The sequence below is a fragment of the Salimicrobium salexigens genome (assembly GCF_900156705.1).
Taxonomy (GTDB): domain Bacteria; phylum Bacillota; class Bacilli; order Bacillales; family Halobacillaceae; genus Salimicrobium; species Salimicrobium album.
The window spans coordinates 1-55,897 of sequence record NZ_FTOK01000008.1 but is presented as its reverse complement, the minus strand read 5'-3'; the positions used below and the strand labels follow the sequence as shown (position 1 = coordinate 55,897).

Annotated in this window: 65 protein-coding genes; 37 read left to right on the top strand and 28 right to left on the bottom strand. The window is 46.3% G+C overall.

From position 1 onward, the window contains the following. Window positions 1–18 precede the first annotated feature (18 nt). From BW931_RS10435 to BW931_RS10425, 3 genes are all read left to right on the top strand, one after another. Window positions 19–468 carry an ASCH domain-containing protein gene (locus tag BW931_RS10435; RefSeq protein ID WP_076572112.1) on the top strand — a complete coding sequence of 150 codons (450 nt, stop codon included), beginning with the start codon at window positions 19–21 and terminating at the stop codon, window positions 466–468. After that, window positions 468–971 (top strand): GNAT family N-acetyltransferase, encoded by a 504-nt coding sequence (locus tag BW931_RS10430; RefSeq protein WP_076572110.1) that lies wholly within the window; start codon window positions 468–470, stop codon window positions 969–971. The genes BW931_RS10435 and BW931_RS10430 overlap by 1 nt, the downstream gene beginning before the upstream one ends. 64 nt (window positions 972–1,035) lie before the next feature. Beyond that, window positions 1,036–1,455 (top strand): RDD family protein, encoded by a 420-nt coding sequence (locus BW931_RS10425; RefSeq protein ID WP_076572109.1) that lies wholly within the window; start codon window positions 1,036–1,038, stop codon window positions 1,453–1,455. 2 nt (window positions 1,456–1,457) lie between these two features. Here BW931_RS10425 and BW931_RS10420 read toward each other — a convergent pair whose 3' ends face one another. The 8 genes from BW931_RS10420 to BW931_RS10385 form a co-directional block, all read right to left on the bottom strand. Next, the gene (locus BW931_RS10420) at window positions 1,458–1,775 is read right to left on the bottom strand and encodes a DMT family transporter (protein WP_076572107.1); all 318 of its coding nucleotides are present in this window, start codon (window positions 1,773–1,775) and stop codon (window positions 1,458–1,460) included. Then, complete coding sequence (locus tag BW931_RS10415; protein ID WP_076572105.1) at window positions 1,775–2,101, bottom strand: DMT family transporter; 327 nt, start codon at window positions 2,099–2,101, stop codon at window positions 1,775–1,777. Before BW931_RS10415 ends, BW931_RS10420 begins: the two co-directional genes overlap by 1 nt. Before the next feature lie 105 nt (window positions 2,102–2,206). After that, window positions 2,207–2,452, bottom strand: a complete 246-nt coding sequence (locus BW931_RS10410) for a hypothetical protein (RefSeq protein ID WP_076572103.1) — start codon at window positions 2,450–2,452, stop codon at window positions 2,207–2,209. Between the two features lie 98 nt (window positions 2,453–2,550). After that, on the bottom strand, window positions 2,551–3,468 hold the full coding sequence (locus BW931_RS10405) for an ABC transporter ATP-binding protein (protein ID WP_076572101.1): 918 nt from the start codon (window positions 3,466–3,468) through the stop codon (window positions 2,551–2,553). Further along, window positions 3,469–4,170: an ABC transporter permease gene (locus BW931_RS10400; RefSeq protein ID WP_076572099.1), complete on the bottom strand. Its 702-nt coding sequence runs from the start codon at window positions 4,168–4,170 to the stop codon at window positions 3,469–3,471. 154 nt (window positions 4,171–4,324) lie between these two features. After that, complete coding sequence (locus BW931_RS10395) at window positions 4,325–4,732, bottom strand: hypothetical protein (protein ID WP_008589088.1); 408 nt, start codon at window positions 4,730–4,732, stop codon at window positions 4,325–4,327. After that, a complete protein-coding gene (locus BW931_RS10390; RefSeq protein WP_008589091.1) occupies window positions 4,729–4,938 on the bottom strand; it encodes a helix-turn-helix transcriptional regulator in 210 nt (69 codons plus the stop codon). The genes BW931_RS10395 and BW931_RS10390 overlap by 4 nt, the downstream gene beginning before the upstream one ends. Window positions 4,939–5,093: 155 nt before the next feature. After that, the gene (locus BW931_RS10385; RefSeq protein WP_076572097.1) at window positions 5,094–6,467 is read right to left on the bottom strand and encodes an FAD-binding oxidoreductase; all 1,374 of its coding nucleotides are present in this window, start codon (window positions 6,465–6,467) and stop codon (window positions 5,094–5,096) included. A gap of 146 nt (window positions 6,468–6,613) precedes the next feature. Here BW931_RS10385 and BW931_RS10380 point away from each other — a divergent pair, with 146 nt between their 5' ends. The 6 genes from BW931_RS10380 to BW931_RS10355 all read left to right on the top strand — a co-directional run bounded on the left by BW931_RS10380 (window position 6,614) and on the right by BW931_RS10355 (window position 12,590). After that, a complete protein-coding gene (locus BW931_RS10380; protein WP_076572095.1) occupies window positions 6,614–7,552 on the top strand; it encodes an N-acetylglucosamine kinase in 939 nt (312 codons plus the stop codon). Next, on the top strand, window positions 7,552–8,463 hold the full coding sequence (gene murQ / locus BW931_RS10375) for an N-acetylmuramic acid 6-phosphate etherase (RefSeq protein WP_076572093.1): 912 nt from the start codon (window positions 7,552–7,554) through the stop codon (window positions 8,461–8,463). The genes BW931_RS10380 and murQ overlap by 1 nt, the downstream gene beginning before the upstream one ends. A gap of 49 nt (window positions 8,464–8,512) precedes the next feature. After that, window positions 8,513–9,880, top strand: coding sequence for an extracellular solute-binding protein (locus BW931_RS10370; RefSeq protein WP_076572091.1), 1,368 nt, complete (start codon window positions 8,513–8,515; stop codon window positions 9,878–9,880). A 91-nt stretch (window positions 9,881–9,971) separates the two neighbouring features. Next, window positions 9,972–10,865, top strand: a complete 894-nt coding sequence (locus BW931_RS10365; RefSeq protein WP_076572089.1) for a carbohydrate ABC transporter permease — start codon at window positions 9,972–9,974, stop codon at window positions 10,863–10,865. A 16-nt stretch (window positions 10,866–10,881) separates the two neighbouring features. Continuing rightward, window positions 10,882–11,721: a carbohydrate ABC transporter permease gene (locus tag BW931_RS10360; RefSeq protein ID WP_008589103.1), complete on the top strand. Its 840-nt coding sequence runs from the start codon at window positions 10,882–10,884 to the stop codon at window positions 11,719–11,721. 8 nt (window positions 11,722–11,729) lie between these two features. After that, window positions 11,730–12,590, top strand: coding sequence for a MurR/RpiR family transcriptional regulator (locus BW931_RS10355; protein WP_076572087.1), 861 nt, complete (start codon window positions 11,730–11,732; stop codon window positions 12,588–12,590). 69 nt (window positions 12,591–12,659) lie between these two features. Here the strand turns inward: BW931_RS10355 and ald are convergent, their stop codons facing one another. The 3 genes from ald to BW931_RS10340 all read right to left on the bottom strand — a co-directional run bounded on the left by ald (window position 12,660) and on the right by BW931_RS10340 (window position 15,821). Continuing rightward, entirely contained in the window at window positions 12,660–13,778 is a 1,119-nt protein-coding gene (gene ald, locus BW931_RS10350) for an alanine dehydrogenase (RefSeq protein ID WP_076572085.1), read from the bottom strand. Between the two features lie 124 nt (window positions 13,779–13,902). Continuing rightward, window positions 13,903–15,117 (bottom strand): PucR family transcriptional regulator, encoded by a 1,215-nt coding sequence (locus BW931_RS10345; RefSeq protein WP_076572083.1) that lies wholly within the window; start codon window positions 15,115–15,117, stop codon window positions 13,903–13,905. 89 nt (window positions 15,118–15,206) lie between these two features. Continuing rightward, on the bottom strand, window positions 15,207–15,821 hold the full coding sequence (locus tag BW931_RS10340; protein ID WP_076572081.1) for a class I SAM-dependent methyltransferase: 615 nt from the start codon (window positions 15,819–15,821) through the stop codon (window positions 15,207–15,209). 105 nt (window positions 15,822–15,926) lie between these two features. Here BW931_RS10340 and serC point away from each other — a divergent pair, with 105 nt between their 5' ends. The 5 genes from serC (at window position 15,927) to BW931_RS10315 (ending at window position 21,082) form a co-directional block, all read left to right on the top strand. Then, window positions 15,927–17,012 carry a 3-phosphoserine/phosphohydroxythreonine transaminase gene (gene serC / locus BW931_RS10335; protein ID WP_076572078.1) on the top strand — a complete coding sequence of 362 codons (1,086 nt, stop codon included), beginning with the start codon at window positions 15,927–15,929 and terminating at the stop codon, window positions 17,010–17,012. A 156-nt stretch (window positions 17,013–17,168) separates the two neighbouring features. After that, on the top strand, window positions 17,169–18,014 hold the full coding sequence (locus tag BW931_RS10330; protein WP_008589126.1) for a transporter substrate-binding domain-containing protein: 846 nt from the start codon (window positions 17,169–17,171) through the stop codon (window positions 18,012–18,014). A 545-nt stretch (window positions 18,015–18,559) separates the two neighbouring features. After that, window positions 18,560–19,015 (top strand): MarR family winged helix-turn-helix transcriptional regulator, encoded by a 456-nt coding sequence (locus BW931_RS10325; RefSeq protein ID WP_076572076.1) that lies wholly within the window; start codon window positions 18,560–18,562, stop codon window positions 19,013–19,015. Next, the gene (locus tag BW931_RS10320; protein ID WP_076572074.1) at window positions 19,012–20,418 is read left to right on the top strand and encodes a YhgE/Pip domain-containing protein; all 1,407 of its coding nucleotides are present in this window, start codon (window positions 19,012–19,014) and stop codon (window positions 20,416–20,418) included. Before BW931_RS10325 ends, BW931_RS10320 begins: the two co-directional genes overlap by 4 nt. A 61-nt stretch (window positions 20,419–20,479) precedes the next feature. Then, the gene (locus BW931_RS10315; RefSeq protein ID WP_076572072.1) at window positions 20,480–21,082 is read left to right on the top strand and encodes a class I SAM-dependent methyltransferase; all 603 of its coding nucleotides are present in this window, start codon (window positions 20,480–20,482) and stop codon (window positions 21,080–21,082) included. 150 nt (window positions 21,083–21,232) lie between these two features. On the opposite strand, the gene BW931_RS13550 is transcribed toward BW931_RS10315, so the two are convergent. After that, window positions 21,233–21,370 carry a hypothetical protein gene (locus tag BW931_RS13550; protein ID WP_156330859.1) on the bottom strand — a complete coding sequence of 46 codons (138 nt, stop codon included), beginning with the start codon at window positions 21,368–21,370 and terminating at the stop codon, window positions 21,233–21,235. Window positions 21,371–21,540: 170 nt separating this feature from the next. Between BW931_RS13550 and BW931_RS10310 the strand changes: the two genes are divergently transcribed. The 3 genes from BW931_RS10310 (at window position 21,541) to BW931_RS10300 (ending at window position 23,555) form a co-directional block, all read left to right on the top strand. After that, window positions 21,541–22,425: a helix-turn-helix domain-containing protein gene (locus tag BW931_RS10310; RefSeq protein WP_076572070.1), complete on the top strand. Its 885-nt coding sequence runs from the start codon at window positions 21,541–21,543 to the stop codon at window positions 22,423–22,425. A 304-nt stretch (window positions 22,426–22,729) separates the two neighbouring features. Next, window positions 22,730–23,239 (top strand): YwhD family protein, encoded by a 510-nt coding sequence (locus BW931_RS10305; protein ID WP_076572068.1) that lies wholly within the window; start codon window positions 22,730–22,732, stop codon window positions 23,237–23,239. 103 nt (window positions 23,240–23,342) lie between these two features. Beyond that, entirely contained in the window at window positions 23,343–23,555 is a 213-nt protein-coding gene (locus tag BW931_RS10300; RefSeq protein WP_076572229.1) for a DUF5652 family protein, read from the top strand. 47 nt (window positions 23,556–23,602) lie between these two features. Here the strand turns inward: BW931_RS10300 and BW931_RS10295 are convergent, their stop codons facing one another. Continuing rightward, a complete protein-coding gene (locus BW931_RS10295) occupies window positions 23,603–23,842 on the bottom strand; it encodes an indolepyruvate ferredoxin oxidoreductase subunit alpha (RefSeq protein WP_008589139.1) in 240 nt (79 codons plus the stop codon). Between the two features lie 65 nt (window positions 23,843–23,907). Continuing rightward, window positions 23,908–25,125 (bottom strand): dicarboxylate/amino acid:cation symporter, encoded by a 1,218-nt coding sequence (locus BW931_RS10290; RefSeq protein WP_008589141.1) that lies wholly within the window; start codon window positions 25,123–25,125, stop codon window positions 23,908–23,910. A gap of 142 nt (window positions 25,126–25,267) precedes the next feature. Here BW931_RS10290 and BW931_RS10285 point away from each other — a divergent pair, with 142 nt between their 5' ends. Then, a complete protein-coding gene (locus tag BW931_RS10285) occupies window positions 25,268–26,452 on the top strand; it encodes a cation:proton antiporter (protein WP_008589143.1) in 1,185 nt (394 codons plus the stop codon). Window positions 26,453–26,554: 102 nt separating this feature from the next. On the opposite strand, the gene BW931_RS10280 is transcribed toward BW931_RS10285, so the two are convergent. Further along, the gene (locus BW931_RS10280; protein ID WP_076572066.1) at window positions 26,555–27,958 is read right to left on the bottom strand and encodes a DHA2 family efflux MFS transporter permease subunit; all 1,404 of its coding nucleotides are present in this window, start codon (window positions 27,956–27,958) and stop codon (window positions 26,555–26,557) included. A gap of 160 nt (window positions 27,959–28,118) precedes the next feature. Between BW931_RS10280 and BW931_RS10275 the strand changes: the two genes are divergently transcribed. Then, window positions 28,119–28,853, top strand: a complete 735-nt coding sequence (locus BW931_RS10275; RefSeq protein ID WP_076572064.1) for an SDR family NAD(P)-dependent oxidoreductase — start codon at window positions 28,119–28,121, stop codon at window positions 28,851–28,853. Window positions 28,854–28,927: 74 nt separating this feature from the next. Next, a complete protein-coding gene (locus tag BW931_RS10270; protein ID WP_169819451.1) occupies window positions 28,928–29,437 on the top strand; it encodes a PadR family transcriptional regulator in 510 nt (169 codons plus the stop codon). A gap of 40 nt (window positions 29,438–29,477) precedes the next feature. Here BW931_RS10270 and BW931_RS10265 read toward each other — a convergent pair whose 3' ends face one another. The 4 genes from BW931_RS10265 to BW931_RS10250 form a co-directional block, all read right to left on the bottom strand. Next, the gene (locus tag BW931_RS10265) at window positions 29,478–30,905 is read right to left on the bottom strand and encodes an NAD(P)H-binding protein (RefSeq protein ID WP_076572062.1); all 1,428 of its coding nucleotides are present in this window, start codon (window positions 30,903–30,905) and stop codon (window positions 29,478–29,480) included. Between the two features lie 54 nt (window positions 30,906–30,959). Then, window positions 30,960–31,556 (bottom strand): response regulator transcription factor, encoded by a 597-nt coding sequence (locus BW931_RS10260; protein ID WP_076572060.1) that lies wholly within the window; start codon window positions 31,554–31,556, stop codon window positions 30,960–30,962. Next, window positions 31,553–32,680 carry a sensor histidine kinase gene (locus BW931_RS10255; RefSeq protein ID WP_076572058.1) on the bottom strand — a complete coding sequence of 376 codons (1,128 nt, stop codon included), beginning with the start codon at window positions 32,678–32,680 and terminating at the stop codon, window positions 31,553–31,555. Before BW931_RS10255 ends, BW931_RS10260 begins: the two co-directional genes overlap by 4 nt. Window positions 32,681–32,773: 93 nt before the next feature. Further along, window positions 32,774–33,793 carry a Delta(5) desaturase DesA gene (locus BW931_RS10250; protein WP_008589154.1) on the bottom strand — a complete coding sequence of 340 codons (1,020 nt, stop codon included), beginning with the start codon at window positions 33,791–33,793 and terminating at the stop codon, window positions 32,774–32,776. A 172-nt stretch (window positions 33,794–33,965) separates the two neighbouring features. Here BW931_RS10250 and BW931_RS10245 point away from each other — a divergent pair, with 172 nt between their 5' ends. The 5 genes from BW931_RS10245 (at window position 33,966) to BW931_RS10225 (ending at window position 40,596) form a co-directional block, all read left to right on the top strand. Beyond that, window positions 33,966–35,138: a TraB/GumN family protein gene (locus BW931_RS10245; RefSeq protein WP_008589156.1), complete on the top strand. Its 1,173-nt coding sequence runs from the start codon at window positions 33,966–33,968 to the stop codon at window positions 35,136–35,138. Between the two features lie 55 nt (window positions 35,139–35,193). Further along, window positions 35,194–36,537, top strand: a complete 1,344-nt coding sequence (locus tag BW931_RS10240) for a dipeptidase (RefSeq protein ID WP_143541876.1) — start codon at window positions 35,194–35,196, stop codon at window positions 36,535–36,537. 381 nt (window positions 36,538–36,918) lie between these two features. Further along, complete coding sequence (locus tag BW931_RS10235; RefSeq protein ID WP_008589160.1) at window positions 36,919–37,749, top strand: MIP/aquaporin family protein; 831 nt, start codon at window positions 36,919–36,921, stop codon at window positions 37,747–37,749. Window positions 37,750–37,803: 54 nt separating this feature from the next. Then, the gene (gene glpK / locus BW931_RS10230) at window positions 37,804–39,297 is read left to right on the top strand and encodes a glycerol kinase GlpK (protein ID WP_076572055.1); all 1,494 of its coding nucleotides are present in this window, start codon (window positions 37,804–37,806) and stop codon (window positions 39,295–39,297) included. A 144-nt stretch (window positions 39,298–39,441) separates the two neighbouring features. Further along, window positions 39,442–40,596 carry an FtsW/RodA/SpoVE family cell cycle protein gene (locus BW931_RS10225; protein ID WP_076572053.1) on the top strand — a complete coding sequence of 385 codons (1,155 nt, stop codon included), beginning with the start codon at window positions 39,442–39,444 and terminating at the stop codon, window positions 40,594–40,596. Window positions 40,597–40,677: 81 nt separating this feature from the next. On the opposite strand, the gene BW931_RS10220 is transcribed toward BW931_RS10225, so the two are convergent. The 5 genes from BW931_RS10220 to BW931_RS10200 form a co-directional block, all read right to left on the bottom strand. Then, window positions 40,678–41,142, bottom strand: a complete 465-nt coding sequence (locus BW931_RS10220; RefSeq protein WP_076572051.1) for a small multi-drug export protein — start codon at window positions 41,140–41,142, stop codon at window positions 40,678–40,680. Window positions 41,143–41,387: 245 nt separating this feature from the next. Further along, entirely contained in the window at window positions 41,388–41,894 is a 507-nt protein-coding gene (locus tag BW931_RS10215; protein WP_076572050.1) for a hypothetical protein, read from the bottom strand. 3 nt (window positions 41,895–41,897) lie between these two features. Beyond that, on the bottom strand, window positions 41,898–42,161 hold the full coding sequence (locus BW931_RS10210; RefSeq protein ID WP_008589169.1) for a hypothetical protein: 264 nt from the start codon (window positions 42,159–42,161) through the stop codon (window positions 41,898–41,900). Further along, on the bottom strand, window positions 42,145–42,603 hold the full coding sequence (locus tag BW931_RS10205; protein WP_008589172.1) for a DUF948 domain-containing protein: 459 nt from the start codon (window positions 42,601–42,603) through the stop codon (window positions 42,145–42,147). Before BW931_RS10205 ends, BW931_RS10210 begins: the two co-directional genes overlap by 17 nt. A gap of 14 nt (window positions 42,604–42,617) precedes the next feature. Further along, window positions 42,618–43,052, bottom strand: coding sequence for a DUF948 domain-containing protein (locus BW931_RS10200; RefSeq protein WP_234972623.1), 435 nt, complete (start codon window positions 43,050–43,052; stop codon window positions 42,618–42,620). Window positions 43,053–43,204: 152 nt separating this feature from the next. On the opposite strand from BW931_RS10200, the gene BW931_RS10195 reads away from it, so the two are divergent. The 4 genes from BW931_RS10195 (at window position 43,205) to BW931_RS10185 (ending at window position 45,946) form a co-directional block, all read left to right on the top strand. Then, window positions 43,205–44,035 carry a YihY/virulence factor BrkB family protein gene (locus tag BW931_RS10195; protein WP_084193913.1) on the top strand — a complete coding sequence of 277 codons (831 nt, stop codon included), beginning with the start codon at window positions 43,205–43,207 and terminating at the stop codon, window positions 44,033–44,035. 185 nt (window positions 44,036–44,220) lie between these two features. Further along, on the top strand, window positions 44,221–44,406 hold the full coding sequence (locus tag BW931_RS13545; RefSeq protein WP_159435693.1) for a hypothetical protein: 186 nt from the start codon (window positions 44,221–44,223) through the stop codon (window positions 44,404–44,406). Window positions 44,407–44,621: 215 nt separating this feature from the next. Next, window positions 44,622–45,374, top strand: coding sequence for an NAD(+) synthase (nadE, locus tag BW931_RS10190; protein ID WP_076572045.1), 753 nt, complete (start codon window positions 44,622–44,624; stop codon window positions 45,372–45,374). A 5-nt stretch (window positions 45,375–45,379) separates the two neighbouring features. Then, window positions 45,380–45,946, top strand: a complete 567-nt coding sequence (locus BW931_RS10185; RefSeq protein WP_076572043.1) for a cysteine hydrolase family protein — start codon at window positions 45,380–45,382, stop codon at window positions 45,944–45,946. A gap of 29 nt (window positions 45,947–45,975) precedes the next feature. On the opposite strand, the gene BW931_RS10180 is transcribed toward BW931_RS10185, so the two are convergent. Continuing rightward, on the bottom strand, window positions 45,976–46,332 hold the full coding sequence (locus BW931_RS10180; RefSeq protein WP_076572041.1) for a DUF488 domain-containing protein: 357 nt from the start codon (window positions 46,330–46,332) through the stop codon (window positions 45,976–45,978). A gap of 132 nt (window positions 46,333–46,464) precedes the next feature. On the opposite strand from BW931_RS10180, the gene BW931_RS10175 reads away from it, so the two are divergent. The 7 genes from BW931_RS10175 to BW931_RS10145 all read left to right on the top strand — a co-directional run bounded on the left by BW931_RS10175 (window position 46,465) and on the right by BW931_RS10145 (window position 51,829). Continuing rightward, complete coding sequence (locus BW931_RS10175; RefSeq protein ID WP_008589185.1) at window positions 46,465–47,031, top strand: hypothetical protein; 567 nt, start codon at window positions 46,465–46,467, stop codon at window positions 47,029–47,031. Then, window positions 47,006–47,662, top strand: coding sequence for a response regulator (locus BW931_RS10170; RefSeq protein WP_008589186.1), 657 nt, complete (start codon window positions 47,006–47,008; stop codon window positions 47,660–47,662). The genes BW931_RS10175 and BW931_RS10170 overlap by 26 nt, the downstream gene beginning before the upstream one ends. Before the next feature lie 12 nt (window positions 47,663–47,674). After that, a complete protein-coding gene (locus BW931_RS10165) occupies window positions 47,675–48,079 on the top strand; it encodes a GAF domain-containing protein (protein WP_008589188.1) in 405 nt (134 codons plus the stop codon). Beyond that, window positions 48,076–49,389: a PAS domain-containing sensor histidine kinase gene (locus BW931_RS10160; RefSeq protein ID WP_076572040.1), complete on the top strand. Its 1,314-nt coding sequence runs from the start codon at window positions 48,076–48,078 to the stop codon at window positions 49,387–49,389. The genes BW931_RS10165 and BW931_RS10160 overlap by 4 nt, the downstream gene beginning before the upstream one ends. Window positions 49,390–49,577: 188 nt before the next feature. After that, window positions 49,578–49,688 carry a cytochrome C oxidase subunit II gene (locus BW931_RS10155; protein WP_076572038.1) on the top strand — a complete coding sequence of 37 codons (111 nt, stop codon included), beginning with the start codon at window positions 49,578–49,580 and terminating at the stop codon, window positions 49,686–49,688. Between the two features lie 12 nt (window positions 49,689–49,700). Beyond that, window positions 49,701–50,174, top strand: coding sequence for a cytochrome c oxidase subunit II (locus BW931_RS10150; protein WP_008589195.1), 474 nt, complete (start codon window positions 49,701–49,703; stop codon window positions 50,172–50,174). After that, window positions 50,171–51,829 (top strand): b(o/a)3-type cytochrome-c oxidase subunit 1, encoded by a 1,659-nt coding sequence (locus tag BW931_RS10145; protein ID WP_200802044.1) that lies wholly within the window; start codon window positions 50,171–50,173, stop codon window positions 51,827–51,829. Before BW931_RS10150 ends, BW931_RS10145 begins: the two co-directional genes overlap by 4 nt. Before the next feature lie 265 nt (window positions 51,830–52,094). Here the strand turns inward: BW931_RS10145 and BW931_RS10140 are convergent, their stop codons facing one another. Next, a complete protein-coding gene (locus BW931_RS10140; protein WP_234972621.1) occupies window positions 52,095–52,553 on the bottom strand; it encodes a DinB family protein in 459 nt (152 codons plus the stop codon). Between the two features lie 182 nt (window positions 52,554–52,735). On the opposite strand from BW931_RS10140, the gene BW931_RS10135 reads away from it, so the two are divergent. Then, complete coding sequence (locus BW931_RS10135; protein ID WP_008589201.1) at window positions 52,736–54,643, top strand: LTA synthase family protein; 1,908 nt, start codon at window positions 52,736–52,738, stop codon at window positions 54,641–54,643. Window positions 54,644–54,693: 50 nt separating this feature from the next. Here the strand turns inward: BW931_RS10135 and BW931_RS10130 are convergent, their stop codons facing one another. Both BW931_RS10130 and BW931_RS10125 read right to left on the bottom strand, forming a co-directional pair. Then, window positions 54,694–55,476, bottom strand: a complete 783-nt coding sequence (locus BW931_RS10130; protein WP_076572037.1) for a sulfite exporter TauE/SafE family protein — start codon at window positions 55,474–55,476, stop codon at window positions 54,694–54,696. A 78-nt stretch (window positions 55,477–55,554) separates the two neighbouring features. Further along, window positions 55,555–55,785 carry a sulfurtransferase TusA family protein gene (locus BW931_RS10125; RefSeq protein WP_008589205.1) on the bottom strand — a complete coding sequence of 77 codons (231 nt, stop codon included), beginning with the start codon at window positions 55,783–55,785 and terminating at the stop codon, window positions 55,555–55,557. Window positions 55,786–55,897 lie beyond the last annotated feature (112 nt).

The window sequence follows — 55,897 nt, the reverse complement described above, 5'->3', positions numbered from 1 at the left end:
ACAGAGGAGGAGAAGGAAATGAATGAAAAAGCATGGCGCTACTGGAAAGATTACTGGAACGGTGTGCAGGCACCGGAGAACGTTTCGGCCTGGGCATTCGGTATAGATGAAGACGAATTAGCGGGACTCGTAGTACGCGGAATCAAGACAGCCACATGTTCTCTCTATGAGGAATATGCCGCAGAAAATGATCCTCTCCCCGATGAGGGGGAATATAGTATTGTACTTGATTCCAATGAGGAACCGGCGGCGATCATCCGTACGAATAAGGTGACAGTCATGCCGATGAACGAGGTGCCGGAATCGTTCGCCTTCAGGGAAGGGGAAGGAGACCGTTCCTATACATACTGGTGGAACGAGCACGAGAAGTTTTTCCGCACGCTTATGGAGGAACTGGGTAGAGAATTTACGGAAGACGTGCTCGTCGTCTGTGAAGAATTTGAACTTATAGATGCGAGGGATAAGTAATGGAGATACGACTATTGCAGCCGGATGATGCGAACATGTACTGGGATTTGAGGCTCGAGGCGTTAAGGAACAATCCGGAAGCATTCGCTACGAGCTATGAAGAAGCGATGTCGAAGGAGGACCCGGTCCGCGAAGTGTCCAAACGTCTTGCCGATGCGGACAGTTTCACATTCGGAGCAATCTGGGACGAGGAAATTGTAGGAATGATGACGCTCGTCGTGCAGGACACGAGCAAGTTGAGACATGTTGCTCACCTTATAGGAGTGTACGTCTCCCCCGTCGTCCGCAATAAAGGAGTAGGGGGTCAACTGCTTCAGAAGACGATCGAAAAAGCGAAAGAAGAAGGGTATATTGAAAAAATTAACCTGTCCGTGGTGACGAACAACGATTCCGCCATCCGACTTTATGCAAATGCCGGGTTTGAGACGTGGGGTGTGGAGAAGAACGCTTTGAAGATGCATCGGGAATATTACGACGAACAGCACATGACTCTGGAAATTTGAGTCCTTGACCGAAAGAAAACAGTTTTCAAAGAGGAACGAATATTTTAAAGAAGAGGGATTTGTTATGCAGACGGACACACCTAAAGCCGGTTTTGGAAAAAGACTGGCAGCCTTTCTCGCAGATAGCTTCATTATTAATATGGTAGCTGTCTTTTTATACTTTCTGATCACTGGGGAACTTACATCAGAAGTTTCGAGCAGCTATGCCTATGTACTGCTGGATGCTTTGTACCTGACGATCCTGCCTGCTGTCTGGGCCGGGTACACCCTTGCAAAGCGTCTGATGGATATACGTGTTAAAAAACTTAACGGGAATGACGTGACGCTTCTTGATATGTTCATCCGGGATTTTGTCGGGAAGGTGCTGCTCAGTGTCATCACTTTCGGAGTGTCCACTCTGGTGAGTTTTGTGATGGTCATTGCAACGAAGCAGCGCCGGGCCATACACGATTATATGGCCGGCACGTACGTTCATTCCGGATAATATCAAGGGGAGACCAACTTCAATCCGATGACGGCAGCGATGATGAGTGATAGAAAAAAGATGCGTTTGCCGTCTTTCGGTTCCCCATATAAAATCATTCCGAACAGTGCGCCACCTGCTGCTCCTATGCCTGTCCATACGGCGTAGGCAAGCCCCATCGGCAGTGTTTCCATGGAAATAGCCAGAAAAAGAAAGCTGGCTGTGAACCCTGCAGCGAGCAGAAGGAGGGATGCGACTGAACGTTCAGAGTGAAATTTGTTGATCATCAGAACCCCGAACATTTCTCCGAGTCCTGCGATGATTAAGTAGACCCATGCCATTATGCATCCTCCTCCGGTGTTACCATTTTAAGACCGATTATACCTGTGAGAAGAAGGGAGATCATCAGCACTTTCCCTACACTTGCCGCCTCTCCGAAAAACAACATTCCCGAGAGTACGGTTCCTACCGTACCGATTCCTACGAAAACGGCATATGCTGTTCCGGCGGGAAGTTTCTGTCCGGCCATAATCAGATAATAGAAGCTGACAACTATAGCGATAACGGTACCTGTCCAGTCGAGGACGCTGTCGGCATGTTTCAGCCCGATGACCCATCCTATTTCAAACAGGCCGGCTATGATTATTTTAAACCAGTGGATACTCATTGTTCATTCCTCCCAGCATTCATCGTAGCACAATTTTTTACATTGTAAGAATGAAATCACTTTAATAGATTTCAGGCAGAAAAAAAGCCCCGGACAGGGCTTTTTTTAGATAAACATTAAGACAATTGAGAATAGTATTCCAGCAGTTGTGAGCACCATAAGAGAAGCTCCCCAGGATTTTTTATCCATCTCAAAGTAGTACCTGTACCCTGCAGTGAATAATGCGAAGAACGAACTGAAAATGTAAAACCCGGGTGGGATTGTAACGGATTCCATCGTTCCTTCCACAATAAGGGCCATAATCACTCCCGCAACAATCAGTACCGTAAGAAAGTTTATGGTTTTCGTCAATTGGAATAACACCTTTTTTCTTATTGTCATTAAAAAATAAACATACTTTCTTTAGTATAAAAGGTTAAATTCTTGTTTGCTTAGGACTGATTTTTTGTTTATGCGTTCATGAAAACATCTTCTAAAGATTTCTCGTCAATTTTTACCTCATACAAGGAAATGCCCGAATCGACTATAGCCTTAGTTATTTTCGGAATGTCTTCTTCGGATTTGACAATTAATCGGGCACTGGTTTGCCTCCCTTCTCCGAAAATGATATTCAGTTGGTGGAGATTTGTAAGTTCCTCGATTTTTTCAGTCGTGAGCATTGGTATTGTTCGAACCGAAAAACCTATATTACTTCCTTCTTCGACTTTCTTTAATTCCTCTGGAGTTCCAAACTTTTTAATGACACCATTGCTCAAAATCCCGACCCTGTCACTGATCCTCTCAATTTCATCAAGGTTGTGGGAAGTCAAAAAAATGGTTTTCCCGCTTTTTTGCAACTCGCTTATTAAGTTACGAATATAAATAGCTGATTCCGGATCCAGCCCTGAAGTTGGCTCATCAAGAATAATGAGTTCCGAATCACCAAGCAGGGCTTGGGCTATGCTGATTTTCTTTTTCATACCAAAAGAGTACGATTTAATCTTTTGGTCTTCTGCTCCCTCTAAACCGACTTTTTTTAGAAGTTCAGTATACCCCGCTTTGGAACGCTTATCTTCTGTAAGTTCCCCCATATATTTTAAAAAATTATACCCTTTCATATGATGATACAGGTTAGTGATATCCGGCATGACGCCCATTTTTCTTTTGATGGTATTAAGTTCGTTGTCCGGCGTGTCGAAAATCGTAAATGATCCGGATGTCTTATTAACAATGCCTGTTAAGATGTGAATCAACGTTGACTTACCTGCCCCATTATGACCAACAAACCCGAAAACTTCTCCTTTGTTAACTGTCAGGTTAATGTCTTTTAATACGTCTGTGTTTCTATATTCTTTTCTTAAGTTTTTTACTTGAACAATACTCTCCATTTATAAATCTCTCCTCTTTATAATAAAAACAGATAGTGTGAAAAAGACTGTTCCGATAATCAGTGGCACGAATGACATAGTTAATTGCTCGCTATAATAAAATGGGAGGATGTATTTTGCGGGAATTAGATACCATTTATCAATTTCTATTGCTGCTACGTTCAAAACTGGTAAAGCAATACCAAGCATGATACCAAAAAACATCGATAGTTTAGTTTTAGATATTATTGTTGAAATTAGCATTGTGAAACTGATGAAATAAAAGATTAAAACTAGCGTCTGCGCATAAAATTCGATAGACCATGAACCTGAAATAGCAAATATAACTATGTAGCTGATGGTTATTACAGCCCACCAGAATAAAGTTACCCCTAATAATTTTCCGAGTAATATCTGACCTCTGGATATTTTAGTTACAAGCAATCGGATAGTTCTGGATTCAGTTTCACTATTAACTATGTCGTGAGAAATGGAGAACACAAATAATGCGCCAAAGGCCATTATAATAAACGTGATGGCTGTGGCATAAATCTCCTCAACGCTTATAGCATTTTTTCCACTTAAAAACTGGTTGATCAATACTTGGTTATTTTGAAAAAATCTGGAGGAGTAGTAAGCGACCAGTGTTAAGAATAGTATAATTAAGACAGATCGAACACTTCTGAAAGATTCAATGAACTCTCTTTTTAATACATGAACCAATTTTTCTCATCCTTTCTATGTCGTTGTCATCCCGGAAAAAGCTAGTTGAATCCCTTTGAAAGTTTCTGAATTGCATCTCTATGATCACAACGAATTCAGTGGGTCTATTTTTAATTAAAATTTCTGCAAGTGTTCTTCTTGTAAGACTCCGAGTTCATAACTGATTCTGGTAAACTTTCTTAACTACAGGACTTATCAGTATCCTGAATAATAATAATGAAAAGATAAGTACCTGTGCCGTTAGAGACACATCAAGGTAAATCGACACAATAAAGGCGATCAAAGTCAGGGAATCCATAATAGAATTCATTGTTTCCCCTGATTTCGCATTAACCCACACATTACGTTCATCATGGACTTCGATGTCACTTCGTTTTTCCCCTTTTTCTGTTACTTTGTCCTTTCTATGTTCTATGTAAGTCTGAATTGATATCCCTGTCAGTGCTATACCTAACCCTCCAATCCCAAAGGGCCAATCGTTAATGTTGCTCATCACAAATATGAAAATCCCGGTACATGCCAAAATTACAGCAGTAATTAATTTAAAGATTTTTCTGTTCATAATCCTGACTCCTCCTCTTCGAAAGTAAATAGTTCTTCAATACTGATGTTAAAAATCTTTGCAATTTTATAGGCTAAAAGTACAGAGGGATTATATTTTCCTTTTTCCAGAGAAATAATCGTTCTTGAGGAAACTGAAACTTTATCAGCTAACTGTTGCTGAGTCATATTCTTTTCTTTGCGAAAGTATTTGATATGATTCTTCAATCCGGAAACATCCTCTTCTGAAAAATATATATTAAAAAACACGAAGTTAACTTCATGTGAAATTAACTTCATGTTATAACGTTAAAATTACTTTGTCAATGCGGGAATAATGTAATCGTTAGAAGGTGAATTTTGTTGTTTTAGTATAAACGCTCTTATCCGATATCGATGAATTTGCCGGGGTTCATGATGTTGTTCGGATCTAGGGCTTTTTTGATCGACTTCATAATGGAAAGAGACGCTCCGTGCTCCGCTTCCAGGTACTTCTTCTTCCCGATTCCGACGCCGTGCTCGCCCGTACAGGTGCCGCCCCGGGCCAGAGCGTGTTCAACGATAGCTTCATTGAACTGTTCCGCTTTGTGCATCTCGTTCTCATCATTTTTGTCGATCATGACGAATGCGTGATAATTGCCATCTCCGGCATGTCCCACAAGTCCTCCCGGAAGCCCCTGTCTGTCGAGCTCTTCCCGGCCGAATACGATAGCTTCGGCAAGAGAAGAAATAGGAACGCAAACATCTGTTACCATCATGGAACGTCCCGGATAGGCGTGGGTGTAGGTGTAAGCAAGGTTGTGCCGGCCTTCCCAAAGTTTCATGCGTCCCTGGGTGTCTTTTTCGAACGTCACGGACGTGCAGCCGTGGTCCGAAAGGATCTCCTTTGCAAATGCCACGTCCTGATTCAGTCCCGCTTCATTTCCATGAAACTCAAGGAAGAGAGTGGGGTTCACTTCATAATCCGTTTCTATCCAGTCGTTCACCTGACGGATGGAACTTTCATCCACGATTTCCATACGGGCCACGGGAACGCCGGTCTGAACAATGGAAGTTACGGCATTCACTGCTTCCGTCATCTCTTTGAAAGTGGCACGGGCGGCCGTAATATGCTCGGGGATTCCGTATACTTTCAGCGTAATTTCACTGATGCATCCGAGGGTGCCTTCGGATCCTGTGTAAAGGTCGTTGAGGTTATAACCGGAGGAAGATTTCTGGGCCAGGCTCCCGGTATGGATGATCTGTCCGTCCGGAGTCACGACTTCCAGGTTGCGGATCTGGTCTTTCATCACCCCGTACTTGACGGACGTAGTGCCGCTCGCATTGGTAGCCGTCATTCCGCCGATCGTGGCGTCCGCACCCGGATCCACCGGAAAGAAAAGGCCATGTTTCTTCAGTGCTTTATCAAGCGTCGAGCGGGTGACGCCCGGCTGGACGCGGACGAGAAGGTCCTGTTCCCGGATTTCAAGAATATCATCCATCTCCGAAAAGTCGATGGAGAACCCTCCCTGTACAGGTACGACGTGCCCTTCGAGACCGGAGCCGAGTCCGAACGGTGTGACCGGGACTCCATTTTCATTTGCCAGCTTCAGAATATGACTGATCTCCCGGCTCGAGCGCGGGAAGAGGACGACTTCAGGTAAAGCAGGCGTGTGGTAGGACTCGTCTTTACTATGGTGACTACGTATCGTTTCGTTCGTACTGATTTGTTCTTCGCTCAAAATTTCCTTCAGATGCGACAGCACTTCACGTTTCATGAAAACGCCTCCTCTTTTTCTCCGATTATACATAAGTCAGCAGATTTTTACAGTTTATGAAATAATATTTCAAAAATTAATTAATTAGTTTGACATAAAATTTTAATAGTATTATAATCTTAAGTAATAAAAAAGGTGGGGGTTGAATGGACTACATCGTTGGTGTTGACGGAGGAGGTACTAAGACGGAAGTCGCTTTTTACCGGAGAGACAGTCTTCATGAAACAGATGATGTGCTGTTCGGCCCCGGTTCGAATCCGAGAGCTTCCGGGTACGACATGAGTGCCGAAAGAATCGCTGCACTCATTGAAGAGGGTATGAAGAAATTCCATATACCTCCGGACTCTGTCACAGCAGTGGGAGCCGGAATAGCAGGAGCGGGACGCTTTCAGGAACAGGAAGAATTGACGACACGGTTGCGGTCGCTTTTTTTAAAACTTAATATGTCAGAAAATTTAAAAATCGATGTGTTTTCGGACAGTAAAGCTGCACTTCAGGGGGCTCTGCATCCCGATATGACGAGCGGCATGCTGATCATCTCGGGCACGGGGTCCAATGCTGTAGCTGTGGAGGATGGGGGGTTTTTCAAAAGCGGCGGCTGGGGCCATCTTTTCGGAGACGAGGGCAGCGGTTTCGATATTGGCAAGAAGGCACTGCGTCGCACCACTAAAGAAAGAGACGGACGTGCAGCTCCCTCCTCCATACCGGGGATTATTCTCAGGGAGCTCGGCCTTATGCATGCGGAGCAATTGATCGGACACTTCTACCAGTCGGAAGATCAGAAGAAGGAGATAGCTGCTCTCGCCCGGCCGCTGATTGAACATGAGCATTTACCGGAGGTACAGGCTATTCTGGAAGAGGCCGTCCAGGAGCTGGTGCTCCATATCGAAAGTCTGCATCATAAGATGAGAAGGGAGGACGGGGAGCTTCCTGTCTTTACTGCAGGAGCAATTTTCAACAATTCTTCTTTTATGCAGGAAGCATTCCGGAACTATATTGAAACCAGAGGGCTGGGCGTTATCCGGCACATATATTCGTCCCCGTCTTCCGGCGCGGCGAAACTTACAGAGAGGAGAGGGTGCTGATGGGAGAAGACAAACTTCAGTCCCTGGTCACAGAAAGCAGGAACCCGGACAGTATGTCCATTGATATGGAATCGACTATGGGCATGCTTGAAATAATGAACCGGGAGGATGCCAGGGTGGCAGAAGCGGTGGCGCGCGTGCTCCCCGAAGTTGCGGAAGTAGTGGAGAAGACGGTGGAGAGCTTGAAAAAAGGCGGAAGGCTGTTCTATGCAGGGGCAGGCACGAGCGGACGCGTCGGTTTTATGGATGCTTCCGAATGTCCTCCTACGTTTATGACCCCTCCGGAGCAGATACAGGCCATTATGGCCGGAGGAGGAGAAGCTTTCGAACAGGCGAAAGAGAATGCGGAGGATGAGGAAGAGGCAGGGTACCGGGATCTGGACGCAGCCTCACCCGATGACCGGGATGTCGTAATCGGAATTACGGCCAGTGGAAGGACTCCATATCCGGTAGGGACGCTGAAAAGAGCGGGAGAAGCGGGGGCGTACACGGTGGCTCTTTCCTGCAATCCGGAGGCTCTTATAAGCACATATGCCGATACAGCCATCGAAGTCATCGTCGGTCCGGAAGTTCTTACAGGGTCTACGAGACTGAAAGCAGCCACCTCTCATAAGATGATCCTGAATATGATCAGCACTTCCGTTATGATACAGCTCGGGAAAGTTTACGAGAACCTTATGGTGGATGTTCACGCAAGTAACTACAAGCTCCGCAGAAGAGCGGAAAGTATTTTGAAAACGGTTACAGATACAGGTGAGGAGGAAGCTTCCCTTCTGCTTAAGAATGCCAACTACGAAGTGAAAACAGCGATTATGATGAAGAAGGCGGATATCTCCTATGAAAAAGCGAAAGAAATTCTCGATGCCTGTGACGGCTACCTCAGAAAAGCCGAGAGTTCTATTTCACATTGATTTGTAAGCCTCAGGGCTTCAAATAAATATTATTCAAGGGGGATTTGTGTTGAAAAAAAGCTGGAAGTACACATTTGCTGCGTTACTGCTTCTCGTCTTAATGGTTGTCGCCGGTTGTGCACCCGGGTCCGGTGGGGAAGAAAACAGTTCCGAAAAAGATTCGTCCGGTAGTGGGGACAGCTCCGAAAGCGGGGGAGACGGAGAGATTTCCGGGGAACTTGAAATCCAGTATTTTGTCGGGGGATACGGAGATTCCTGGTGGAAGGAAGTAATCGCCGACTTCCAGGAAGAATATCCGGACGTTTCCATCAAGGAACACGCAGGCCCTAACATCAACGAAGAGATGAGATCGCGCTGGGTTTCGGAAGATCCGCCCGATGTCGTTTACATTGATGGCGCGGGATCGAGTGAAACTCAGATGGTGGAAGACGGTCAGCTGATGAATCTGAGCAGTTTTCTGGATGGGATGGAGCTTGAAGACGGCACGCCGCTGAAAGACAGTTTCATCGTGGAACCTGCGAAGTACGACGGAGAAGTTTACAGTCTGCCGCTGGTTTTTGATACGTGGGGTACCTGGTATGACAGCGCCTGGTTTGAAGAAAAAGGATGGGAAGCGCCTGAAAACTTCCCGGATTTCATGGAGACGATGGGAACGATTAAAGACGAAGAAGGTATCGCGCCATTTGTTACTACAGGACAGCATCCTTATTACTTCCTGAGAGGTATGATGTACCCGGCTTTTGGAGCCCGGGGCGGCGACGAACTGCTGACGCAGACGATACAGGGTCAGGAAGGGGCCTGGAGCAGTGATGAAGTGATGGAAGTCATCAAAAATATTGAAGAAATGCAGAAGGAAGGATACATCGATCCGGACTTTGGAGCCCTGAACCACACCCAGTCCCAGATGAATTTCCTGAATCATGACAATGCTTTTATCCCGGTAGGCTTCTGGCTGCCGAACGAAATGGCGAAAGATAAGCCGGAGGACGTGAAATACGGATTCATCCCGTCTCCGATGCAGAAAGAAGGCGAACCTTACGCGATTGTTCCGGACCTTCGTCCTTTGGCTATTGCGGAAAAAGCCGAGAATCCTGAAGCGGCTAAAGCGTTTGTGGAGTTCGTTTATACGAAAGAGTATGCCACTTCTTTCTCCGAGCACACCGGAGCACTGATGAACCTGCAGGGCGTCGATTTGACGGAGTCCGACGATGTGCCGGAATTCCTCATCCAGGCGAACGAAATGATCAACGACCCGGATAAGGTACAAATCTATCAGAAACCTCATCCGATGAGTGCCGATCTCGAAACGCCGATCAGTAACTCCCTGGTCTCCCTCATGCTTGGGAATATTACGGCGGAAGAATTCGTGGAAGAAGCAGAACAGGCTTCCAAAGAATACCGCAAATCTCTGGAATAAGAGTGGATACGGAGGTGTGAACCTGCACCTCTGTATTTTCTTTTCACAAATTCACCGGTCTGCCCGGATTACATGAAAAGAGGGGGAAAGTATGGTCCAGTCAAAAAAACAACGGTACCTGTTTCTGGCTTTTTGCCTCGTACCTACGTTTCTCATGTTTGCCTTATTCACCTTGTATCCTCTGTTCAACGGTCTTTACTACTCTTTCTTTCAGTGGTCGGGATCTTCTTCGCTGGCGGAATTTACGGGCTTCGACAATTACCGGAAACTTTTCAATGACGAAATTATTCCGGCGACGATCTGGCATGACTATTTTCTCGTCATTACAAAAATTATCGGCATTATGATTCTTGCGACGTTTTTTGCCGTAGCTCTGACGCAGATGAGGATAAAGGAAGCACCGTTCTACCGGATTGTGTTCTTTTTCCCGAATATTATGTCCGTCGTTGTTATCGGGATACTGTGGATGTTTATTTATAACCCGAGTCTCGGACTCGTGAACTCCGGACTGGAGTTTTTAGGTCTCGGGGAGTGGACGAAAGCGTGGCTTGGAAACGAAAAGTGGGCTTTGCCGAGTCTCGTGCTTCCGTCTGTGTGGGCAGGGATCGGGTTGTTCATGCTCATGCTGATGGGAGGTATTTCAAACATCTCGAAAAGTTACTACGAAGCCGCCGAAATAGACGGGGCCAATGGATGGCAGCAGTTTTGGAAGATTACGCTTCCGCTCGTCTGGCCGCAGATCAAAATCTCCATCCTTTATATCATCATTACGACGCTGAACGGTTCCTTCATCATCGTACAGGTTATGACCAAGGGTGGCCCCAACAACGCTACACACGTCATGGGATCGTATCTGTATGAAGAAGCTTTCGTAAAATATAATTTCGGCTACGGCGCGACGATAGGCGTCATGATTTTAGTACTTTCTCTGATTACCGTACTCATCATGCAGTATTTCATGAGACGTGAGAAAGTGGAATATTAAGAGGAGGGATGGCGAAGTGAAACGGAAACAGGGATTTTGGACGAAAATCGGTGTCAGAATTCCTCTTGTTCTATGGTCTCTGGCGGTTCTGTATCCGATTCTCTGGATGATTCTCGGTGCTTTCAAATCGAACGCGGAAATCTACGCAAATCCTTGGGGACTGCCGGATTCATTCAGTTTCGGAAACTTTATCGACGCCTGGTCCAATTACAACATCGACATCAGTGTATTCAACAGTCTTATCGTTACGGGACTGGGTGCTTTACTGACGCTGGTTATGGCAATACCTACCGCTTATGCACTGGAACGGCTCAGGTTCCGCGGGAACCGTTTGCTGTTCACTCTATATATTTCCGCCATGATGATTCCGATGGTGCTCGGCTGGATTCCTTTGTTTTTCCTGCTTATGCAGCTGAACCTGCTCGATAATATTTTCGGACTTGCTATCGTTTATGCTGTCAGTCAGCTTCCTTTCAGCATTTTCGTACTGACGAGCTTTATGGCTACGATTCCGAAATCTCTGGAAGAGGCTGCGGCAATAGACGGAATGAGCCCTTATAAAATTTTATGGAAAATTATCACCCCTCTTTCCATGACCGGTATCATTACAGTTACGATTATGAATATGATACAGTTCTGGAATGAGTATTTTATGGCTCTCATCTTTTTACAGTCGGAAAATAACTACACGCTGGCTCTGGCCATCGACTATATCAGTAATGAAACCCAGTATACGAATTCCTGGGGGACGCTGTTTGCGAGTCTGGTTATCGCCATCGTGCCGGTGATTATTCTGTACGCGATTTTCCAGCGGCGTATTGTTAAAGGAATGACAGAAGGAGCCATCAAAGGGTAGGTGTAAACATGAAGCAGCCGTTGAAAGGCGGGCTGGTTATGCTTTCGGAAATGAAAGAAAACCTCGCCCCTTCCGAGAAAAAGATTGCCGCATTCATTCTTGACCATCCGCACGAAGCAATCCACTGTACAGCAGCTCAGCTCGGGGAACTCAGTGGTACGAGCGGAGCGGCAGTGATGCGTTTGTGCAAATCGCTGGATCTGAAAGGTCTGCAGGAGCTGAAGCTGCGGATTTCCGGCGATTTGCAGAAAGAAGTGGCATCATCGTACCGCAACATTCAGCCGGGGGAAGAGATGGATGCTATCGTAGATAAAGTGACGAATAATAATATGCAGGCTATTCGTGAGACGACGGAATTGGTGGATTTTGCCGGGCTGGAAAAAGCGGGAGATGCTGTCGTGAAGGCCCGCCGGCTGCATTTCTTCGGTGTGGGGGCCTCAGGTATCATCGCTCAGGACGCCCAGCAGAAATTTCTCCGCATGAATATCGCGACCTCGGCATTTACCGATGTTCATAATGCAGTGATGGATATCGCAAATATTAAAGAAACAGATGTGCTGATCGGCATATCTTTCTCCGGAGAAACGAGAGAAACGGCACTCGTCATGGAAGAAGCGAAACGAAGAGGTGCGGTGACGATCAGCATTACCCGTTACGGTTCCAATACCGTCGCGTCTTTCGCCGATATTCCTTTGTATATATCGGCGTCCCGGGAAATTCCTGCTCCATTCCGGAGCGGGGCCACCTCCTCAAGGATGGGTCAGCTTCATATGATCGATCTTTTATTTACCAAGGTAGTCACTTCTCATTTCGAAGAAGCTTCCGGATATTTTGAACAGATCCAGGACATTATGACACGGCTTAAGTGAACAGATGCCGACTCGAAAAGCCCCCTGACTCTCCGGTTTCCCGGAAACTCAGGGGGCTTTTGTTCGAAGTTAAGACGAAAATGCTTCAGATACAGGAGTGAACTCATACCCGAGGGCTTTAGCTACTGCTTCGTAAGTCAGGTGTCCATTCATGGTGTTGATTCCTTCTTCGATGGCTTTATTGCCCTGGGCGGCCTTTTGGACGCCTTTGTCGGCTATAGTGACTGCATAAGGCATGGTCACGTTTGTAAGGCCGATAGTGGCTGTTCGTGGAACGGCGCCCGGGATGTTTGCAACTGCGTAATGCAGGACGTCATGTTTTTCATAAATAGGATCATCGTGAGTGGTAATGTGATCCACTGTTTCAAAATTACCGCCCTGGTCGATTGCTACATCAACGATGACAGAGCCTTTGGTCATGGATTTGACCATATCTTCCGATACCAGTTTCGGCGCTTTAGCACCCGGGATAAGGACAGCGCCAATGACCAGATCTGCCTGTTTGACGGCTTCCGAAATGTTCATAGGATTCGACATCAGCGTCTGGATATCTCCGCCGAACTGATCATCGAGTTCGCGCAGACGATCCGGGTTAAGGTCGAGAATCGTAACGTTCGCTCCTAGACCGATAGCGATTTTGGCGGCGTTCGTACCAACGATCCCGCCACCAATGACGACAACGTTTCCTCTGGAGACGCCGGGAATGCCTCCAAGGAGAATACCTTTTCCTCCATCGGATTTCTCTAAATACTGGGAACCGATCTGCGTAGCCATCCGGCCGGCTACCTCACTCATGGGAGTAAGCAGCGGGAGTTTACCGTTCGAGGCTACCGTTTCGTAAGCGATGGCTGTAACTTTGCTGTCAGTCAGGGCTTTTGTAAGTTCCGGTTCAGCAGCCAAATGAAGGAAGGTGAATAGAATAAGTCCTTCCCTGAAGTGTTTATATTCGGACTCCAAAGGTTCTTTCACTTTCATAACCATCTCGGATTTAGCCCATACGTCAGCAGCACTGTCGATCATTTCAGCCCCTGCCTCTTCGTACTCTTTATCAGCGAAGTTTGAACCGAGACCTGCCTCTTTCTCTACGAGCACGGTGTGTCCTGCTTTTTTCAGATGCAGAACTCCTGCAGGTGTAATAGCTACGCGATTTTCATTGTTTTTAATTTCTTTAGGTATACCGACAATCACAGAAAATGACCACCTTTCCATCTTAATTCTTATCTCTCATTATAACTGATGTAAGCGCATAAATATTTAGATAAAGAATAAAAAATGAAGCTTTTCATTTGTGTAATTACACAAACGGCACCCGTTACCCCTGAATGATCAGGTCGATAAACAGTTTCGTTTTCTGATTGGTATCCTCAAGATCGACACCGGTAATTTCCCTGATTCTTTTCAGCCGGTACAGCAGCGTGTTTGTATGAATGTGCAGCTGCCGGGCCGCCTGGTGCGTGCTGTTGTGGTGAAGGAAGGAGCGGAGTGTCTCCAGAAGGCTGGTGTTGTGACTCCGGTCGTAAGCTTTGATAGCTTCTATTACGCTGTTCTTATAATTCTCTTGTTCATAAAGCGCGGAGATTTCCTGAATAAACTGATAGACGCCAAGTTCCCGAAAGGTTGTCACACCGGACAGAGCTTCGGGATAGCGGTTCTTCAGTTCCAGCGTTTTTTGAGCCTGACGATAGCTGACGTGAATATCCTCCGGCCTTGTACATACTTTTCCGTAAGTACTGCGGATACCAGAGATGCCGGTTCTTTCTTCCAATTTGTCTCTGAAGCCCCGCAACAGCTCCTGCGTCACGTTCTCGGCCTCGTCCTCGTGTGTGTGGATAAGGAGGAGAAGCAAATCGTTTTCGAACATATGAGAAATGATATTCTTCCGGCGGAACGTTTCAGTCAGGTACGAAGCATGTCTTCCTACAGAGGGAGTGATGGATTCCGTGAACTCCAGTACGGCTACTGACAGGCTGCCTTCCAAAGAAAGATGAAGCTTTCGTGCCTGCTTTTCAATTTCTGCATGGCTTCCCGCAGTTCCTTGGAAGAGATGGTGCATAAAGCTTCGGATATTTTCTTCTTTTTCCCGTTTTCTGTCACGCTGTTTCTGAAGGTGTCTCGAAGCAAGTGAGGCTGCTTCCTTTAATTGCCTTATCTCGTCGTCGCCCATCTTTGCCTGTTTCGTCTGAGCCCAGATGAAGCCGAGGACTTCTTTGTTTTTCCAAACGGATATGGCAATGCGGTCACCGAGACCGATGGACGGGAGAGGGGAGACGAAGACCGGGGTCGCGCTTTCGAACAGGCTTCCCATGACCCCTGCCTGCCACAGGCCGTTCACTACGTGCTCCGGCACTTTTCTCTGCATAATCGTTGCACTTCTTGCATCATCTACGTTCGTTTCATGGCTGCTGTAGGAGATGATACGGTGATTGGCATCTTCAATTGTGACCGGACAGCCGAGTTTTCCGGCAACATAGTCTGCCAGGCCTTCAGGGGAATTCGGAATCTGATCGATTTCTCGGTTGAGTGACATAGCATTGCTCCTTCTGATTTCTTGCTTGTATTTTACCATGCAGGAAGAACATCCGTCAGTCGTATGAAGCGCCGGGGAGGTTTTTGCAGTTATGACTCCCCGTCCCCGGATGTAAGGACGAGTTTTCTCATTATGGTAGAAAAAAGGAGTTCCTGTTCCTCCACACGCAGTCCGGCTTTTTGGATATTAACCATCGTTTCCCTGTTTATATTAGCTCCGACGATATGGAGGCCGACCGGATTCAGCACGTCCATCATTTTTCCTACCCATTCGGTATCGCTCCGCATGTGCTCAAGCATCAGTACTTTACCCTCCGGTTTCACGACACGGTTGATCTCCCGGAGACCGCGGACGGGATCAGGGACGGAACAGAAGACGCAGGTGGAGACGACATAGTCGAATGAATCATCAGGAAAGTCCAAATGTTCCGCATCCATCTCCCGAAGCGTGATAGAACCGGGAAGGGAGGTGGCTTTCTCTTCTGCTTTTTCAAGCATTTTCCTGCTGAAGTCTATCCCTGTAACTTCTGCCGTTCCCGGATAAAAAGGCAGGTTTGCACCGGTCCCGACTCCTATTTCAAGGACGGAGCCGTCCAGGTCTTTCAGTAAATCTTTTCTCCATTTATCTTTGATCATATGGTCCATCATGTCGAAAACGCCGGACACACGATCGTACCTTTTTTTGATTTCTTCCGTTCTGCTCATGCCAAACGCCTCCCTGGTCAATTTGTGTTGCTATGAATAAGTGTATCCCTTATAATGCATTCATACCAATTATCGTCAGACTTTTTAGAGAGAAGGTAGAAAGTTATGGAGAGAATTTACAACTTTTCGGCGGGGCCTTCCATGCTTCCGCTTCCTGTTCTCGAACAGGCGCAGAAAGAACTTACGAACTACAAAAACTCAGGAATGTCCGTCATGGAGCTGAGCCACCGTTCCGGCTGGTTCAAGGAAATCATTGAAGGGGCGGAACAGGGACTGCGTAATCTGATGAAGATCCCGGATAATTATCGTGTGCTTTTTCTTCAGGGAGGCGCGAGTCAGCAGTTTTCCATGGTGCCGATGAACCTGCTCGGTCCTTCGAAAAAAGTGGATTATGTACACACTGGGTCGTGGTCGAAAAAAGCGATGAAGGAAGCGGAGAAATTTGCGGAAGTAAATGTGATCGCCTCCAGTGAAGATGGAAACTTTACGTACATTCCGGAAGTAACGGAAAATATGATTGATGAAGAAGCCTCTTACGTTCACATTACTACGAACAACACGATTGAAGGAACGGCTTTCCGGAATATACCTGACACGGGGGACGTACCACTTGTTGCAGATATGTCTTCGAACATTCTGTCTGAAGAGGTGGACGTATCAAAATTCGGACTTATCTATGCCGGTGCCCAGAAGAATATAGGACCGGCGGGTCTTACTGTAGTCATTATCCGTGACGATCTGATCGGTCATGCAGACGCGAACGTACCGGCGATGCTCGATTATAAAACGCACAGCGATGCCGGGTCGCTTTATAATACGCCACCGACGTTTGCAATCTACATGGCGAAACTTGTGTTTGAGTATATTGAAAATCTCGGCGGGTTGAAAACTATGGAAAAGATAAACCGGGAGAAAGCGGATCTTCTATATGAAACGATAGAAAACTCCGATCTTTTCACCTCTCCCGTTAAGAAGGACAGTCGTTCTCTCATGAATATCCCTTTTGTCAGTCCTTCTGCACAAACGGATGCTGAATTTCTGGAGGAAGCACAAGAACGTGGTCTTGAAACGTTAAAAGGACATCGGTCTGTCGGCGGAATGCGGGCGAGCATCTACAACGCTATGCCGCAGGAAGGAGTTCAGGCTCTCGTTCGCTTCATGGACGAGTTTGAGCATCATCGTAATAAATAGAAAGAGGAAAGCCGCAGGTATCTGCGGTTTTTTTCGTACTGGATCATTTAAAATATATGGAATGTTTGACTCATTTTGACAAATAAGTCAACTTACTTTATTGTACTATTCGAGAGAAACGGATGAAAAGAGATCCGGGACGGGAGAGGGTACATAGTGAAAAAGGTAAAAGCAGGCTTGATGGCGGCTATCGCTGCGACAGTTCTCGCAGCGTGCGGCTCCTCTGAAACAGAGTCGGAAGAAAAAGGAGAGACGTGGAGAGAGATTCAGGAAGAAGGGGAGATTGTAGTAGCTACCCCCGGCACACTGTATCCGGCTTCTTATTACCCGGAGGATTCGGATGAACTTACCGGTTACGACGTCGAGGTTATGAGAGAAGTCGGTGAGCGGCTGGATCTTGAAATTGTATTTGAAGAGATGGATTTCGACAGTATGTTCGCCTCTCTTACCTCAGGAAGAGTGGACGTGGCGCCTGCCGGTATGAGGGAAGAAATCAAAGATAAGTACTCCTATAGTGAGCCTTATAAATATTCCTATGCAACTATGATTGTCCGGGAGGAAGATGTGGAGTCCTATGACTCCCTGGAGGACCTTGAAGGGAAAGTGGCCGGAGGAGCAGCTACTACCGTCTACAGTGACATTGCTGAAAAATTCGGTGCTGAACTGAAAACGTATGGAAACGTGACGAATGATGTTTATTTGCGGGATGTGGACGTAGGGCGGACGGATGTGATCATCAATGACTATTATTTACAACGGCTGGCACTAGAATCTTTGCCACAACTGGATGTGACCATGCACCCGGATTTGAAATTCCACACGAACAATCAGCGCGCGGTTATCGAGGAAGGCGCACATACTTTCCGGGATAAAATCGATGGTGCGCTGGATGAAATGAGGAAAGACGGAACGCTGACCGAACTTTCCAAAGAATTCTTCGGAGGGGAAGACGTATCAGAAAAGCCGGAAGAAGATATAAGAGAAATTGAAGGAATCGAGTGATTTATCTATTAGTAGTAAAGACGACGGCGATCGAACCATTCAAAGTTCGGTCGTCGTTGTTTTTTTGCATTTTTTTGTTACTTCTAAATCGGACGCTTCCGCTTTTCTTGTCCAGCTCCACCACCCAGAAGTCCGCGGTCTAAGCAATGGCTTCTTTTTCAGGATAAAGCCCCTGAAAAGCGAAACTCTTGCTTATCCCGGAACTTCTACCCGGGCGGCTCCGCTTTTCTTTGTCCAGCTCCGCCATTCAGAAGTCCGTAAGATAAGCTGTCCCTCCTGTTTCGGGATAAGGCACCCGAAGTCCGGAGCGCCTGCTTATCTTAGAACTTCTGGACGAATGGCTCCGCTTTTCTTGTCTAGCTGCAACTTCCAGAAGCTCGTGTCCTAAGCAGTACCCTTATTTTCGGGTAAAGACGCCCGAAAAGTAAGCCTCCTGCTTACGCCAGCGCTTCTACCCGGAAGTTTCCGCTTTTCTTTCTTGACTTATCATAGTTTAAGGGGTAAACTGACTATTAGTTTATCCCATATACTATTGAGGTGAAAGTATGAGAGAAGAACTTATCAGACAGGTATACGAATCTATCTATGATATTTATTTGCACGGTTCGGAGCAGGTGACCCACTCCCTGAAAGAAGACGAAGAATTGAAACATTTCTCGAGGGAACAGACGCAGCTTATCAAAGTGATCGACAGCTACCCGGAAACGACGATGAAAGAAATAGCTGAAATTCTCGGTGTGCATAAAACCGGAGTATCCAATAAAGTGAAAAAGCTGGTGGAAGGGGGATATCTCGAGTACAGAAAGGGACCGAATCATAAGAGTAAATACGTGGCAGTGACAGAAAAGGGTCACGAAGTTGTAGAACGGATTGAAGCTATTAACGTAACCCGGTGGAGAACCCTCTTTGCGGGTGAATTTACCGAGGAAGAATTGGAAGACCTTTACGGGAAACTATTCCGTATCAGTAAACGTTTTAAGAAAGAAGAGGATGAAAAATGAAGAAAGAATGGAAGAAAATTTTAGCGAGTCCAAAGATACTGGTGGTACTTTTCATTATCCAGTGTATACCCATCATTTATACTTCCGTATTCGTAGGTTCTATGTGGGACCCTTACGGTAATACGGAACAACTGCCGGTTGCTGTAGTGAATGAGGACGAGGCGGCCGATTTTGAAGGGGAAGAAGTAGCAGTAGGTGCGGATACAGTTGAAAACTTACGTGACAACGAGAAGTTCGACTGGCATTTTCCATCGCAAAAAGAAGCGGCCGAGGGATTGAAGAACGGAGACTATTTTCTCGTGGTAACGATACCCGAATCCTTTTCACAGAAGGCGGTCACAGTTTTCGATGAGAAACCCGAGAAACCGGAAATTACGTACGAAACGAATCCGGGCTACAGCATGACCGGTGAAATCATCGCCGGGCGCGGCAGTGAAAAAGTGACAGAAGAAGTATCCGGTCAGCTGCAGTCTTCCTACACGGAGGCCTGGACGACGGCTATCAATGATATGAAAGAGGGGTACTCCCAAAATGAGGAGAAACTCGGAGCGATGGAGGAGAAGCTGGCTCAGCTGAAAGAAGCAAGTGCCGGACTCGCTGATAATCTTCAGGCTCAGGCACCGGCTGCCGGTGCGCAGGCGGGAGAGCTGAATAAAGCCATCGCTGAACTGGAAAAAGGAATAGGCCAATTGAAAGAAGCTCAAAGTTCGGCACTCGAGGAAGCAGGCACGCTGAATCTGGAAGAGGGGAACACTTCCCAGTTTTTAAACCCGATCTCTATTAATGAAGAATCGATGACGGAAGTGGATAACTACGGTTCAGGTTTTACTCCTTATATTTTGAGTATCAGTCTTTTCATCGGTGCTATCGCCTTTCACGTATTTTACAGCATGAATGATACACTTCGTGAAGGTATGAGAGGGTGGACCGGGAAACTGAGTGTAGTAATGATGCAGGCTATCATGCAGGCGCTGATCGCCGCGCTGGTCCTTGACTTCTTTATGCATGTAGAAATAGGGGATAGACTTCTGTTTTATAATATGACAGTTCTCACTTCTCTTACGTTCATGATGGGAATTACTCTTCTCGTTTCTTCCCTCGGAAATATAGGCCGGTTCCTTGCGGTGTTATTCCTCGTATTTCAGATCGGTACGAGCGCGGGCACTTTCCCGATTAAAGTTTCGCCAGCTTTATTCCAGAAACTGCATGAATTTTCACCAATGACGTACAGTATTAAAGGGATGAGGGAAGCGATGTTCGATTTTACGGAAAGCGTTGCTCCAGGAGAAATACTTCTCATACTGGGCATCCTCTCCCTCGTACTGACTATCCTCTGGGCAGCTGTTTTTCAACTGTTTCATAAACGTCCGGATCTTCATGAGAAAATGGAAAATGCAGTCTGACGATCAAATTGTTCGTTTTCCCGTTTTGAGAAGTGGTACGGTGGACCAGGAGGGATGAAAAATGACAGATTGGGATCAACGTTTTAATGAAAGTGAGTTTATTTACGGTACAGAGGTGAATGAATTCATTAAAAACCACTATGATTATATCGAAGAAGGCGGTCACATCGGCTGTTTTGCAGAGGGAGAAGGCAGGAATGCCGTGTTCTTAGCCGAAGAGGGACATCCGGTAACGGCTTACGATAATTCCGAAGTCGGTATGGAGAAGATGAAGCGCCTCGCTGACGAGCGGGAAGTCTACGTGGAAGGGCTTCATAAAGACCTTACGAAGGACCGGGTTGGAGAAAATGTTTATGATGGGGCGGTTATGGTATTCGGCCACGTGCCGAAAGAAGATCAGCCTTTCCTGATGGCAAACGTCCGTGGCTCGGTAAAAACCGGTGGCGCTATCCTCATTGAAGTATACTCGGAAGAACAAATAAACTACAAAACCGGAGGGCCGCCGACGAGAGAAGCGATGTACCGGCCTGAAGATATGCTCGAATGGTTCCGCGACGATAAAATCCTTCATTTTTATTATGGGGAAGCGAATCGCGTAGAAGGTGCAAGGCATACGGGTCTTGGTCATGTTATACAATTGATTGCAGTAAAAGAATCCGTCTGATTTTCAGGCGGTTTTTTGTTTGTGAAAATAAGTTCCCTGGTATTACCCGGGAAATAATCGGTTCTTTTGAGTGTTATATCCGAAAGAAGGCAAAAAAACCGCCGGCTTCCGGGGAGAAGCCAGCGGCTGAAATCTACTGGTGAATCGATGTTAATGCTGATCGGGGAAATCAGCTTGTATTACAGGTTTGGCTGATATTTCATACGTAGTCTCTTTAGCAGTCACTGCAGTTGCAGAACCTAAAACCAGCAGCATCGTCACGACGAAGACTGAAAGCTTCCTGGACACGTAGTCACCACCTCTTTTGAAATTAATTATAATACGGTATAGTAAATAATATGAAACTCTTTCAGAAAGGGAAACAGATGTATACGACGGCGGATGAATGTACGTAGAAGAACAATCTTATTTTTTTAATGAAATTATGCATTTTTGCATAAGGGAGGAGGGGTGATGTTATGTATGAAAATACTGGAGAAAAAATACGTGAATTGAGAAAACAGACCGGAATGTCCCAGGCTTTTCTGGCTAATAAAATCTGTTCCCAATCGGAAATAAGCAGGATAGAACGGGGGTTGAATGAGCCTTCCTACCAGATGTTATGGGCTATTTCGAAGAAGTTCGACGTAGATATCAATTATTTTTTTGATGAGCATTCGACGGAAAGGGAAGATTATTTTCAGGAAGTAAAAGAATTGCTGGAGGAAGCGAGACGTGACCGCGACTACAGTCTTATTGAGGAGATCGTGGACCAGGAATCGAAAAACCCGCTCCTCCAGAAAGGGCACCGCCACAAATACCTGAAATGGCATAAAGCGATGACTGTTTATCATCTTCACAAAGACGCTGCAGGGGCAGTGTCTCTCTTCATGGATTGTCTGTCGAATGGAGACCTCGATTTATTGATTACTGAACTTGATATGAACGTCCTGAATAGTATCGGTATCATAAAAAGAAATGAAGGGGAGCTTAAGGAAGCCGTCTATTACCTGGAGAAAGCCCTGCGTATCCTTAAGCGGATGGCTTCACTGAAAAAAGAGAGGATTGTAAGGAAAGTATATTACAACCTCTCCAAAGTTCACTCGGATCTCGGGGAATACAAACTTTCGGCAGATTATTGCGAGAAAGGACTGGCTCTCTGCTTATCCGAGGAGGATATGTTTCTGTTTGCAGAATTCCACTATCAGCTCGGCCGTAATCTTTTGTTGCTCGGGAACGAAGAAGAAGGCTTGCGTTACTGGGAAAAAACGAGAACGATTATAGAACTCCAGCAGAAGAAAAACCTGCTTAAATTCATCGAAAGTGAGATAGAGAATTACCGGGCGACGGGAATAATAAAATAAAATTATGCATATATTCATAATTTTATGTGCTTACGTATAAAAAAAGGGGTGCGGGGAGTGTACTCCGGGCATACAGTTGTATAAGCGTTGCAGGAGCTTTTGCAGGAAAGCGGAAGAGGAGATATAATCATACTCATAAAGACAGACCATCATCCCCCCCTCTCCTTTTAACTAATAAAAAAACAGGCGGCCCTTTCCCCGAAGGGTCCGCCTGTTTTTCTTTTCCAGAAGACAGCTTCCCTTTTGTTCCCTCTCTGTCTGCGATATAATGGAAGAAACATAGCGAGATGAGGGAGGTTATATTATGGCTGATGAGAAAAAAAACCAGTTTAATATACTGAGCGGTGATTCTACAGGTGGAGATGGCAGTTACGGGGTGGGAACAATCAACCTCGATAACATTTCTCCGGTTATTGTCGACCCTCAGAAAGAAGAAGCGTACATTGATATGGATGCCCTGCATGCCCGGAGTAAAATAGAGAAAAAGGTCCGTTTTAAACCGGATAAGGAACCGCTTGTGGAACCGAATCTGTACTGGATCGTCTGGGTAGCGACCCAGGTAGCGCAGGAAGGCCCTTATATTTACGGCATCGGTGCCTGCGAAGTGCAGGTATCGACGGAGGAAAGACGGATCAAGCCCGGGTATAAGTCGATGCCGGAGCACGTCAATAACCTGGATAAGTCGCTGAAAGGGAAAGTTCTGGTCGAACACATGGATGAAAAGTCGAAGCGGATCCTTGTCGACTACCTGAAAGAAGAGCACGGGGAACTTTGGAAGAATTCCCGTGACGAAGTGATCGATGGGTTACAATAACATCAGTGAGAAGAGCAGTTCCGTCCTGATTTATTTCGATGGAACTGCTTTTCATAAACAATCTTCCAAAGGTTTGAAGTGCGTGGAAAAAGGAGGAGGAAGAATGGAAAAGGAAAATGGCAGTTTCAATTTTAAAAGCCCGCTGCTGCTGTTTGTAATCATATGGTCTATTATCTGGAAGGGGATAGCACTCTGGCATGCAGCCCGTAACAGACAGCTGCCCTGGTTTCTCAGCCTGCTGATTGTAAACACTGTCGGTCTCGTGGAAATAATATATCTCATATTTTTCAGGAAAGACAGAAAGCTGAATGAATAATACAAAAAGCGGACCGCAAACAAGGTTTTGATTTGCGGTCCGCTTTTCTATTTCCGATTAAAGAATTCTTTAGCTTTTTCTACATATGGCATGTCTTCATCGATAAGGTCTTCTTCGTAATAAATAGCCTCTACCGGACAGACTGCTTCGCAGGCGCCGCAGTCGATACAGATTTCCGGGTCGATATAAAACATGTCTTTACCTTCTTCTATACAATCCACCGGGCATACGTCTACGCATTCTCCGGATTTCTCCTGTTCACACGGGGCAGTGATGACAAAAGCCATGTAAACCCTCCTTTATGTCTATGTTAAAAAGGGGATTAAGTTTTCCCGCATTCATTTTAACACACTCAGGAGGCCTGTTTCTCTGTTTTGCTGATGACGTTTGTGCCGACAAGGTCTCCCGTTACGTTAAGGGCGGTGGCTCCCATACCTACAAAGACGTCGACTGCAGTAAGAAGAGCTACTGCTTCCATCGGAAGTCCTACCTGGGAGAAGACGGTAGCAATCATAATAATACCCGCACCGGGGACTCCGGCAGTCCCCACGGAAGCGAGCGTGCCGACGATTACCACTTGAAGTACGCTGACAAAGCTCAGCGGGTCACCGATGACATTTGCTGCAAATACCGCCGAAACTGCTATCCTTATAGCCGCTCCGTCCATATTAATGGTAGCACCGAGCGGAAGGCTGAAGCCGTAAAGGCTTTTGTTCAGTTTCAGCTGGCTCGCAGCATGAAGAGTGACCGGCAGCGTTCCGGAAGAACTCTGGGTGACGAAAGCGGTGACCATGGGGGTTCTCGCTTCTCCGAAGAAACGGCTCAGCTTCGTTTTTGTAAGCAGAAGAATACCTGCGTAAATTATGAGCTGTACGAGCAGGGCTATATAAAGGACACCGATGAAGCCTCCGAGTTCCTGAAGGGTGTCGGCGCCCTGATCTCCTACGATTCCTGCAATTATAGCTGCGATACCAATCGGGATGTACTGGAGGATCCCTTTCATAACGGTCAAGGTCAGTTCGTTCAGCGTATCTATAAGATCGTACAGCCTATCGGCTTTTTCACCGAATTTTTCTGTACTGCGCATATAAGATATAGCAATCCCGAAAGCGAAAGCAGTAAAAATGATGCCGAGCAGATTCATTTCGACGAATGCTTTTACTATATTATCCGGAACGATACTCAGGAGCACCTGTGTGACTCCCGGGTCTTCGGGAACTTCAAAGGATTCGTCGCCGCTTAAAGAAAGGCCTGTACCTGGGTCGAAGAGGCTGGCGACGGATGTCCCGATGATGATGGCAAGAGCCGAAGTGCCGAGATAGTACAGAAACACTTTGCCGCCCATCCGGCCGAGATTCCCGATATTCGTCTGATTCACCCCTACGATCAGTGTAAAAAGAATAAGCGGAATGATAATAAATTGTAACAGACGAAGCATAAGGTCACCGAAGGGGGCGAGGGCACTTGCTTTATCACCGAGAAGAAGTCCCAGGATGATACCGATAACCAGAGCTACCGTAATTTTTTTAATGAGTGAAGCATGTATATATGAATTCCAGAGTTTTTTCACGCTGTTCCTCCTTCAACTTAATTCTGATTTGTTTACTCTGCATTACAATAGCGGAAAAAAGTTTTGATGTCAAAACAGACGATTTTGTTTTTTAAAAGGGAAAAAGAGGTATTCAATATTGTAGAGGAAAGGGGGAGAAAGGATGAGTGTTACTCAAGTAGTGCTTCTTTTGTTTATAGGATATATCGTTTTTACTATCGATAAGAAGAAAAAGAGTGTGCCGATTCCGGTGGTGCTTCTCATAATCGGTATCGGGTTATCATTTATTCCGTATTTTTCCACGGTGGAAGTTACGGAGAAGATAATTTATGAAATTTTCCTGCCGGGTATTCTGTTCGTCTCTGCCTATAAATATTCGGCTAAAGCTATTAAAAGGCACGGTGCTGTTCTGGCTACGCTGAGTACCCTGGGCCTGATGGCCACGGCGCTTCTGCTCGGTCTCTTAACGTATATGGTCGGAGGATGGTTCGGAAGTATCTCTTTTCTCGGGGCCATGGTTATAGCTTCTATTCTGACCCCGACAGATCCGGTCTCCGCTGTCTCTGTGCTTGAAGAAGCAGCAGACGAACAGATAGCCGAAGTAGTAGACGGAGAGTCGATGATCAACGACGGAACGAGTATAGTACTGTTTACTGTTTTGAGCGGCATGTATCTGGGTGAGAATTCCTTTCAGCTCACCGGGTTCCTCGGGGAATTTCTGTACGTGTCGCTCGGTGGAGTGATCGTGGGGGTAGCGTTCGGATGGCTCTGTTCGAAAGCCGTACATATAACCCACCATCACGATTATCAGGTGATGCTCAGTATCATTATCGCTTACGGCGCATTCCAGACAGCTGAACACGTTGGATTCTCTGGAGTGCTCGGTACAGTGGCTGCAGGGATTATGCTGAGTTATGAATTCGAGCATATGAACCGGGAAGGACATTACAGAGAAGCACTGTCCGGTTTCTGGAATGTCGTTGAACCGTCTTTGCTTGCTCTCGTTTTTCTGCTTATCGGAATTACGGCGACACCTTATCTCGCTTCCGCAAACTGGATTATGGCTATTATCATTTTTGTCGCATCTATCGTTATCCGTTACTTAATAGTAACGGCAGTGCTGGCTATATTTCATAACAACCGTACACTTGATAAACAAAAGCAGGCTTTTCTCGTTTCCTGGGCGGGAATAAGGGGGACGATGTCCGTATTTTTGATTCTGAGCCTCCACGCGAAAAGTCCGGAAGGAAGCGAAGCGCTGTTATCCATCAGCTTCTCCGTGGTAGTACTCTCACTGATTATTCAGAGCCTCGGGGTATATCCGTTATCCCGTAAACTCGAAAACTGACCGGGAGCTCTTTTTCGTTTACTCCGGCATAAACAGCCCCCTGGACACCGATATTTCTCCGGCTTCCAGGGGGCCTTTTGCTATTCATTCTTTTCAAATTACTCAGGCTGCAGCTGCAGTTCTTTTCCTGCTCTTGATGAAGAAAGCGAGTACGAAACCGAAAAGGGAAAGCGCTCCTGCTACAATGAATGAACTATTGACACCGGCAACCATACCGGAAGCACCTTCTCCGGGGATGGCACCACTGGACATGACGGACACCAGCAGCCCCGTACCGACAGCTCCGGAAATCTGCCTCATTGTATTATTCATAGCTGTCCCGTGAGGCATAAGTCTATCAGGGAGCTGGTTAAGGCCGGCAGTCGTTACGGGCATCATTACCATAGCAATACCGAACATACGGGCTGAGTTGACGATTGCCAAATAGGCGAATGTCGTTTCAGTTGTAAGCGAAGTGAAAAGAAAATTCGTGACGGTTAAAATCCCGAGCCCGATGATCGCAAGCCATCTGGCCCCGAACTTGTCGAAAAGGCGTCCGGTCACCGGGTTCATTATCCCCATCAGAACCGCGCCGGGAAGCAGCATTAGCCCGGACTCGAGCGGGGAGAATCCAAGCATATTCTGCATAAGAATAGGCAAAATGACGGCCCCGCCTATCATGGACATGAATACTACCATGCCGAGAGCGGTTGTAAGAGTGAAGACCCCATATTTGAAAATCCTGAACTCCAAAATCGGCTGTTCGAGTTTCATCTGACGTTGAATGAACAATGTAAGGGTGATGGCACCGACAATGATTGGAATATATACCTGCGGGACGAGCCACCCGCCGACATTACCTGCTGTACTGAAACCGTACAGAAGCCCTCCGAACCCGAGCGTGGAGAGGGAAATGGAAAGAGCATCGATTTTTGGGAATGTCCTCGTTGTGACGTTCTTCAGAATAAAGTAAGCCACAATTATATCGATAATTGCGATAGGGAGTACGACATAAAATACACTTCTCCAAGGGAATTGACCTACAAGGTAGCCGGAGAGCGTAGGTCCTATAGCCGGGGCGAAGGCTATGACCAGACCGAACAGACCCATCGCGGTGCCACGTTTTTCAATCGGAAAAACGAGGAAAAGAATTGTCTGCATCAGCGGCATAATGATACCTGCGCCGCCGGCCTGGAGAACACGACCGGCCATTAAAAACGAAAAGGTCGGGGCTATCGCGCATACGAGAGTTCCGAGTGCGAAAGTGCCGACAGCTGTAAGAAACAGACCACGGGTGGTGAAACGTTCAATGAGAAAAGCTGTGATAGGAATCATGATTCCGTTAACAAGCATGAAGACCGACTGTAACCATTGGGCAGTATTCGCACTTACTCCGAGGTCGTTCATGATCGGGGGAATAGCAGTAGATAAAAGTGTCTGATTGAGAATCGCTACGAATGCTCCCGAAATCAGAACAATCATCAGCGGAACTTTATTTATATCGGGGCGTCCTTGACCGTCAGCCATATCAATTCCTTCTTTCTTCCTATTTAATAATGAGTCGAATAAGTTAACAATTATAGCAGACAGGAGTCTGGAAGTTAATTGATATGCATGGAAAATCCAAATAGTCTGCGCAAAGTATATAAATGAGTTATAATTGAGAATAGATAAAGGAGGAATGAACATGGGTAAATTAGATGGTAAAGTTGCGATTATTACCGGGGGAGCATCCGGTATGGGTAAAGAAATGGTGGATTTGTTTAAAAACGAAGGGGCTTTCGTCATTGCTGCCGACGTGAATGAGGAAGGACTGAAAGCTGTCGGTCAGGAAACGAACGTCGAAGGAGTCAAGCTAGATATATCTTCCGATGAGGACTGGAAGAATGCTGTTCAGAAAATCAAAGACCAGCATGGAAAAATAGATATCCTCGTAAACAACGCTGGTATCACTACAGAGAAGTCCGCAGATGATACAACGGTCGAGGATTGGGAACTGATGATGCGTATCAACAGCTACGGTCCGTTCGCAGGGATCAAGCATGTGGCTCCTTACATGGCGGAGAACGGAAAAGGATCGATTGTGAATATATCAAGCTTCACAGCACAAATCGGTCTAGGATTTAACAGCTATTCCGCTTCTAAAGGAGCCGTGCGGGCTGTTTCCAAATCTGCCAGTACTACGTATGGAAAACAGGGTGTCCGCGTAAATGCAGTATTCCCGGGTGTGATAGAAACGCCTATGACGAAAAACCTGAAAGAATCCGGCGGTATGCTTGAGCAGCTTGAAAAGGCTACTCCGCTCGGACGACTTGGAAAATCAGAAGACATAGCGAAGGCTGTCCTGTTTTTGGCTTCTGATGATGCTGATTATATAACAGGTGCCGAACTCGTCATTGATGGAGGATTTTCAGCACAGTAATGGTGCAGGCTGCCCTTAAACAGGGCAGCTTATTTTTTGATAAGAATAAACGAAGAAAAGAGGTATGTCCTAAAATGTCGATGCATATACTGATACTGGGACTGTTGAGGGAATCCCCCATGCACCCTTACGAAATGAAGAGGATGATGAAACAGCAGCACTGGAATCAATTGTTCCCGATAACCGAAGGTAATCTTTACCACAATATAAAAAGGGCGGAGGAAAAAGGAAACATAAAGGCTATAAAGCAGGAACAGATAGAAAAACGTCCGAGCCGCACTGTATATGAAATTACGGAAAAGGGAAAAGAAGAACTCTCCGACCGGATACTGCAGGTGTTCCTCAATCAGAAAATGGAGATAAGTACCGTATACCCGGCTCTATTATTCGTCCGATATTCAAATCAAAGGGCAGTGGCGGAAGCTGTGAGAAAGTGGATAGGAACGATTGAAACGGAGAAGAAAAACGCCCGTGAGGGGAGCGGGGCGGGGTACTATATTTATAAACATTTTCAGGACAGGATGCAGGTAGACAGAAAGTGGCTGAAGGAAGTGGCTGTATGGCTGGAAAAAGAGTCACAGTAATAAACGTGAAAGGTCAACTGTAGACCTTTCACGTTTTTCTTTATCCCTTAGCAGGGTCGGTACTTTCGCTATATACTGTTTCGTTGCTTTTCTTTTTCATGTGATTGCTGAATAGCCGCATAATGATAAGATGTGAGAACGCCTGGGTGTACTTATAGGCGAACCACGGAAGCGAAGGCATATATTCATGAATAGCGACTATAAGCTCATTTTTTTCGGGAATCTTCCTGAATTCGAGTCTTCCGCGGGAATTCTTTTCGGAATCTGTAAGCAGCCCCCCGGTAATATAGTAAAGGGCACGATCCGCCGTGCTTCGTTCTCTGGAGTAGGAAAGTTCCAGCAGCGATTTTGAACTGAATGAGGTACCTACTTTACAGCAATGTTCTTCGTCCACGGTGGTGCGGATCCAGGGGTTCAATAACGATTCCAGCCATTCCACGTAGTAAAGGGCGGTACTGTCCGCCGTTTCTCCTGCCGGCAGAATGATTCTCTGTACGGAACGGACATCCTGCTTGAAAGATGGGAGTTGGGGGAGTTTCAGCCGTATTCCTTCCTGACGTTCGCTTTCCAGAGCGTGTTTTGCGGATTCTTCAAAAGTGATTTCGCCGTCGCTGATACCCTCCACATAGTTCTCTTTCTGTACGACCATCGGATGTTTAAGGCTTTCGATAAGCGGATAGACGATTTCTTTCGATGCCCCGGTCACCATACTTACCCACAGTCTGGACAGTTTCACGGTGATGAACGGTACCGGTATGGCCTTCGGCTTTCGTCCCATTATGGCTGCAGTTTTCAACATCATATCCCAGTAAGTCATTACCTCCGGACCGCCGACATCGATGGACCGGTTGGAAATCTCTTCGTTCTCCAATCCTTCATCGAGGGCGTTAAGAACATCCGGCAGTGCAATAGGCTGGGTATCCATACGCGTCCATTTTGGCAGCACCATGATCGGAAGGCGCTTCACAAGCTTTGCGAGAATCGGAAAAGAAGAGCCTTTCGGACCTACAATCAGCCCGGCTCTGATTGCAGTGACGGGAGTACCGTAGGCACGAAGTATATTTTCGACTTCCAGACGGCTGCGCAAGTGTCTGGAAAGAGGCTCCCCGTCTCCCGGCACAATACCGGTCAGATAGACGATTCTTTTTACATTGTTCTTTTTGGCAGCCTGAGCGAAGTTATCGGCTAAAATGACGTCCATGTCTTCAAAAGACCCCTGGTTAAGCTTTGCCGATGGCATCATGGAGTGTACGAGATAAACGGCTACATCCGCCCCCTCCAGAGCTTTCTCGGCATCATTCATTGAATACAGATCACAGGACCTCCACTGGATATGTTCACTGTCCTCGTAATTATCCCCATTACGGGAAAGAGCTATTATGTCAGCCTTGTCCTCGATTTTTTTCAGCAGATTCTGGCCGATGTATCCACTGGCCCCGGTCAGGGCGACGACTGGGCTTTTACTCATCGTTTCTCACTCCTTTTTCTCTACCTTTCCCTTTCCGGGGGAACTGAAACTGACTTATATCCATCCTTTCTCCTGGCAGTACTGTATAGCTTCGATACGGTTAGTTACGCCCAGTTTGTCCAGAATGATGGACACATAGTTCCTTACGGTTGCCGGAGCTATAAACAGCGACTCGGCGATAGCTTTCGTATTCTTGCCTTCGGACATAAGTGCGACCACCTGTTTTTCCCTTTCGGTGAGGGGGCTCGGATCCGTGAAGGCGAGATCGACCAGTTCCGGGTCGTAAATTTTAGCTCCTTCATGGATTTTGCGGATGGAAGCGGCAAGATCGTCACTTGGACTGTCTTTCAGCAAATAGCCGTGTACCCCTGCATTTTTGGCTCTTTGAAAGTATCCGGAGCGTGCATACGTAGTAAGGATAATAACCCTGCACGGAAAGTCCTTCAATTCTCCGGCAGCGTCCAGTCCGTCCTTTTTCGGCATTTCGATATCGAGCATACATATATCCGGTTTCAGCTCCCGCGCAAGGCGAAGCAGTTCTTCCCCGTCTCCCGCCTTGCCGACGACTTCTATCCCTTCTTCGAGATCAAGAAGCGTGGCGAGCGCCCCGAGCAGCATCTGCTGATCCTCGGCGATTACCATACGAATCATGAAAGTTCCTCCTTTTGTTTAATGATAGTCGGTACATAAAAGTTCAGGGCAGTTTTTGCGTTCTGTTCAATCTTAAGCGTTCCGTTGACAAATTCCAGCCGTTCTTTCATCCCTTTCAGTCCACTTCCCTCCCCGTAATCGTCTTTGCTGAAGCCGTCTCCGTCATCCGTAACGGTAAGCAGAGTATCTTCTTCTCCCTGGTCGATAGCGATTTGACATACGGAAGCGTTGCTGTGTCTTGTTACATTCGTCACCGCTTCTTTCAGGCACATGCTGAGTACGTGCTCAATCAGGGGAGGCAGGTGTACCGAACCCGGAGCTCCGGACTCTTCGAAAGTCATTCCGGCTGTCTCTATCATTTGCCGGGCACGTATCCATTCATCTTCAAGAGATGCTGCTCTCATGTCAGAAACCATTTCCCTTACTTCTTTCAATGCTGTGCGGGCGGTGTCGTGTATGTCCCTCATTTCATCTTTAGCCTGGGCCGGTTTCTGTTCTATGAGCTTTCCGGCCAGTTCGCTTTTCAGACCGATCATAGACAGTTTCTGACCAAGTGTATCATGAAGGTCTCTTGCTATTCTTTCTCTTTCTTCTGTCACTACAAGCTGGGAAATACGTTCATTAGCATCTTCAAGGGCGTCTTCGAGAATTTCCTGATTTCTCCGGTACCGGACGGTAAAAGGGAGAAGCACTACCCCTATAAGAGCAATCGTTACGAAGGGAAGGTAGGGAAACAGAGAATCCATCTGCATAATGAAAGTCATCACCGTCGCTATAAAGGTAGTCGTCAAATGGACCGTATACAGAGCTATAAACCCTCCGCGGTGACGGATGCTTCCGATAAAGTAGGCAAGAAACAAGGCGAAATAGACGTATCCGAAAAGGAAAGTCATAAGGAGGCTTATAGCTATTTCTATACTGACGAAGAGGTAAATCATACGACTATTTGACGAAAAGGACCACCGATAACAGAGGAAGAAAATGAAAGTCATCAGAATACCGAACACAATTTCCAGCACGGAAGATGATCTGAATATGAAGAAAAAGGGAAGGACGCAGAAAACGATCCATATATATGCGCCGAGCCCCGTATGTTTTGGAAGTATATGGTACCATTGCTGCATAGAAGTTACTCCTTTTCTTTTAGCATATCACACACGAAAGAGACCGTCCCGGCAAACACGGGGCGGTCTCACTTTTATGATGAATAACGGTTTTTAACCGGAAGTCCCTGCATTGCTTTTTAACAGGGGCTTCACTTCCTTGAAAGAAACGAAAGTTTTGTTGGCGGTATCATAAAGCCGGAACCGGACCGATTCCAGACTGGTAAGCAACGTAATAGTCGTCGCGTACTGGAGAGGAGGCGTAGATTCGTGAGCTTCCTCAAGTTTATAGTTGGGTACTCTTGGACTCAGATGGTGCACGTGGTGGAAGCCGATATTTCCGGAAATCCACTGGAAGACTTTCGGGAGACGGTAGTAGGAACTTCCGTCGACAGCCGCTTTAACGAAATCCCACTCCGATTCGTCCTCGAAGTAAGAATCTTCGAACTGATGCTGAACGTAAAAAAGCCATATTCCGAGCATGCCGGACACGTAAAGGATCGGCAGCTGCACGAGAAGGAAAGCTTCCCATCCGAGTGTTGCAATGATCGTTCCGTAAATGAGTACGGCAGATATATTAGTTACGTAGGTATTCACGCGTTCCTTTTTCTTCGCACCTTTACGGTTGAAACGGTTGGAGATAAGGAAAAGATAAATGGGACCGAATCCGAACATGACGATAGGATTCCGGTACATACGGTAAATGAAACGTTCGCGTTTTGAAGCCTGAAGATATTCTTCCACCGTCATCACCCATATATCACCGGTACCGCGCTTATCCAGGTTCCCGCTTGTCGCATGGTGGATAGAGTGGCTCCGTTTCCATTTATCAAAAGGGAAAAGAGTCAAAATACCGCTGATAATGCCGATGGTACGATTGGCTTTCTGACTTGGCAGAAAAGAAGAGTGCGTACAGTCGTGAAAGATGATGAAAATCCTTACGACGAAAGCCCCGGCGAGGATAGCTACCGGTACGGCGAGCCAGGCAGATATCTCAAGAGAAAGATAGGCCAGAATCCAAAGCGTGACAAAAGGTACCATAGTATTGAGCAGCTGGATTATTCCGGCTTTAGTATCGGGTTTTGCGAATTCCGAAACGTCTTTTTTAAGCTGTTTCTGTTTTTCTTTTTCCATAGTTGAGCCTCCCGTGTTCCGTTGTTTCTATATCGTAACTTAAATTAGGATCAGGTATAAGGCACAAGTGTCAGTATTTATTCGTGATAAATATCACGGATGTTTATATGTATTCAGAGTTACTCATTTAGTATAAAATGATAAGTAGCTTGTTAAAAAGGTAGGTTCAATTATGGAAGAACATGAGGATTATATAACACGGATTCAGATTGAGGATAAAGAAATAGTGCTCATCGGCACCGCTCACGTCTCCAGGGCGAGTGCTCTGCAGGTGAAGGAAGTAGTGGAGCAGGAAGAACCGGACAGCGTCTGTGTGGAGCTTGACGAACAGCGGTATCATTCCGTCGTCGAGGGAAACCAGTGGAGAAATATGGACATCTTCCAGATCATTAAGGAGAAGAAAGCGACGCTGCTGCTGATGAACCTGGCGATTTCGTCCTTCCAGAAACGAATGGCGGAACAGTTCGGTATTAAAGCAGGTCAGGAAATGATTCAGGGGATTGAATCAGCCGAAGCATCGGGTGCCGAACTCGTCCTTGCCGACCGGAACATTCAGCTGACGTTTGCCCGTATATGGGGGAACCTTGGTTTCAAAGGGAAAGCGAAACTCATGCTTTCCCTGTTTGCAGGTATTTTCTCCAAAGAATCGATATCGGAGGAAGATCTGGAAAAGATGAAGGAGCAGGATATGCTGGATGCGATGCTTGAAGACTTCAGCGATAACTTTCCGAGACTGAAGCAGCCGCTTATCGACGAGAGGGATCAGTATCTCGCCGAGAAGATCCGTACGGCTCCCGGAAAGAAAGTGGTAGCCGTTCTTGGAGCTGCCCATGTTCCCGGAATTACGAAGGAAGTACACAGGGAACACGACCTGGAAGCGTTGAAAGAACGTCCGAAAAAATCTCCCTGGCCGAAAATCATCGGCTGGGCCATCCCGATTTTCATTATAGCGCTCATCGCCTATACCTTTACGATGAATGCGGAAGCCGGTATGCAGCAGACGCTCAGCTGGGTCCTCTGGAACGGCATCGTTTCAGCTGTCGGAGCGGCTGCGGCCTTTGCACATCCCCTCGCTATTCTGACTGCTTTCGTAGCGGCCCCGGTTACCTCGTTGAACCCGCTTATTGCGGCCGGCTGGTTTGCAGGGTTCGTCCAGGCTTACATTAAGCGGCCGAACGTGGGGGACTTCGAATCCCTTTCCGACGACGTGACTTCCGTCAAAGGTTTCTGGAACAACAAAGCGACGCGCGTGCTGCTCGTCATTGCACTGACAAATATCGGAAGTTCTCTTGGGACATTCATCGGCGGAGCGGATGTCATTCGATTATTTTTGGAAAACTTTTAGCACGTCTCCCTCGTTCAATGGAGGGAAAATATGATTTATGTCAGGAGGATCTGTTTTGAGTAAAGAAGAAACATATATCAATGATTTAATCGACTTTTTGAGTATTCCTTCCATTTCCACGGACGCAGCCTATGAAGCCGAGGTGAGGAAAGGGGCAGAATGGCTCGCTTCCGACCTCAGGAACAGCGGGATGGAAAATGTGGAGATTATGGAAACGAATGGTCATCCGGTAGTGTATGCGGATTGGCTGCATCAGCCTGACAAACCTGTTCTCCTCGTGTATGGCCATTATGACGTACAGCCGGCTGATCCCGTGGAACTGTGGACGTCCGCTCCTTTCCACCCGGAAATCAGGGACGGTAAGCTCTTTGCCCGTGGAGCCACGGATGATAAAGGCCAGGTACTCATCCACGTTAAAGCGATTGCGTCATTAATGGAAGAGGACGGGGAACTGCCTGTCAATATCAAGCTCTGTTTAGAAGGCGAGGAGGAAATAGCCAGCCCCAGCCTCGTCCCTTTCGTTAAGGAGCATAGAGATAAGCTTGCCTGTGACGCCGTGCTTATTTCCGATACTCCGATGATAGACGAAGAGACTCCTGCGATTGTAACCGGTCTCCGGGGCGCTTTGGCTTTTGAAATGGAAGTTGCTACTGCCGCTACCGATCTCCATTCCGGAGCGTACGGGGGAGCGGTACCGAACGCTGCGCATCATCTTGTCAAAGTGCTGGACTCTTTCCATGATGAGAGCGGAAGAGTGAATGTCGAAGGGTTTTATGAAGGGGTGCCTGAAGTAACGGATGAACTGCGGGAAGAGATGGCGCGCATTCCTTTCCATGAAGAAGCTTTGAAAGGAGAACTCGGGCTCACTTCGTTGTACGGGGAAGAGGGGTACACTCCGCTTGAGCAGATCGGTCTCCGTCCGACACTGGAATTCAACGGAATTACTTCCGGTTATCAGGGTGCGGGTGTGAAAACCGTAATACCCAAAGTGGCCACGGCAAAAGTAAGCTGCCGCCTGACGGGTGAACAGGACCCTTCTCATGTGTTCGAAAAAATCAGAGAGCACGTGGAAGCGACAGCTCCTGCAGGCGCTTCGGTTACTCTTGATAAACAGATAGAAGCGAAAGCAGTGACGGTCGATGCCGGTAATGAGTACATCCAAAAAGCCGGAAAGGCTTATGAACAGTTTTATAAAAACAGAACTCTCTATCCAAAAGAGGGAGTCTCCATACCGATCGTCGAGGTGTTCCGAAATGAACTCGGAGCGGAGCCCGTCCTGATGGGATTCGGCCTTCAGTCCGAAAATATGCACGCACCCGATGAACACTTTCATCTGTCCAATTTCAAAAGGGGAATACAGACAGTGAAAGCGTACTATAAATCTTTTCAGGAAGATTGATCGTTTTTTTTGAAGCAGGCAGCCATCCCTGTTCGTGAGGGTTTTGTTCTGTGAGAGTGCTGAATAAGCACTCTGTTTTCTTTCCACGATCGGAAAAGGGAGCAGAGTGTTTTAAAATTCAGAAAATTTATAGATAGTATGGTAATAAGGGTTTACAATCCCGGGGAATGAGGAAAACTGATACAGATGCGCAGGGCCCGTGTGCAAAATTCCGGAACTTATTGACACCGCTTACACTATCCGCTATAGTGTATGTACAAGTTAAAACGTGTGGTGGAGATTCGGAGATTCACATGAGCAGGCGCATCGGGAGTGGTGTGCTTACTCATGTGAATCTTTTTTTGTCCCCGACCGTTAAACAGACGAAAAGGAGAGGTGACAATGACTGAATTTTTAGCTGAAATAATCGGGACGATGATTCTCATCATATTCGGTGGCGGTGTTGTAGCAGGGGTGGTATTGAAAGGTTCGAAAGCCGAAGGGACAGGCTGGGTACTGATTACGATCGCCTGGGGTCTTGGTGTTACGATGGGAGTATATGCTTCCGGTAACGTCTCCGGGGGACACATCAACCCGGCCGTTACGCTTGGTTTTGCTGCAATAGGAGAATTTCCGTGGGCCAAGGTGCCGATGTACATATCTGCCCAGATCATCGGAGCATTCATCGGCGGTGTGATCGTCTTCCTGAATTACCTTCCCCACTGGCGTGCCACGGAAGATAAAGGAGCAAAACTTGCCGTTTTCTCGACGGATCCGGCAATCCGCAGTCCTTTTTCAAACCTGGTCAGTGAGATTCTTGGTACTTTTGTACTCGTAATGGGGCTACTGTTCATTGGAGCTAACGACTTTACCCAGGGACTCAACCCGGCGATTGTCGGTCTTCTGATCGTAGCTATCGGAATGAGTCTCGGAGGAACGACAGGGTATGCAATCAACCCGGCTCGTGACCTCGGGCCGCGTATCGCCCATGCTTTACTTCCTATTCCGAATAAAGGCGGTTCGGATTGGAGCTATTCCTGGGTCCCTATTCTCGGACCGGTGCTCGGAGGAATCTATGGAGCGATTTTTTACAAAGCGATTTTCCTCAGTGAATATTCCGTAGCTTTCTGGATCAGTTCCGTCATCATTCTGGCGATTCTTATCCTTGCAGCACGATCAGAACTGAAAGAAAAACCGACAAAGGCAGATAATCTGGAAGAGAAACTCAGCTAGAGCTTTGCAAACTTATTTTCTATAATCAATATATTATAAGAAAGGGGAATTATTATGTCAGAGAAGTATATTCTATCCCTGGATCAGGGTACTACAAGTTCAAGAGCCATTCTTTTTAATCAGAAGGGGGAGATTGTCGAAACCGGTCAGAAAGAATTCGAACAGTTCTTCCAGAAACCCGGGTGGGTGGAGCACGATGCTAATGAAATATGGACTTCCGTTCTTTCCTGTATATCCGAGGTTCTGAGAAAATCCGATATTGAACCTAATCAGATTGCCGGAATAGGGATTACCAACCAGCGGGAGACGACAGTCATCTGGGATAAAAACACCGGTAAACCTATCTACCGGGCAGTAGTATGGCAGTCGCGCCAGACCCAGCAGATCTGTAATGATCTCCGGGAACAGGGGTACAATGAGACGTTCCGTGACAAGACAGGGCTGCTGCTCGACCCTTATTTCTCAGGTACGAAAGTAAAATGGATTCTTGATAATGTGGAAGGTGCAAGAGAAAAAGCGGATAACGGCGAGCTGCTCTTCGGAACTATGGATACATGGCTCGTTCATAAGCTTTCAGGCGGGAAAGCCCACGTTACTGATTACTCCAACGCATCCCGTACCCTCATGTTCAACATCCACGAGCTGAAGTGGGATGAGGAACTTCTTGATATTCTGGGTGTTCCGAAAAGCATGCTGCCGGAAGTGAAAGACTCTTCCGAAGTTTATGCGAACACGGTTGATTATCACTTCTTCGGGGAAGAGGTGCCAATTGCCGGGATGGCCGGAGACCAGCAGGCTGCCCTGTTCGGCCAGGCCTGTTTCGACGAAGGAATGGCGAAGAACACGTACGGTACCGGCTGTTTCATGCTTATGAATACCGGTGACAAAGGCATACAGTCGGAAAACGGGTTGTTGACTACTCTCGCCTGGGGACTGGACGGTAAAGTCGAGTATGCCCTGGAAGGAAGTATCTTCGTAGCCGGTTCAGCTATCCAGTGGCTCCGCGACGGGCTGAAGCTCATCGAAGACAGCCCAGCCAGTGAACAATATGCAAAAAACGTAGATTCGACCGAAGGAGTTTATATGGTACCGGCGTTTGTAGGACTTGGTACTCCTTACTGGGACAGTGAAGCCAGAGGGGCGATGTTCGGCCTGACACGCGGCACGAAGAAAGATCACGTCATCCGTGCCACACTGGAGTCTCTTGCTTATCAGACGAAGGATGTCCTTAACGCAATGGTTACGGATTCAGGCATCGATGTGAAAAGTCTTCGTGTGGATGGAGGGGCTGTGAGGAACGACTTTCTTATGCAGTTCCAAAGTGACATACTCGATGCACCGGTGGAGCGTCCGGTCGTTCAGGAAACGACAGCCCTGGGTGCCGCTTACCTCGCGGGTCTTGCGGTAGGTTTCTGGGATAGTAAGGATGATATAAGAAAACAATGGAACGTGGAAGAAACTTTTGAACCTGATATGGAAAGTGAAGAAAGAGAAGAGCTTTACAACGGCTGGAAGAAAGCCGTTAAAGCGACGAGAGAATTTAAATAAGTATGATGAAAAGTCACAGTGCCGGACACTGTGACTTTTTTTATGAGATAGGAAAACACGTTTTCGAGGTTCCGCTTTCCTAACTTTTGGATTAACGTTATAATATTAATTAAAGAAATACGGTTTCAGAGAGGAAGTTAGCGTGTGAGATGGGAAGAACGATTTGACTGGCAGCTGTTTTTTTCAATTCTGGCATTTATAGTTGTCAGTTGTATCGCTTTATATAGTGCCCAGCAGAGTGAACAGTATAACGATCCGTTCGTCACGAGACAACTGGTGTTCTACGGGCTTGGTTTTATCGTCATCGCTGTAATGATGAATTTTGATCCTGAACTTTACCAGAAAGCGAGTATTTATTTATACATTTTCGGCCTGCTTCTGCTTATTGCGCTTATTTTGGCACCTTCTTCCATTGCGCCGGTCATCAAGGGACAGAAAAGCTGGTTTGCCCTGCCGGGACTGTCTATACAACCTTCGGAATTCATGAAGTTCTTCACGATAATGATGCTTGCGAACGTTATATCCAGGCACAACGGCCGTTTTCAGGGAAAAGCTTTTACTTCGGATGTCGTATTGCTTTTTAAAATCATCGGTGTCACCGCGCTGCCTCTTCTTTTGATTATGCAGCAGCCCGATCTCGGGACTTCTCTCGTGTTCATCGCAATAATGGCAGGTATGATTCTTATTTCGGGAATACGGTGGAGAGTGATTGTACCGATTTACTCGGGCATCGCTGTACTTGGAACTACTATTATTTTGCTGGCTCTTCAGGCTCCGCAGTTTCTGGAGAAGTATCTTGGAGTTAAGGAATATCATTTCGGACGTATCTATTCCTGGCTTCAACCACTTAAATATGAAGACTCCTCCGGCTATCAGCTGGTTAAAGCAATGCGTGCCATCGGCTCAGGACAGCTGTACGGAAAAGGCACGGGGGAACGGGAAGTGTATATGCCGGAGAGTCAGACGGATTTCATTTTCAGTATTATAGGGGAGGAGTACGGTTTTCTTGGCTCATGTGTCGTGCTGCTTCTGTTCTTTCTGCTTATTTACAGACTTACCTTTATTGCCCAGCGTGCGAATTCTAACTTCAGTTCTTACGTACTTGTCGGGATTATAGTGATGATCACTTTCCACGTTTTTCAGAATATCGGCATGTCTATTCAGCTCTTGCCAATTACAGGGATCCCTCTGCCATTCATCAGTTACGGCGGGAGTTCTCTGCTGGCGACTCTGATGGCTATGGGCTTCGCTTTTGCCGTCACTTTTCATCATCGTACGTACATGTTCGGGGACTACTGAAGAAGTCACAATCGAATCTGCTGACAAAAAGAGGCATGAATCCGCCAGGAAGTCATGCCTCTCTTTAATAGGTACTTGAAATTAAAAGTGAGCTGCTTTAGTATCCTGAACAAAGAAGTCGAATCCGAACGCGGTCAGGAGACCGACAATCAGTACCCAGAGAGCAATACTGATTCCCATCCAGATGAGCATCCGCCTTTTAGTAGCTCCCATAGCCATCCCGATAAAGGCTGCAATGTGGGTGCCGATAAGAATTGGACCGAGGAGAGCGAAACCGATCACCCCGTATTTTTGAAATAGGCGTACGGCCCGCACACTCCTGCTTGAAGAGCGACCTTTCTCTTCCCGTCGTCGTACATACCATGCCTTTAATTTATCAAACAAAAGGATTACCGGTATAACGGTAAGCATATTTCCCATAAAGCCGACGACCATCACGAGTGTGGGAGAGAGCCCCCATACAATGCCGAGTGGTACTACGACAAGCACTTCCAGCCAGGGAGTAGCAGCACCAAGGAAAATAAGTAGATATTTGTATAAAAGCACTCCCGTCCCCCCTTTATAACGATTGGATATTAAAATATAAGCGACCGGGAGGCAGTGGGTCAAGCCTTCCGCCCGGGTGCCGGCTTGTTTCTCCCTGTTCTCACAGAGGGAAAAAACTTCAGTTTCCGGAGACGGCCGATCTAATACTGTACCTGATCCGGTGATTGACGAATAAGTCTAAAAAAGGGTAGCAGGAATCAGAATTCTGATTCCTGCTACCCGTCCATTGGTCGTACCTTCATCCATTATTGTTTTTTATCGTTGATGTCAGTTACGTTATCATCCGTACTGCCGGAAGTGCTGGTATTATCGGAACTCTCGCTGCTTGAAAGTTCTTCTTTTGCTTCGCTGGCTTTTTCCCCGACAGATTGAAGCTCATCTCCTGCATCTTTGGCTGTCTCTATCATTTCTTTGGATTCGTTCTGGATGTCCTGCGCACTCTCTTTAAGCTGATTGCCCTGTTCATCCAGGATCTCCTGAATCTTTTGCACAGCTTCTTTCGTGATGGAGGCAGCACGCTGAATACGGCCGAGCCAGTCGTCTTTGACGCCCTGTGGGTCTTCTTTTACGCGGTTAGCGTAGCCTGAGATTTTGTTCTTCGCGTTGGAAGATCCGGATTTGACACGTTTACGCTCTTCGGAATCTGAAGCGAGAACTACAACTGCGCCTACCAATGCTCCGGAAACCATAGCGAAAGGAAGTTTGTTACCTCTTCTTTTATTATTCTGGCTGTCCTCATAATTTTGTCCCATTATTTATCCCTCTTTCTGTGTCAGATTATTTTCGTAACGGGCAGCACGTGCGGCTTCCTGTCTCAACTGAAGTTTATCGGCTTCGATGGAGTGGTGAACGTCTGAACCTTTCGAATACCGCTCTATACTTTTCCGTTCTTTTTTCAGGCGGCGGTGCGACTGCTGCTTTTGAAAGCGGGTATCCCGGTAAAGGAAGAACCCGCCCACGGCGCCAAGAGCAAAACCGAGACCGGTGAGCCCTGTTTCGAGGTTATTGTCCTGCGCCATTTGTCTGCTCCGGAAGATTGTCTTTCAATGCTTTTCTCTTCTGCACGAGATAATAAGAAAGAGCCATCGCACCGTAGAGCCCGTTCCATCCCTGTTCTCCGACTTTCTCTTCGCCTTCGGAAGTATTCTTCTTCAGAGCATACGTGACGTCCACAAGAGACGACGTAAGCTTACGGGAGGATTCTCCCACATCGCCGACTATATAAAACAGTGGACTCAGTGCACGCAGTTTCTCGTTGACATCTGCAAGGGCATTGTTACTGTTTTTCAGTATGTCGGTCGTTTCATTCATTACTGTATCCAACTGGGAAGGCAGTTCATCGACTGTGCGGTCCACCCCTTTCAGTACGCTGGCCAGATTATTCAAAGTTCTTACTAAAAATATAGCTATGATCGCAAAAGCTATTCCTATAATTAATACACCAATTCCTAAATAATCCATAGTTTACCCCTTTCTTATTTCGTATTTTGTTTCGGACGAACGCGGCGATACTTAGAGTACAACTCGAGAATAGCATCTCCCCATTTCATCGCCTGGGCAACCTGTTCCGAACTGCGGTCAGATGCGTGTGATACGTGACGGGTCAGATTCTCTATCGAGTCATTCACGTTCCCTACAGAAGAACTGACGCTATGTAGAGATTCGAAGACCGGGTCGATCGATTCACTTTTGTGCTGAACATCGTCTACCAGACCGTTCGTTTTTCTTACGAGATCTTCGGTTTGGGCAGTCATACCCTCCACCTGTTTCTCCACCGTATCCAGCGTACTGGAAACATTGTTTAGAATGTCAGTTGCTGCTTTCATGGTTTTGACCAGGAAAATCACAATCAGCGCAAAAGATAGTGCAATAATTAATAAACTTATGGAAACAAATGACAATGGTCCCACCTCCTTCAACTTCTCTTCCCATGATACCACTAAAAATCGCTTTTGAAACTCATTTAAAGGGAAGTTTTTCTTAAAAAATTTGGTTAATCGAACGACGGTATGGGGAATGGGGAACAAGTAAACAGTAAACTATTATGAAGGAGGCATTCCCATTGTTCGATAAAATAAAAAAGTTCGGCAAAGAGCTTGTCGAAGAATTTCAGAAAGATGATGTTCCCGTACTTGCCTCTTCCCAGGCTTATTATTATCTGCTGGCCATATTTCCTATGCTCATACTTATGTTGTCTTTATTACCTTACTTCTCCATAGACAGTGAGCGGATTATGGGCTTTATCTCAAGTAACGTACCGGGGGGCACGGCGGAAATGCTTAGGGAGAATATCGTGAGTGTGGTGGATAAACCGAGTGGGGGCCTGCTCACAATTGGTATTCTCGGTACGCTCTGGTCGGCATCGAATGGGGTCAACGCATTCATTAAAGCAGCGAACATAGCCTACAATGTGGAAGAGACGAGATCTTTCATTAAAGTAAGGTTGATTTCCATAGGTCTTACGCTCGGCATGATTTTAGCAATCGTTGTCGCGATTATGCTCCCTGTCTTCGGTGATGTAATCATCACTTTTGTGACAGATCTTCTCCGGCTCCCGGACTCTACCGTTATTTTATTTCAGATACTCAGATGGGCTATCTCTATTATTGTCATGGCTGGAGTACTCATGGCCCTGTACCACATCGCTCCCAATGAAAAAATTCCGTTCAAGAGCATTATACCGGGAGCGCTGACTACTGCAGTACTGTGGCAGGTCATTTCCCTTCTTTTCTCTTTTTACATCAGTAACTTCGGAAACTACTCTGCTACGTACGGAAGCCTCGGAGGTATAATTATACTGATGCTTTGGTTCTTCCTTACAGGCATCATTCTTATGGTCGGTGCGGAGATCAACGTTATCACAAGCAGACACAGACAGTCGAAACATGGATGAGAAGACCGGGTACCCCCGGTCTTTTTATATGCAGAAAATGTATGCAGGTAATACTTTATCCCGTGAAAATATCACGAGTATGTGACAGGATATATAAGAAAATACAAGTTTTTTTAAGAATGGAGCTTTTTAACTTTACTTCAGGGGGTAATTTGATATTATATACATGGATATGATAAATAATTATGTTTGTAAAGGAGGAAGAGACGATGGTTGCATCTCTTTTCATAATTTTGTTCACTGTATTTTCGACGTTCGTAGTGCTGGCAGCCGGTAATGAGTTCATGACCCGCATGAAGAACCGTGCGGATAGAAATCGTCTTTCTCAGGAACCTCTTCAGCAGCCGGTTTTTGAGACGGGTTCCCGGTAAACCCCCCTCCCGAAAAATATGAAGAAGAACCGGAAACAGTTACCTTAAACCGAACTTCCCATAAATAAGCCCTTTCCGATATTTTTAACGGGAAGGGTTTTGTTTTATTATATAGAGACCTACTGATAAGGCTGGAAGTGAAAAGGGATTGTTTCAATCTGCCCTGGAATGGGTATCTTTCTAACAGAATATTACAGAGGAAGGTGGAATTTTTAATGAAGGAGTACGTGGATTATTTAACAGAGTGGCTGCAGAGTAAAATCAAAGACGCCAACGCTAAAGGTGCTGCAGTGGGAGTGAGCGGCGGTCTTGATTCGGCTGTAGTCGTGAACCTCATTAAGCGGGCTTTTCCTGACAACTCCCTCGGAGTGATTATGCCGGTCGGACAGGAAGTGGAAGATCAGAAGGAAGCGGTGGAAACCGTTAAGAAAGCGAATCTTTTTTACCTCGGTATAAACCTGACCGAGTCGTACGAAAAACTTTTCAAAGATATTAAAGGAAACATCGAGAGTCACGGGGAGTGGGTGGAAGACAATGAACAGCTGGGCGGTGCCAATCTTAAAGCCCGTTTAAGAATGAGCACATTGTACGCTGTAGCTGCCAACTACAACTATTTAGTGATCGGTACCGGAAACGCCCCCGAGACGTATACCGGATACTTTACGAAATTCGGGGACGGTGCGGCGGATATTGAACCTCTCTCTCATCTCACCAAGCAGCAGGTAAGGGAAATGGCAAGATACCTTGAAGTACCTGAGTCCGTCATTGAAAGACCGCCGAGTGCTGAGCTCTGGGAAGGTCAGACGGATGAGGATGAACTCGGAGTTACGTACGAAACGATAGATGCTTATCTGCGCGGAGAAACGATTGATGAGAAAGACGAACAAATTATCGAGGGGCTTCACGAGAAAAGTAAACATAAGCGTCACATGCCTGCTGTCCCGCCTGAGGTTCCAAAAGGAGAGTAAACGAAATGAGCAATAAAACAGCTTTATTATTGATCGATTTTATCAACAGCATGGATTTCGATGGGGGAGAGAATCTTCTTCAAAATACGAAAGAAATCGTGCCGGATGTGAAGACGTTGAAACAGGAGGCTAAGGACAACGATGTGCCGGTCATCTATGTCAATGATAACTTCGGCCTGTGGCAGGATCACGTGGAGGACCTGATTAAAGACGTGAAAAAAGGGATCGGACGCCCTGTTATAGAAGAACTGGAGCCGGCAAGAGACGAGTACTTCATACTGAAACCCAAACATTCCGGATTTTATGGGACACAGCTTGATATTCTGCTTCAGCAGCTTGGAATCGAGCAGCTCATTATCAGCGGTATCGCCGGAGATATTTGTACGCTGTTCACCGCAAACGACGCCTATATGCGCGGCTATCATTTATGGGTGCCGGAAAATGCTTCTGCTTCTGAATACAAAGAAGATAACGATAATGCGTTAAGAATTATAAAGCGTTCCCTGCAGGCGAATATTACGTCTACAAAAGATTTCACAATAAGAGAGTTTCTTGATGGAAAAGATAAATAAAATGAAGGCTGCCGGATCTCCGGCAGCCTTCATTTTTTACTTTCAAGGATTTCTTTCATCACGACAGCGTGATTATATTCTTTTTCCTTCGTGCCATATAAAAGCACAACTCTTTCCCCGTCACTTTTTTCTTTCAGTCGTTGGAGATCTTCCTGGTGATCTCCGTTTTGAAGTTCCTGTTTATAAGAAGAGCGGAACTCTTCAAATTTTTCCTTATCGTGATTGAACCATTTCCGCAGGGAAGAGGAGGGAGCCAATGTTTTTGCCCACTCATCCAGCCCGGCATCTTCTTTGGAGATTCCACGCGGCCATATTCCGTCAATGAGTACACGGTAGCCGCCGAGTTTCGAATCTTCTTCATAAATTCTTTGCAGTACAACAGACATGGACAATCCCCTTTCTTCAATAATTGAATGATTTCCACCTGTTACAGGGGTTTCTGTATTCTATATTTAGGGGTTTTCCCCGATTCCCGAAACTTACACGTAAATATAGAATAGAAGAAGGAGGGGAAGCAGATGCCTGATGTATCCATTCATAATTTTTACGAACAGCTTCTCGAAGAAGCATCCTTTGATTTACATGAGCGTTACAGTCAATTGCTGACTGGCCTCAAGTGGAAAATGGACGAAGAAGATGCTTTGCTTATATCCTATATCATTGAAGATATGCGTGAGCGGTCTTCGTATTATTCCCCTGTATCTCTCAGGAAGCTGGGGGTGTACCGCGCGTGGAGGACTTACGCAAACCAACTTGGGAAACGGCATGGTATCCGTATATTATTCGAGGAAACTGCTTGTCATGTATGGAATGAAGACAATCCTATAATATTCCGTTTTCTTCAGAAACTGATACAGATCGTCGTCAGCGAAGGCGGCACGGAAGAAATAAGAGTTTTTGTTGAGGGTAATAGTTTGCTATTATTATATGAAAAAGAATTGTATAGAAGCATGAAAGAAGATTTTTTAAAAAAATTCGCTGTCTTTGCGGGCGTCGAGGTTTCCGTTCAGGAAAAGGAGAGCACTGTCGCCTGGGTAGTGAAGAGAGAGGAGGGGCCTCATGATTTCAATACTAATTGTGGATGATCATGCTGTAGTGCGTTCAGGGCTGCGTATGCTGCTGGAGGCACAGGAGAATCTGGAAGTGGCAGGTGAAGCCTCGGAAGGTAACGAAGCCTACGCCATGACAGAGGAACAACGTCCGGACCTTGTACTTATGGATTTGTCGATGCCTCATGGGAAGGATGGACTTTCCGCAACGTCCGAGATTAAAAATAAATTTCCTGAAACGAACGTCCTTGTTCTGACTATGCACGACGATGAGGAGTATTTGTTCAGGGCGATTCAGCTGGGTGCTTCCGGATGCATATTGAAAAATGCTCCTCACGATGAGCTGATCAAAGCGATACATCAGGTTTCAAAAGGGGATGCCTATCTCTACCCTTCCGCAACGAAACGGCTGATGGAAGAGTATATGACGAAGGTGGAAAAAGGGAAAGAAGGAGATCGTTTTTCTTTACTTTCGGATCGGGAAAAAGAAGTTCTTGCTCTGGTGGCTAAAGGTTATTCCAATAAAGAAACCGGGGAAAAACTGATCATCAGTGTGAAAACGGTGGAAGCGCACAAAGCGAACGTGATGGAAAAACTCCAGTTGAAGACGAGACCGGAGCTGGTAGAGTATGCGTGGAAAAAAGGGCTGTTTGGCTATTCGATATAAGGAGCGATGAGTGTGGAAGTACTACTCCGGGAAATTAAAAAGAACCTTCAGGCCGACGTTGTGGCGATAGCAGAATGGAAGAAGAAAGAGGCCTCTATCCAATGGAGTCACACAATCGGCATGAATACTAATAAACATCTGCACGTTCGTATCCTTTACGGTCTGGGTATCGTCGGCAAAGTGATGCAGTCCGGCACGCCTATGTACTACTATTCAGATGCAGAAGCTCACGAGGACCCTCTCGTATATTCGGAGTCCCTGAAATCATTTTTCCTCGTTCCTCTCGCTTCAGGCGCCAGTCTTCCGAGCGTAATGATGGTCGGGTATCGAACACCGGTTGACCTGCCCGGAGAGAAGCAGTGGGCTCTTTGGCGAAACCTGTTAACAGAGAAGTTGAAAGGGGGAGAACCGTTATGAAAAGTCCGATAACATCGTTCGCATCTATCCAGGAAGGTCTTTTTTTATTTGATAAAACAGGAGAAGTGTTATTTGCTAACGAACAGGCCTGGCAGATGGCTCGTTCTTCGGTTACGGATATAGAAGATGTGTTTCTTGATTTTTCGCAGGAAGAGCTTGAAAAGTGTGAAAAGAACGTACTGCTTGATAAACATCTCCTGCTTGCCGACGGGCAAACGATTCCCGTGCTGGTGGTCGTATACGAAAAAGACGATATGTACATCGTAACGCTTAGCAACATACGGGAGCGGAGCCGCATTGCCCCGGATTTTTATCAGCCGCTAAAAGAGCTTCTTGACATTAAATACGCTCTTGACGAATCTTCTATTGTGGCAGTGACGGACCAGCGCGGGCGCATTAAATACGTTAACCGGAAGTTTTGTGAAGTGTCTAAATATGAACCGGGAGAACTGATTGGGAAAGATCACCGTGTCTTAAACTCAGGTACCCATTCGAAAGAGTTTTTTAAACAACTCTGGAAGACGATCGGTACCGGTAACGTATGGCGCGGCGAAATTTGCAACAGGACGAAGGACGGGGGCTTCTACTGGGTGGAAACAACTATTGTACCTTTTCTGAAAGAGGATGGAAAGCCGTATCAGTATTTGGCTATCAGGAATGAAATAACGGCAAGAAAACAGTTCGAACAGGAACTGAAAGAAATGGCGACGAGGATTCTTTCTGTACAGGAAGAAGAGAAGCGACGCCTGTCCCGGGAATTACATGACGGGATCGGCCAGAATCTGTACAGTCTTCTCATCGGCCTTCAGCGGTTACAACAGGAAGGTACAACCCCTCTCGTTGACAGCATGGAAGAAGAAGTGAGCAGTATCATTCAAAAGGTGCGTGATATCTCCTGGGAACTTAGGCCTTCAACGCTCGACGAGCTCGGTCTGATCCCGGCGATACGATCGTTTGTGAACAGGCACCGGGAAGCATACGGAATGGAAGCGAATTTCAGAACTACACTGACAACGCGTCTGGACCCGGAGACGGAAACCGCGATTTACCGTATTGTGCAGGAGTCTATGACGAATGCACGTAAGTATGCAGGAGTAGAAGAAGTGAAGGTTGAAATTGAGGAAAACCTGGACTATATTTCCCTGGTCATCCGCGACGAGGGGGAAGGCTTCGATAAACGCCGGACAGAAAGAGGGGTAGGGACCTTCAGCATGCAGGAAAGGGCCCGATCGGCAGGTGGTGAACTCACTGTTTACTCCAGACCGGGAGAGGGCACGACTGTTAAAGCTACGTTCCCTAAAAATATGTAAAAATTTCAGAATCAGAGCGCTTTTTATACCTGGATGCAGGGGGTGAACTTTGCTGAAACAACTATTCACACCCTGTCCTCCGGGTTTTTTTAATTTATAGGGGATTACCTTCATAAAGATGAGGGGATTCCCCGATAACTATTCGAACCCTTTCTTGTTATAATTGAAAAGAAAGGGGGAAGACAGGCATGAAAAAAGAACCGCCTCTGAAAGGAACGCTGGTTAGCGTGTTCGTGGTCGGATTCATTATCGTTGCTATGTGGATAGGGGTATATACCCTGTATATCGGTCGTTTATAAAGGAGGGTGTTTATGCATTTACATAAGTATGAAAAAATTTGGCTTACATTCGGTTTTGCAGCACTCATCATTTTCCTTTCGGTTGTGGGGGTCAGTGCGTTTCATCAGGGTCACACTCCGGCAGGTGGTCTTCAAAAAGTGGATCCGGATAACCTGGAATCTACTCCTCCTTTTGATAAGCCCGGTGTGCATGAAAAGGAAGACGGAAGTTATGAGGTAGCAGTAGTCGCTGAGGCTTTCGGGTACACTCCTGGAGAAATTCAGGTGCCTGCCGGAGAAAAAGTGACGTTCAAAGTGACGAGTAAAGACGTAACTCACAGTTTTTCCATTGTAGATACCAATGTAAATATGATGGTAGTACCCGGTCAGGTGAATGAGAAGACTCACGTGTTCCGTGACCCGGGCAAATATTTGATTGTGTGTAACGAGTATTGTGGCTCAGGCCATCATTTTATGAGCATGGAAATTGAGGTGGTGGACCAGTGACAGCAGTATCCATTCCGAATCCGGAAAGAAAATTAGCCCTTACGAATTTAGGTATAGCCTATACAGCTTTTATTATTGGTACCCTGTGTGGTTTGATGCAGGTATTCATACGGAACGACGCCCTGCAGTTACCTGCCTGGCTGGATTACTATCAGATTTTAACGGCTCATGGTGTGCTTCTGGCTCTCATATTTACTACATTTTTTATCTTTGGTTTTTTCCAGTCCGGCATGAGCAGAACCTTAGGGGCTTTCGGGCCGAAAGTTGTGTTTTGGAACTGGGTCGGTCTGATTATTACCACAACGGGTACAGTGATGACTACAGTAATGATTGTAAGCGGAGAGGCCTCTGTTCTTTATACTTTTTATGCCCCGATGATGGCTAATGGCTTTTTCTATGTAGGACTGGCGCTGTTCGTCGTCGGTACCTGGGTGCAAAGCTTTGCTTTAGCGGGTCACTACTTAGTGTGGCGCAAAGCGAATAAGGGAGAAAAAAGTCCGCTTTTTGCTTATATGACAGTCGCTACCATTATCCTGTGGATCATTGCCTGTCTCGGAGTAGTCGCTACTGTCCTGTTCCAGTTTATCCCATGGGCGTTCGGCTGGAAAGAAGGTATTAACGTAGAGTTGAGCCGCTCATTATTCTGGTATTTTGGCCATCCGCTCGTTTATTTCTGGCTTCTTCCGGCTTACATCGGATGGTATGTCATTGTGCCGAAAATCATTGGTGGAAAAGTCTTCAGTGATTCTCTGGCCAGACTATCGTTTATCTTATTCATACTGTTTTCTATACCGGTAGGATTTCACCACCAGTTGACGGAACCGGGAATTGCCAGCTTTTGGAAGTTTCTGCAGACGGTACTCACGTTCATGGTAATAGTGCCTTCTCTTATGACGGCCTTCTCCATGTTTGCAGTATTTGAAACGAGAGGGCGTGAACTCGGAGGGAAGGGGTTATTCGGATGGTTCCGTAAACTCCCGTGGAAAGATGTAAGATTCACATCCATTTTTATTGCAATGCTGTTTTTTATCCCCGGAGGAGCCGGAGGAATTATTAACGCAAGTTTTCAGATGAATGAAGTGATTCACAATACTCTCTGGGTGGTCGGCCATTTCCACATTACGGTCGGTACCCCTGTAGCCATGACATTTTTCGGAATAACGTTCTGGCTCATTCCTTTTCTGACGAAACGCGTGTTTACAAAGGCTCTTCAGCGTCTTGCGCTGATTCAGATCATTACCTGGTCGATCGGCATGGTTTTGATGAGTACGGCTCAGCATGTGCTCGGGTTGTTTGGTGCTCCCCGTCGTACAGCTTATACGGGGTATCAGCATGAGGATGCACTTGCCTGGTTTGAAGGAATCATTTCCAATCACGTGACGATGGCGGTAGGGGGGTCCATCCTCTTTCTTTCAGCCTCCCTGCTCATTTTTATAGTTGTTCAGCTGGCCTGGTTCGCTCCCATGGCTGAAAGTGCCACGCAGGAGACATTTCCTATAGCAGAAAGTGATGCGAGGGAGACACCGGGGATCCTTGAGAACTGGACAGTGTGGATAGGTGTAGCTCTTGTTCTGATTGCTGTAGCTTATACTATTCCCGTTGCAGATATGATTCAGCATGCACCCCCTGGTTCCGACGGCTTCAGGACCTGGTAGGAAAGGAGAAAAAATATGTCTTTTGCATTTGCTTTTACGATATCGATGGTTATCATGCTGACGATAGTACTTGGCATAGTAGTGGAATTGGCGGAAGAGTAAGACGACACATTTTGCGCAGTTTCTGTAAGTCGTCGTAAATAAATCAGTAAGGGAACCGCAATAAAATTGAAGAGACACAGCAGATCGGAAGGTTAGAGTTCGATCTGCTGTGTCTCTTAATGTTATCTATTACCTGTTTTATTCACGTTCCTTCATTTATGGCTTATAAGGAAACGTAATATGGGAGATCATCGTGCCCCATTGCTCTTACATAGACGAATAACTGCCCTTTGTGATGAATTTCATGGTGCATGCCGGTTTCCAGTACCTTTTCGGCCGGAAGTTTCTCTCCCAGCATATCGCTGACATCAATAGTCTTGTCAAAATCTTCCTCGCTCATGGAAGCAATCAGTTTTTCTGTTTCCTGTGTGTAAGTGGAAGCTTTCGATTTAAGTTCCGTATTATCATCGTCGTCGAAAAGCTTGGCAGGAGACTGATTGTTAGCGAGACGGGCGAACATGTAAGTCGCCTCCAGAATGTGGTTTGCGAGTTTACCAACCGGCATGGATGTATCCGTAGGCGCGAAATCCAGTTTCTTCTCGTCTATCAAAGCTATCAGATCGTTCGTCACCTTACGATGGGCACGAAACGTAGCAAGAAAATCTTCTTTTCTGTTACTCACTGTAATTCCTCCTATAGTCATTTTCATTGAGATTCTTCCTGTTTCTCTTATCGTGTAAACCTTTTATTCAATATTAAAGCGCCTTCAATTGTGACGATTTCCTTAAAATAGCATGTTTCGATACACTTTAGGGAGGAAATGATGTAAAATAATGTTGTGCGAAACTTAACGGAGGTTTTACAATGATTACTAAAATTAAAAATGCTTTTATTAATAACAAAACGAAATTCGGCACGTATGCTGCAGTGATTGCACTGTTCTGGCTGAAGATGTATGTGATCCAGCGGTTCGTGTTCAATCTTCCGGTGGAGAATACGAATGAAGCTTTTATTCTCGCCTTTAACCCGCTGAGCAGTATTCTTCTTATCTTTGGGATCGGATTGCTTATTGCTGGAAGAAAAGGGATGCTGGTTTCGTACATCCTCGGTTCTGCGCTTTTGTACATTAACGTACTGTTTTACAGAGAATATAACGATTTTATCACTCTACCGATGATTGAGCAGGTAGCCAACCTTGCCGGCATGGGAGGAAGCATTCAGGAAATTCTTTCTTTCGGGGATATTTTCCTCTTTGTAGATGTATTAATCGCCGCATTCCTTCTTTTCTATCTAAGAAAAGATCGTTTCGTCTCTTTTATGCCGAAACGCTGGGAAGGGTTCGCTTTTGCAGTAGTAGCTATTCCTGTATTTATGATTAATTTAGCGTGGGCAGAAACAGAGCGTACGGATCTTCTGGAACGTACTTTTGACAGGAACATGCTTGTGCAGTACATCGGCCTGCTGAACTATCATGCTTATGATATAACGCTGCAGGGGCGTACGGAGATGAAGCGTACGTTCGCGGACAGCAACGAACTGGTTCCTGTGATCAACTATCTGAACGAACAGAACGTGGAAGACAGTGATAAGCTTGAAGGGGTGGCCGAAGGGAAAAACGTCATTTTAATTTCTCTTGAGAGTACGCAGACGTTTGCTATTGATAATACTGTCAACGGCCAGGAAATAACTCCTTACTTCAACCAGATGAAAGAAGAGGGGATTTACTTCAATAACTTCTACCATCAGGTGAAACAGGGACGTACGTCGGACTCCGAGTTTTTACTCGATAACTCTCTTTATCCGTTGAACAGGGGAGCGGTGTTCTTCACTCATTCCGGTAACGAATATGAAGCGACTCCGGAAATTTTGAGTGAAAATGGATACGCGACGTCGACGATGCACGCTAACGATAAAACGTTCTGGAACCGTAATGTGATGTATGACTCTCTTGGATACGACAAATATTATTCGAAGGAAGACTATAATGTAACGGAAGAGAAATCACACGGATGGGGTTATCTTGATGAGTATTTCTTCCAGGATTCGCTCGATAAGATGAAAGATATGGACAAACCATTCTATACGAAAATGATTACTCTTACGAACCACTATCCGTTTACGCTTCCTGAAGAACTTAAGTATATTGAAGCGGGAGACACTTCCAGCAAAACATTGAACAACTACTTCCAGACGATGCGTTATCAGGATGAGGCACTTAAACAGTTCGTGGAAGAATTTAAGCAGTCGGATCTTTACGACAATACGGTACTGATGATTTACGGAGACCACTTCGGTATTTCCGAAAACCACCAGAAGGCGATGGGTCAGTATCTTGATAAAGATATAGGGCCATTCGAGCAATTCCAGCTTCAGCGCGTTCCGTTCCTGATCTACGGGAAGGACATTCCGGCCATGAACAAGGAAACAGTAGGAGGTCAGATTGATATGAGACCGACGATTATGAATCTCCTTGGAATGGAAGAGGAAGAAGACAATCCGATCCAGTTCGGTACGGATCTGTTGAATGAGAATCGTAAAGAATTCGTGGCAGACCGTGATGGCAACTTCGCGAATGAGGAATACGTAGGAATCGAAGGCACGTGTTACGATCGGGAGACCGGTGAGAAAGTAACGGCCGGCCAGGCCTGCGAAGAAGGTTTCGAAAAAGCGCGGGAAGAGCTCAGTATGTCGGACTCCGTCATTTACGGAGATCTGCTCCGCTATCTCGACGAAAGTCGACTGGTGGAAGAGAACGGCCAGTCTTCGGAATAAACGTTAAACCCCCTGCAGCAGCCAGCTGCAGGGGGTTTTTCGTATAGCTGTCAGATTCCGAAAATATCCAGCCATATTTTGATAGCCGTGCCAAGTATGAGAACAGCAAGCATTCCCTGGAGGATAGTGGTGTTCATCTTCTTGCCTGCTTTGGCTCCGAGTGGAGCAGCAATAAGACTGGCAACAATCATAATACCGGCAGCGAGATAGTTCACCTGACCCGTCGAAACTTTTCCGATAGTGGAACCGATGGAAGATATGAGAGTGATCGCGAGCGACGAAGCGATCGTCATTTTTGTCGGTATCTTCATGACGGTAAGCATGATAGGCACAAGCAGGAAAGCTCCTGCGGCTCCGACAATACCTGCACCGATTCCGACGACAAGAGCGAGTACGGAGGCGAGCGGTTTGTTAAATGTAACTGTACTGAAATCCTGGTCGTCCAGACCTTTTTTCGGAATGAACATCATTACGGCTGCAATGAGAGCAAGGATACCGTATACGAAATTGATGCCTTCTTCCGGAAGAAGGCGGGAGCCGAAACCTCCGATCAGACTTCCAATCAGTACGGAAACTCCCATGTAGAGGATCAGCTCTTTGTGCAGGTAATTCCCTTTCCGGTAGGCCCATACACCGCCGATAGTGGCAAAGAAGACCTGGACGGCACTGATACCCGAGACTTCGTGAGCGGTAAAAGCGGTAAATCCTACAAGGGTAGGGATGTATAAAAGCATAGGGTATTTGATGATCGATCCGCCGATTCCGAGCATGCCGGAAATATAAGAGCCCGCGAACCCGATCAGGAATATTGTAATGATCAAACCGATTTCCATATAAGTTTCCTCCTTTACAAATGGAGAAGGGGACCTTTGAATAAAGGCCCCCTCCCAATCAGGTGATGCAGAGGAGAGTTACTCCCCTTTTTTAATCCAGAACTTGAGGACTTCGGAGCTTTCGTCCGTTTCCAGAAGCTCGTGGCCAGAGGATTTAGTCCATGCACTCAGGTCGCTTTTGGCTCCCTGGTCCGTAGCATGTACCTCAAGTACTTCTCCAGTTTCGATATCCTTGATGGCTTTTTTCGTTTTTACGATCGGCATTGGGCAGGCCAGTCCTGTTGCATCGAGTGTTTTTGTTACGTTCATGTTAAACATCCTCCTTGCTTGAATTGCAATAGTAAATGCAACAAAACTTCCTAGGGTACACATAGATTATGATAAAGCTTGTTTCTGTACTTCTTCCTGGAAGCGTTCCTCC

Excerpts from the sequence above, each read along its gene's own strand:
- BW931_RS10435 (WP_076572112.1), top strand. The coding sequence starts at position 19 with ATGAATGAAAAAGCATGGCGCTACTGGAAAGATTACTGGAACGGTGTG.
- BW931_RS10430 (WP_076572110.1), top strand. The coding sequence starts at position 468 with ATGGAGATACGACTATTGCAGCCGGATGATGCGAACATGTACTGGGAT.
- BW931_RS10425 (WP_076572109.1), top strand. The coding sequence starts at position 1,036 with ATGCAGACGGACACACCTAAAGCCGGTTTTGGAAAAAGACTGGCAGCC.
- BW931_RS10420 (WP_076572107.1), bottom strand. The coding sequence starts at position 1,775 with ATGGCATGGGTCTACTTAATCATCGCAGGACTCGGAGAAATGTTCGGG.
- BW931_RS10415 (WP_076572105.1), bottom strand. The coding sequence starts at position 2,101 with ATGAGTATCCACTGGTTTAAAATAATCATAGCCGGCCTGTTTGAAATA.
- BW931_RS10405 (WP_076572101.1), bottom strand. The coding sequence starts at position 3,468 with ATGGAGAGTATTGTTCAAGTAAAAAACTTAAGAAAAGAATATAGAAAC.
- BW931_RS10395 (WP_008589088.1), bottom strand. The coding sequence starts at position 4,732 with ATGAACAGAAAAATCTTTAAATTAATTACTGCTGTAATTTTGGCATGT.
- BW931_RS10385 (WP_076572097.1), bottom strand. The coding sequence starts at position 6,467 with ATGAAACGTGAAGTGCTGTCGCATCTGAAGGAAATTTTGAGCGAAGAA.
- BW931_RS10380 (WP_076572095.1), top strand. The coding sequence starts at position 6,614 with ATGGACTACATCGTTGGTGTTGACGGAGGAGGTACTAAGACGGAAGTC.
- murQ (WP_076572093.1), top strand. The coding sequence starts at position 7,552 with ATGGGAGAAGACAAACTTCAGTCCCTGGTCACAGAAAGCAGGAACCCG.
- BW931_RS10365 (WP_076572089.1), top strand. The coding sequence starts at position 9,972 with ATGGTCCAGTCAAAAAAACAACGGTACCTGTTTCTGGCTTTTTGCCTC.
- BW931_RS10355 (WP_076572087.1), top strand. The coding sequence starts at position 11,730 with ATGAAGCAGCCGTTGAAAGGCGGGCTGGTTATGCTTTCGGAAATGAAA.
- BW931_RS10345 (WP_076572083.1), bottom strand. The coding sequence starts at position 15,117 with ATGTCACTCAACCGAGAAATCGATCAGATTCCGAATTCCCCTGAAGGC.
- BW931_RS10340 (WP_076572081.1), bottom strand. The coding sequence starts at position 15,821 with ATGAGCAGAACGGAAGAAATCAAAAAAAGGTACGATCGTGTGTCCGGC.
- serC (WP_076572078.1), top strand. The coding sequence starts at position 15,927 with ATGGAGAGAATTTACAACTTTTCGGCGGGGCCTTCCATGCTTCCGCTT.
- BW931_RS10325 (WP_076572076.1), top strand. The coding sequence starts at position 18,560 with ATGAGAGAAGAACTTATCAGACAGGTATACGAATCTATCTATGATATT.
- BW931_RS10320 (WP_076572074.1), top strand. The coding sequence starts at position 19,012 with ATGAAGAAAGAATGGAAGAAAATTTTAGCGAGTCCAAAGATACTGGTG.
- BW931_RS10315 (WP_076572072.1), top strand. The coding sequence starts at position 20,480 with ATGACAGATTGGGATCAACGTTTTAATGAAAGTGAGTTTATTTACGGT.
- BW931_RS10310 (WP_076572070.1), top strand. The coding sequence starts at position 21,541 with ATGTATGAAAATACTGGAGAAAAAATACGTGAATTGAGAAAACAGACC.
- BW931_RS10305 (WP_076572068.1), top strand. The coding sequence starts at position 22,730 with ATGGCTGATGAGAAAAAAAACCAGTTTAATATACTGAGCGGTGATTCT.
- BW931_RS10300 (WP_076572229.1), top strand. The coding sequence starts at position 23,343 with ATGGAAAAGGAAAATGGCAGTTTCAATTTTAAAAGCCCGCTGCTGCTG.
- BW931_RS10295 (WP_008589139.1), bottom strand. The coding sequence starts at position 23,842 with ATGGCTTTTGTCATCACTGCCCCGTGTGAACAGGAGAAATCCGGAGAA.
- BW931_RS10285 (WP_008589143.1), top strand. The coding sequence starts at position 25,268 with ATGAGTGTTACTCAAGTAGTGCTTCTTTTGTTTATAGGATATATCGTT.
- BW931_RS10280 (WP_076572066.1), bottom strand. The coding sequence starts at position 27,958 with ATGGCTGACGGTCAAGGACGCCCCGATATAAATAAAGTTCCGCTGATG.
- BW931_RS10275 (WP_076572064.1), top strand. The coding sequence starts at position 28,119 with ATGGGTAAATTAGATGGTAAAGTTGCGATTATTACCGGGGGAGCATCC.
- BW931_RS10270 (WP_169819451.1), top strand. The coding sequence starts at position 28,928 with ATGTCGATGCATATACTGATACTGGGACTGTTGAGGGAATCCCCCATG.
- BW931_RS10265 (WP_076572062.1), bottom strand. The coding sequence starts at position 30,905 with ATGAGTAAAAGCCCAGTCGTCGCCCTGACCGGGGCCAGTGGATACATC.
- BW931_RS10260 (WP_076572060.1), bottom strand. The coding sequence starts at position 31,556 with ATGATTCGTATGGTAATCGCCGAGGATCAGCAGATGCTGCTCGGGGCG.
- BW931_RS10255 (WP_076572058.1), bottom strand. The coding sequence starts at position 32,680 with ATGCAGCAATGGTACCATATACTTCCAAAACATACGGGGCTCGGCGCA.
- BW931_RS10250 (WP_008589154.1), bottom strand. The coding sequence starts at position 33,793 with ATGGAAAAAGAAAAACAGAAACAGCTTAAAAAAGACGTTTCGGAATTC.
- BW931_RS10245 (WP_008589156.1), top strand. The coding sequence starts at position 33,966 with ATGGAAGAACATGAGGATTATATAACACGGATTCAGATTGAGGATAAA.
- BW931_RS10235 (WP_008589160.1), top strand. The coding sequence starts at position 36,919 with ATGACTGAATTTTTAGCTGAAATAATCGGGACGATGATTCTCATCATA.
- glpK (WP_076572055.1), top strand. The coding sequence starts at position 37,804 with ATGTCAGAGAAGTATATTCTATCCCTGGATCAGGGTACTACAAGTTCA.
- BW931_RS10215 (WP_076572050.1), bottom strand. The coding sequence starts at position 41,894 with ATGGGACAAAATTATGAGGACAGCCAGAATAATAAAAGAAGAGGTAAC.
- BW931_RS10210 (WP_008589169.1), bottom strand. The coding sequence starts at position 42,161 with ATGGCGCAGGACAATAACCTCGAAACAGGGCTCACCGGTCTCGGTTTT.
- BW931_RS10205 (WP_008589172.1), bottom strand. The coding sequence starts at position 42,603 with ATGGATTATTTAGGAATTGGTGTATTAATTATAGGAATAGCTTTTGCG.
- BW931_RS13545 (WP_159435693.1), top strand. The coding sequence starts at position 44,221 with ATGTTTGTAAAGGAGGAAGAGACGATGGTTGCATCTCTTTTCATAATT.
- nadE (WP_076572045.1), top strand. The coding sequence starts at position 44,622 with ATGAAGGAGTACGTGGATTATTTAACAGAGTGGCTGCAGAGTAAAATC.
- BW931_RS10185 (WP_076572043.1), top strand. The coding sequence starts at position 45,380 with ATGAGCAATAAAACAGCTTTATTATTGATCGATTTTATCAACAGCATG.
- BW931_RS10180 (WP_076572041.1), bottom strand. The coding sequence starts at position 46,332 with ATGTCTGTTGTACTGCAAAGAATTTATGAAGAAGATTCGAAACTCGGC.
- BW931_RS10175 (WP_008589185.1), top strand. The coding sequence starts at position 46,465 with ATGCCTGATGTATCCATTCATAATTTTTACGAACAGCTTCTCGAAGAA.
- BW931_RS10170 (WP_008589186.1), top strand. The coding sequence starts at position 47,006 with ATGATTTCAATACTAATTGTGGATGATCATGCTGTAGTGCGTTCAGGG.
- BW931_RS10160 (WP_076572040.1), top strand. The coding sequence starts at position 48,076 with ATGAAAAGTCCGATAACATCGTTCGCATCTATCCAGGAAGGTCTTTTT.
- BW931_RS10155 (WP_076572038.1), top strand. The coding sequence starts at position 49,578 with ATGAAAAAAGAACCGCCTCTGAAAGGAACGCTGGTTAGCGTGTTCGTG.
- BW931_RS10150 (WP_008589195.1), top strand. The coding sequence starts at position 49,701 with ATGCATTTACATAAGTATGAAAAAATTTGGCTTACATTCGGTTTTGCA.
- BW931_RS10135 (WP_008589201.1), top strand. The coding sequence starts at position 52,736 with ATGATTACTAAAATTAAAAATGCTTTTATTAATAACAAAACGAAATTC.
- BW931_RS10130 (WP_076572037.1), bottom strand. The coding sequence starts at position 55,476 with ATGGAAATCGGTTTGATCATTACAATATTCCTGATCGGGTTCGCGGGC.
- BW931_RS10125 (WP_008589205.1), bottom strand. The coding sequence starts at position 55,785 with ATGAACGTAACAAAAACACTCGATGCAACAGGACTGGCCTGCCCAATG.